The 57,671-nt window shown below is 35.7% G+C and carries 43 protein-coding genes and 2 pseudogenes (1 of these 45 running past the window's edge); 26 read left to right on the top strand and 19 right to left on the bottom strand.

Going from position 1 to position 57,671, the window contains the following annotated elements; translation table 11 throughout:
- The 3 genes and pseudogenes from BOQ62_RS18985 to BOQ62_RS24335 all read left to right on the top strand — a co-directional run.
- Positions 1–534: pseudogene (locus BOQ62_RS18985) on the top strand (ABC transporter ATP-binding protein) (it extends 1,187 nt beyond the left edge of the window).
- 69 nt (positions 535–603) lie between these two features.
- Positions 604–1,275 (top strand): helix-turn-helix transcriptional regulator, encoded by a 672-nt coding sequence (locus BOQ62_RS18980; protein WP_262708363.1) that lies wholly within the window; start codon positions 604–606, stop codon positions 1,273–1,275.
- A gap of 65 nt (positions 1,276–1,340) precedes the next feature.
- Positions 1,341–1,556, top strand: coding sequence for a WYL domain-containing protein (locus BOQ62_RS24335; protein ID WP_410494228.1), 216 nt, complete (start codon positions 1,341–1,343; stop codon positions 1,554–1,556).
- A 226-nt stretch (positions 1,557–1,782) separates the two neighbouring features.
- Here the strand turns inward: BOQ62_RS24335 and BOQ62_RS18975 are convergent, their stop codons facing one another.
- Positions 1,783–2,274, bottom strand: coding sequence for a DinB family protein (locus BOQ62_RS18975; RefSeq protein WP_129041979.1), 492 nt, complete (start codon positions 2,272–2,274; stop codon positions 1,783–1,785).
- A 169-nt stretch (positions 2,275–2,443) separates the two neighbouring features.
- Here BOQ62_RS18975 and BOQ62_RS18970 point away from each other — a divergent pair, with 169 nt between their 5' ends.
- The 6 genes from BOQ62_RS18970 (at position 2,444) to BOQ62_RS18945 (ending at position 9,754) form a co-directional block, all read left to right on the top strand.
- Complete coding sequence (locus BOQ62_RS18970; RefSeq protein WP_129041978.1) at positions 2,444–3,028, top strand: hypothetical protein; 585 nt, start codon at positions 2,444–2,446, stop codon at positions 3,026–3,028.
- A gap of 325 nt (positions 3,029–3,353) precedes the next feature.
- A complete protein-coding gene (locus BOQ62_RS18965) occupies positions 3,354–5,774 on the top strand; it encodes a TonB-dependent receptor plug domain-containing protein (RefSeq protein ID WP_129041977.1) in 2,421 nt (806 codons plus the stop codon).
- Between the two features lie 194 nt (positions 5,775–5,968).
- Entirely contained in the window at positions 5,969–6,538 is a 570-nt protein-coding gene (locus BOQ62_RS18960; RefSeq protein ID WP_123900340.1) for a cob(I)yrinic acid a,c-diamide adenosyltransferase, read from the top strand.
- Positions 6,528–7,175, top strand: a complete 648-nt coding sequence (locus tag BOQ62_RS18955) for a thiamine diphosphokinase (protein WP_129041976.1) — start codon at positions 6,528–6,530, stop codon at positions 7,173–7,175. The genes BOQ62_RS18960 and BOQ62_RS18955 overlap by 11 nt, the downstream gene beginning before the upstream one ends.
- A gap of 186 nt (positions 7,176–7,361) precedes the next feature.
- Complete coding sequence (locus BOQ62_RS18950) at positions 7,362–8,237, top strand: tyrosine-protein phosphatase (protein ID WP_129041975.1); 876 nt, start codon at positions 7,362–7,364, stop codon at positions 8,235–8,237.
- 122 nt (positions 8,238–8,359) lie between these two features.
- Positions 8,360–9,754 (top strand): arginine decarboxylase, encoded by a 1,395-nt coding sequence (locus tag BOQ62_RS18945; RefSeq protein ID WP_129041974.1) that lies wholly within the window; start codon positions 8,360–8,362, stop codon positions 9,752–9,754.
- 197 nt (positions 9,755–9,951) lie between these two features.
- Here BOQ62_RS18945 and BOQ62_RS18940 read toward each other — a convergent pair whose 3' ends face one another.
- Positions 9,952–10,611 (bottom strand): HAD family hydrolase, encoded by a 660-nt coding sequence (locus BOQ62_RS18940; protein WP_129041973.1) that lies wholly within the window; start codon positions 10,609–10,611, stop codon positions 9,952–9,954.
- A gap of 99 nt (positions 10,612–10,710) precedes the next feature.
- On the opposite strand from BOQ62_RS18940, the gene BOQ62_RS18935 reads away from it, so the two are divergent.
- From BOQ62_RS18935 to BOQ62_RS18920, 4 genes are all read left to right on the top strand, one after another.
- The gene (locus tag BOQ62_RS18935) at positions 10,711–12,396 is read left to right on the top strand and encodes a T9SS type A sorting domain-containing protein (protein ID WP_129041971.1); all 1,686 of its coding nucleotides are present in this window, start codon (positions 10,711–10,713) and stop codon (positions 12,394–12,396) included.
- Positions 12,397–12,457: 61 nt separating this feature from the next.
- Positions 12,458–13,315 (top strand): agmatinase, encoded by an 858-nt coding sequence (gene speB, locus BOQ62_RS18930; protein WP_034699217.1) that lies wholly within the window; start codon positions 12,458–12,460, stop codon positions 13,313–13,315.
- A gap of 69 nt (positions 13,316–13,384) precedes the next feature.
- Positions 13,385–14,227, top strand: a complete 843-nt coding sequence (locus BOQ62_RS18925) for a bifunctional helix-turn-helix domain-containing protein/methylated-DNA--[protein]-cysteine S-methyltransferase (protein WP_129041970.1) — start codon at positions 13,385–13,387, stop codon at positions 14,225–14,227.
- Between the two features lie 150 nt (positions 14,228–14,377).
- A complete protein-coding gene (locus tag BOQ62_RS18920) occupies positions 14,378–14,986 on the top strand; it encodes an alpha-ketoglutarate-dependent dioxygenase AlkB family protein (protein ID WP_129041985.1) in 609 nt (202 codons plus the stop codon).
- Positions 14,987–15,225: 239 nt separating this feature from the next.
- Here BOQ62_RS18920 and BOQ62_RS18915 read toward each other — a convergent pair whose 3' ends face one another.
- On the bottom strand, positions 15,226–17,358 hold the full coding sequence (locus BOQ62_RS18915) for a CocE/NonD family hydrolase (protein WP_228414341.1): 2,133 nt from the start codon (positions 17,356–17,358) through the stop codon (positions 15,226–15,228).
- Positions 17,359–17,514: 156 nt separating this feature from the next.
- Here BOQ62_RS18915 and BOQ62_RS18910 point away from each other — a divergent pair, with 156 nt between their 5' ends.
- Positions 17,515–18,219 (top strand): site-specific integrase, encoded by a 705-nt coding sequence (locus tag BOQ62_RS18910; protein ID WP_164976794.1) that lies wholly within the window; start codon positions 17,515–17,517, stop codon positions 18,217–18,219.
- 556 nt (positions 18,220–18,775) lie between these two features.
- Here the strand turns inward: BOQ62_RS18910 and BOQ62_RS18905 are convergent.
- The 5 genes from BOQ62_RS18905 to BOQ62_RS18890 all read right to left on the bottom strand — a co-directional run bounded on the left by BOQ62_RS18905 (position 18,776) and on the right by BOQ62_RS18890 (position 24,274).
- Positions 18,776–20,038: an alpha/beta hydrolase gene (locus BOQ62_RS18905; RefSeq protein WP_129041966.1), complete on the bottom strand. Its 1,263-nt coding sequence runs from the start codon at positions 20,036–20,038 to the stop codon at positions 18,776–18,778.
- A 99-nt stretch (positions 20,039–20,137) separates the two neighbouring features.
- Positions 20,138–20,305: a hypothetical protein gene (locus BOQ62_RS22610; RefSeq protein ID WP_164976793.1), complete on the bottom strand. Its 168-nt coding sequence runs from the start codon at positions 20,303–20,305 to the stop codon at positions 20,138–20,140.
- Between the two features lie 190 nt (positions 20,306–20,495).
- A complete protein-coding gene (locus tag BOQ62_RS18900) occupies positions 20,496–23,264 on the bottom strand; it encodes an outer membrane beta-barrel protein (RefSeq protein WP_129041963.1) in 2,769 nt (922 codons plus the stop codon).
- A gap of 95 nt (positions 23,265–23,359) precedes the next feature.
- The gene (locus BOQ62_RS18895; protein ID WP_129041961.1) at positions 23,360–23,779 is read right to left on the bottom strand and encodes an SH3 domain-containing protein; all 420 of its coding nucleotides are present in this window, start codon (positions 23,777–23,779) and stop codon (positions 23,360–23,362) included.
- Between the two features lie 6 nt (positions 23,780–23,785).
- Positions 23,786–24,274: a BON domain-containing protein gene (locus BOQ62_RS18890; RefSeq protein ID WP_105700987.1), complete on the bottom strand. Its 489-nt coding sequence runs from the start codon at positions 24,272–24,274 to the stop codon at positions 23,786–23,788.
- Positions 24,275–24,504: 230 nt separating this feature from the next.
- On the opposite strand from BOQ62_RS18890, the gene BOQ62_RS18885 reads away from it, so the two are divergent.
- Together BOQ62_RS18885 and BOQ62_RS18880 are read left to right on the top strand one after the other, a co-directional pair.
- Positions 24,505–25,755: a dicarboxylate/amino acid:cation symporter gene (locus BOQ62_RS18885; protein ID WP_105700986.1), complete on the top strand. Its 1,251-nt coding sequence runs from the start codon at positions 24,505–24,507 to the stop codon at positions 25,753–25,755.
- Positions 25,756–25,761: 6 nt separating this feature from the next.
- Positions 25,762–26,484: a phytanoyl-CoA dioxygenase family protein gene (locus tag BOQ62_RS18880; RefSeq protein ID WP_129041958.1), complete on the top strand. Its 723-nt coding sequence runs from the start codon at positions 25,762–25,764 to the stop codon at positions 26,482–26,484.
- A gap of 180 nt (positions 26,485–26,664) precedes the next feature.
- On the opposite strand, the gene BOQ62_RS18875 is transcribed toward BOQ62_RS18880, so the two are convergent.
- Both BOQ62_RS18875 and BOQ62_RS23615 read right to left on the bottom strand, forming a co-directional pair.
- Positions 26,665–28,782, bottom strand: coding sequence for a GH92 family glycosyl hydrolase (locus BOQ62_RS18875; protein ID WP_228414343.1), 2,118 nt, complete (start codon positions 28,780–28,782; stop codon positions 26,665–26,667).
- The gene (locus tag BOQ62_RS23615) at positions 28,737–29,465 is read right to left on the bottom strand and encodes a hypothetical protein (RefSeq protein WP_228414339.1); all 729 of its coding nucleotides are present in this window, start codon (positions 29,463–29,465) and stop codon (positions 28,737–28,739) included. The genes BOQ62_RS18875 and BOQ62_RS23615 overlap by 46 nt, the downstream gene beginning before the upstream one ends.
- Positions 29,466–29,559: 94 nt before the next feature.
- On the opposite strand from BOQ62_RS23615, the gene BOQ62_RS18870 reads away from it, so the two are divergent.
- A complete protein-coding gene (locus BOQ62_RS18870) occupies positions 29,560–31,902 on the top strand; it encodes an outer membrane beta-barrel family protein (protein ID WP_129041956.1) in 2,343 nt (780 codons plus the stop codon).
- Between the two features lie 99 nt (positions 31,903–32,001).
- Here the strand turns inward: BOQ62_RS18870 and BOQ62_RS18865 are convergent, their stop codons facing one another.
- Entirely contained in the window at positions 32,002–32,457 is a 456-nt protein-coding gene (locus tag BOQ62_RS18865) for a hypothetical protein (RefSeq protein ID WP_129041954.1), read from the bottom strand.
- 228 nt (positions 32,458–32,685) lie between these two features.
- Here BOQ62_RS18865 and BOQ62_RS18860 point away from each other — a divergent pair, with 228 nt between their 5' ends.
- The 4 genes and pseudogenes from BOQ62_RS18860 (at position 32,686) to BOQ62_RS18845 (ending at position 36,944) form a co-directional block, all read left to right on the top strand.
- Positions 32,686–34,635 carry a metallophosphoesterase family protein gene (locus BOQ62_RS18860; protein ID WP_164976792.1) on the top strand — a complete coding sequence of 650 codons (1,950 nt, stop codon included), beginning with the start codon at positions 32,686–32,688 and terminating at the stop codon, positions 34,633–34,635.
- Between the two features lie 40 nt (positions 34,636–34,675).
- Positions 34,676–35,422, top strand: a complete 747-nt coding sequence (locus tag BOQ62_RS18855; RefSeq protein ID WP_129041951.1) for a hypothetical protein — start codon at positions 34,676–34,678, stop codon at positions 35,420–35,422.
- A 119-nt stretch (positions 35,423–35,541) separates the two neighbouring features.
- Positions 35,542–36,647, top strand: a pseudogene (locus BOQ62_RS18850) (Mrp/NBP35 family ATP-binding protein).
- A gap of 48 nt (positions 36,648–36,695) precedes the next feature.
- On the top strand, positions 36,696–36,944 hold the full coding sequence (locus BOQ62_RS18845; protein ID WP_002977212.1) for a NifU family protein: 249 nt from the start codon (positions 36,696–36,698) through the stop codon (positions 36,942–36,944).
- 153 nt (positions 36,945–37,097) lie between these two features.
- Here the strand turns inward: BOQ62_RS18845 and BOQ62_RS18840 are convergent, their stop codons facing one another.
- From BOQ62_RS18840 to BOQ62_RS18805, 8 genes are all read right to left on the bottom strand, one after another.
- The gene (locus tag BOQ62_RS18840; RefSeq protein WP_129041949.1) at positions 37,098–37,490 is read right to left on the bottom strand and encodes a DUF3060 domain-containing protein; all 393 of its coding nucleotides are present in this window, start codon (positions 37,488–37,490) and stop codon (positions 37,098–37,100) included.
- A 92-nt stretch (positions 37,491–37,582) separates the two neighbouring features.
- Positions 37,583–38,410: an SIR2 family NAD-dependent protein deacylase gene (locus tag BOQ62_RS18835; protein ID WP_129041947.1), complete on the bottom strand. Its 828-nt coding sequence runs from the start codon at positions 38,408–38,410 to the stop codon at positions 37,583–37,585.
- 92 nt (positions 38,411–38,502) lie between these two features.
- Positions 38,503–41,541, bottom strand: a complete 3,039-nt coding sequence (locus BOQ62_RS18830; RefSeq protein ID WP_129041945.1) for a choice-of-anchor I family protein — start codon at positions 41,539–41,541, stop codon at positions 38,503–38,505.
- Positions 41,542–41,616: 75 nt separating this feature from the next.
- Complete coding sequence (locus BOQ62_RS18825; protein ID WP_129041943.1) at positions 41,617–41,832, bottom strand: hypothetical protein; 216 nt, start codon at positions 41,830–41,832, stop codon at positions 41,617–41,619.
- The gene (locus BOQ62_RS18820; protein ID WP_129041941.1) at positions 41,829–42,482 is read right to left on the bottom strand and encodes an NAD-dependent epimerase/dehydratase family protein; all 654 of its coding nucleotides are present in this window, start codon (positions 42,480–42,482) and stop codon (positions 41,829–41,831) included. Before BOQ62_RS18820 ends, BOQ62_RS18825 begins: the two co-directional genes overlap by 4 nt.
- A 398-nt stretch (positions 42,483–42,880) precedes the next feature.
- Positions 42,881–43,765, bottom strand: a complete 885-nt coding sequence (locus tag BOQ62_RS18815) for an exopolyphosphatase (RefSeq protein ID WP_129041940.1) — start codon at positions 43,763–43,765, stop codon at positions 42,881–42,883.
- The gene (gene ppk1 / locus BOQ62_RS18810; RefSeq protein ID WP_129041938.1) at positions 43,762–45,834 is read right to left on the bottom strand and encodes a polyphosphate kinase 1; all 2,073 of its coding nucleotides are present in this window, start codon (positions 45,832–45,834) and stop codon (positions 43,762–43,764) included. Before ppk1 ends, BOQ62_RS18815 begins: the two co-directional genes overlap by 4 nt.
- Positions 45,835–45,967: 133 nt before the next feature.
- Positions 45,968–46,927, bottom strand: coding sequence for a hypothetical protein (locus tag BOQ62_RS18805; RefSeq protein ID WP_129041936.1), 960 nt, complete (start codon positions 46,925–46,927; stop codon positions 45,968–45,970).
- Between the two features lie 152 nt (positions 46,928–47,079).
- On the opposite strand from BOQ62_RS18805, the gene BOQ62_RS18800 reads away from it, so the two are divergent.
- The 5 genes from BOQ62_RS18800 (at position 47,080) to dnaK (ending at position 56,808) form a co-directional block, all read left to right on the top strand.
- The gene (locus BOQ62_RS18800) at positions 47,080–47,517 is read left to right on the top strand and encodes a T9SS type A sorting domain-containing protein (RefSeq protein WP_129041934.1); all 438 of its coding nucleotides are present in this window, start codon (positions 47,080–47,082) and stop codon (positions 47,515–47,517) included.
- A 19-nt stretch (positions 47,518–47,536) separates the two neighbouring features.
- Positions 47,537–52,546 carry an FG-GAP-like repeat-containing protein gene (locus BOQ62_RS18795; RefSeq protein WP_129041932.1) on the top strand — a complete coding sequence of 1,670 codons (5,010 nt, stop codon included), beginning with the start codon at positions 47,537–47,539 and terminating at the stop codon, positions 52,544–52,546.
- A gap of 134 nt (positions 52,547–52,680) precedes the next feature.
- Positions 52,681–54,084 carry a polymorphic toxin type 23 domain-containing protein gene (locus BOQ62_RS18790; RefSeq protein ID WP_129041930.1) on the top strand — a complete coding sequence of 468 codons (1,404 nt, stop codon included), beginning with the start codon at positions 52,681–52,683 and terminating at the stop codon, positions 54,082–54,084.
- Entirely contained in the window at positions 54,078–54,605 is a 528-nt protein-coding gene (locus BOQ62_RS18785; protein ID WP_129041928.1) for a hypothetical protein, read from the top strand. Before BOQ62_RS18790 ends, BOQ62_RS18785 begins: the two co-directional genes overlap by 7 nt.
- A 304-nt stretch (positions 54,606–54,909) precedes the next feature.
- The gene (gene dnaK, locus BOQ62_RS18780; protein ID WP_121488688.1) at positions 54,910–56,808 is read left to right on the top strand and encodes a molecular chaperone DnaK; all 1,899 of its coding nucleotides are present in this window, start codon (positions 54,910–54,912) and stop codon (positions 56,806–56,808) included.
- Positions 56,809–57,671 lie beyond the last annotated feature (863 nt).

Here is a 57,671-nt window from a genome sequence, read left to right as displayed (position 1 = left end):
TAATACCTTTCTGAGAAGTGATCTGGGGCTGGTGCTGCAGAGAAATCATATCTTTCAGGGAAGTATAGAAGATAATATCCGTTATGGAGATATGAATGCAAGCTTTGAAGAAATTGAAGAAGCTGCAAAAAAGCGTATCTGCATGAACAGATTATGGATCTTCCCGACCAATACCAGCATGATGCTACCCAACTTTCCGGGGGACAACAGCAGAGAATTGCTATTGCAAGACTGTTTCTTAAAAACCCTCCGATTATCTTTCTGGATGAGCCTACAGCCAGCCTGGATGCAATTGCCACTGAACAGATTAAAAACTCGTTGGATGCCATCAAAGAAGGAAGAACTGTTATTATAATTTCCCACTCGCTGTCACAGATTCTGGATTCCGATATTATTTATGTCATGAAAAAAGGCAGAGTGGTTGAAAATGGAACTCATGATGAATTGTACAATAAAGAAGGAACGTACCGTGAGATTTTTGATGCCTCAGCTCGAAGTCTGAACCTTGATAAACTGGTGAATACTTTTAAATAAAATTAAAACAGAAAAAGCAGGTCCATTTATAAGCTATACCTCAAAAAAGAATTTTAGCTTTGCTGTATCATGAACGATCACTATCTAAAAAAACTTGATCGGGTAACGGCCATTCTTACCCAGTTACAGTCGAAACCTGTTGTGAGGGCACAGGATCTGGCTGAAAAATTCGATGTAAGCATCAGAACCATTTACCGTGATGTGAAAACCCTGGAAAATGCGGGTATTCCTATTGTGGGAGAAGCAGGGAATGGCTATTCTTTAATGGATGGTTACAAGCTTCCTCCGATTATGTTTACCAAAGAAGAAGTGTTAAGTTTCATTACCGCTGAAAAACTGATGCAGAAATTTTCCCACCAAAGTTTAGGGAATCATTATCAGGCAGCAATGGAAAAGGTTCGTTCGGTATTGAAATATTCTGATAAAAACCTGATTAAAAATATTGAAAAGCAGATTGATGTTTTCAGCTTTCACACAGATTCCGGAGACTCCCTTAAAAATGTAATTCCTATTATCCTGGAAAGTATAGCAGAGAAAACCCAGCTCACTATAAGGTATAAAACTGTAGAAGGAAGGGTAGATAACAGAACGATTGAAACAGTCGGGATGTTTTTCGAATTTAATATCTGGTACATTATGGCATACTGTACCCTGAGGAAAGATTTCAGACAGTTTCGTATCGACAGAATTCTGGAAATCTCAAAAACACAGAATCCTTCCTGCAGGAATATGGACAGGTAAATGATTACCGAAAAAAATCAAACGGGAATAAAGTTAAAGCCAAACTTCTGGTTGATAAAAAGATAATGAATCACCTCGTGAATTCTAAAAAATACTACGGACTGACAGAAGAAGTAGAAACAGAAAATGGAGTAGAACTTACTTTTGAAACAGAATGGATCAATGATGGGTTTCCACGCTGGGTTGTCACTTTTGCAGATTATGCCACTGTTCTGGAGCCGGAAAGTCTTCGTACACGTTTGAAAGAACTGTTGCTAAAAATGATCGAAAGACATCAATAATAAACCCCAACAAGACAGCTGTTGAGGTTTAAAGACTTCATTGAGGCAAATAAATGAAATGGTTAACAAGCCAAGGGTAAAATCGCAAAAAAGCTAAATTTGTTTAGTCGCAAAAAATGATATAAGTTGTTGAGATGGAGAAAATCACTATTAATAAATGACATTGCAGATGTATTTTTCATGATTTCCGCCTTTTTGCAATTTTACCTCTTCACTTTTATTGAAATTAAAATCTCTCCCAGAAGAAAGGAGGTTCAATACCTAAAGCTCTCAGATAAACATAACCTTGTCCACGGTGGTGAACTTCGTTGTCTACAAAATAAAGAATGTTCTGGTATACAGGAAATTCATATTGTCCGAATAAATTAAAAGTCTCCTGAAAACGTTCTTCAGAAATTTGATTGAAATAATGGTTGATTACTTTGGTTTCTTCATCCCACTTTTTCAAAATCTCTTCTTTAGTTTTAGGATTAAATGCTTCTTCACTGTATGCTTCCATATTTCCTTCCACAATTCCTTTTAAAGCAGGCCCACCAATGCTGATCAGTTCTACTGCCAGTTTTGCAAACGGTCTCATTCCGCCTACAGAAAATTCGAATAGCTCTTTTTCAGGAAAAGATTCAATCACTCTTCTTGTAAGATTTCTGTGTCCCTGCCAGTCTTCTAGTAACTGTTCAGAAGTCATAAATTGTTTAGTGGCTGTTGCTGTAGTTGTCATAATGTATTTGTTTTGTTTGTTGTTGATACAAAGGTAAGAGAGGGTTATGGCAACAGTTTGTCAGTAGGATTTTTGATATTGAAAAAATATTTTTTTTATCTTCAAATATTGGCTCTACTTTTGCGTTAGAAGAGTAGTGTATTACTAAAAAATCGCAATTAATAGAATTATGAAGAAGTATATTTTGCCTGTTGTCACTGCTTTTTTAGTAGTATCATGCAATAAAATAGAGGAAAAAATTGACCAGACTGTTCAGAAAACAACCGAAGCTGTGCAGCAGAAAGCTCAGCAGGCTGTGGAAGAAACGGTAAAGAAAACAGTCAATGAATCTATAAATTCTTTAACCAATTTCGAAGACGTAAAGTTTAATGCTGTTTTTCCTGGTACCGGTGCTTCCATTGTTTCAGAAGAAAAAGGAAAGAAAATCAATATTCCCGGAAGACCTGAAGGATATATTTTTAAATATAAAGCTGATATTGCAGTATTGCTTCTGTTTTTAGAAAGCCAGCCAACTTCTGATGAAAATAAATCTGATAAAACTGCCCGAAAGATTGATGGACAGAATATCATCGATAAAATAAGTTTTATATCAAAATTCCTTCCTGACAATACAATTGATACCAGTATTCTGGAAGATATTAAATCCGATAAAAACATTCAGTATTATAAACTGAAAAGATTTCCCAAGAGTAGTACTATTATCTACAACTCAAAAAATCAGACCATCATACAATACGTAGAGGTAAATAAATAATTTGGATATGGCCGGTTTCTCCCGGCCATTTTTTATTGCAAGCCATAGGCGAAGCCCTCTCAACCCGTTTAAAGCTACTTATCAGAACGAATAAAGTTATGTTTATTTCTGATGTTAACTAATTGATTTTTTTATACGAATATAGCTTTATTGCTTTATTTTTTTTCATGTTATTAATAAATAAATTTATGTTTTGTAGATTAATTACTTTTTTAATGAAATGGTATGATTTTCGCAAATATAAAATTGAATTACTATCATATGTTTTATTTTTGTATTTAATATTAATTTTTTCATTAGATTTATTGAATAATTATCAATTGGTATGAAAAATAATTTATTTAATGGAAAAATCTATGCATTAGTATTAAGCGGAGCTGGTGCAATGGGATATGCTCAGGACAGCATAAAACAAAATAAAATAGATGAAGTGGTGGTTACCACGGGTAGAACCAAGCCCAGAACCATTATTACCTCAGCAATTCCTATTGATAATATTTCCGCCGTACAATTAAAATCCACAGGGCAGGTTACTTTTGATAAAGCTTTAACCTATTCCGTTCCATCTTTTAATTCATCACAACAGACTGTTTCCGATGCAACAGCTCATTTTGATCCTGCAGATTTAAGAGGATTAGGACCTTCCAGAACATTAGTGCTGGTGAACGGTAAAAGAAAAAATCAAAGTGCTTTAATTTATGTAAATGATACCCCGGGAAAAGGGGAAGTAGGGACAGATCTGAAAAGTATTCCTTCAGCAGCCTTGCAAAACGTAGAGGTATTGAGGGATGGAGCATCTGCACAGTACGGATCTGATGCTATTGCAGGAGTTATTAATATTATTCTTAAGAACAGTGTTGGAAAAAGCACCGTTAATCTTTTTTCAGGGATTACTTCAAAAGGAGACGGTTTTAATATCGGAGCAGATTTTAATACAGGAATCAAAGTAGCAAAAACCGGAAGTCTGAATCTTACCTTCGGATTTTCCTCTCAAAATAAAACGAACCGAGCAGGTTCTGTTACAAAAGATGAACTTTTTGGTGTGGATAATGCCTGGACTCAGGCCAATCCCGGTTTAGGAATGATTATTGGGCAGCCGGAAACAAAAGTGGGCAATATGTTTGTCAATTTTGAGTTGCCAACAGGAGAAACGGGCAAATTTTATGCTTTTGGGGGTACAACGTACAGAAGTGGGACCAGTTTTGCTTTGTATAGAACCCCCTATTGGGTAACTTCAGATTTCGGTTTATTAACTCCCAAAGGACAGGCTTACAATGGATTTCAACCGGAGTTTAAAACAGATGTTTACGATTATAATTTAACTTCCGGATGGAAAGGTATGTTTGGAAAATGGAGTTTTGATGGGAGTGCAACCTTTGGCTCTAATGCAGTAGATTATGCTTTAGCAAATACCATTAACACGTCTTTGGGTGCCAATTCCCCAACCCGTTTTAAAGCAGGTGGCCACCAGTTCAGTAATATTATAGGTAACATAGATATCAGCCGGGATTTTGGTGCGCTTGTTTTAGGAGCCGGAGCTGAAGTACGTAATGAAAATTATCAGGCAAGGGCAGGAGAAGAAGCATCTTATATAGGAAGTGGTGCAGAATCATTTCCGGGACTGCAGCCTCAAAATGAAGTCAATAAAAACCGTCAGAATATCGGAGCTTATATGAATGCGGAATGGGATGTTACGAAAAACCTGTTACTTGGAGGAACAGTGAGGTATGAAAATTTCAGTGATTTCGGAAATAATGTTTCCTGGAAAGGAAATGCAAGGTATAAGTTGTTGGATGATAAATTGGTTTTCCGTGGATCTGTGTCTACAGGTTTCCGTGCCCCTTCATTACACCAGATTTATTATTCCAATGTTCAAACCAAAATTACTGGGAATACGGTAGCTAATCAGGGTACTTTTAATAATGACTCTCAAATTATAAGATCAGACCTTGGGGTACCTAAATTAAATGCTGAAAAAGCCTTTAACATTACTGGAGGATTTGCTGTAAAACCTTTTAAAAACCTTACGATTACAGCAGATTATTATAGAATAAAAATTAAAGACAGGGTACTTTTCTCAGGAGATATTGGGTACAAAACCGGTGCTCCCGGAAGTCCGGATCTGACAAACCCTGTAGAAGTAATATTAAATAACAACAAAATAACCTCTCTGAAGTTTTTCACCAATGCTGTAAATACAGTTACTCAGGGGGTAGATTTTGTAGCTAATTATAATACTTCCGCTATTGGCAAAGGAAGATTGGGAATTATTGCTGCTTTTAATTATAACGAAACTAAAATAGTAGATAATATTGCTGTTCCCCCTATTTTGGCTCAAAATGGTTACTCAGAAAACTTTTTTGACAGAAAAGAACAATCCAGAATCATCTCTGCAAGACCAAAAACAAAAACGATTCTTAGTCTTTCGTATGATATTTCAAAGTTTAATTTTAACCTTAATAATACGTATTTTGGTTCGGTTACATGGCAGCACGCTACTGATCCTGCCAAAGATCAGACATTTTCCGGTAAGGTAGTTACAGATATCGTTTTAACATATAAAATTACGAAAGACCTTAAAGTTTCCGGCGTTGTAAATAATTTATTTAATATTTACCCGGATGTAATAGACAGCAAAGGAGATGTAGTAACAGATCTTGGAGGAAGGTTCAGATATCCCTGGGAGGTCAATCAGTTTGGATTTAACGGAACAACTTTTCAGTTGAATGTTAATTATACTTTTTAATCTATAAATAAAGGAATTGGAATTTGCTTTGTCATGCTTAACAAAGAGAAAGCAATTTCAAAAGAGATAAAACCAACTTACGTAAACATTCCCTGACATTATTTTTAGTGTCAGGGAATATTTTTTTAAGATAGAATAATAAGCTATTACTGCATTTTACTTTTTACATTGTACAAAAAAGGTATTTTAGTACTATGAAAATTTATACAAAGACAGGAGATAAAGGTCAGACTGCATTATATGGCGGAACAAGGGTTTCCAAAGCCAGTGCAAGAGTAGACAGTTACGGAAATATAGACGAGCTGAATTCATTCATCGGGATTGCAAAAAGCCACATCGAAGATGAAGAAGTCTTGAAACAGCTGAAAAAGATACAGTTTGATTTGTTTACTGTAGGTTCAGAAGCCGCTACACCTGTAGATAAACTTATGCTGGCCAACGGAAAATCACGTCTTCCGATCATTATTTCAGAAACGGAAATTGAAGAGCTGGAACAATGGATGGATGCTTTTGATGAAAAACTGGAACCGCTTCAGTATTTTATCCTGCCAGGCGGAGGAAAATCGGCAACTTTTTTACATGCAGCAAGAACCATCTGCAGAAGAGCAGAACGTTCATTGGTATTTCTGAATGAATCCGAAGAAGTACGTCCTGAATTGATTAAATATTTAAACAGACTTTCAGATTATCTTTTTGTGTTGGCAAGATATATTTCAAAACTGAACAACGAACCGGAAGAATACTGGAACCCGAATGAGAGATAAAGCATTACTTTTCATCAACGGAGATGCTCCAAAATCATTACCCAATCCTGATAATTATGGTTTGATTGCCTGTACCGACGGTGCTTTCCATTATTTAAAAAGAATGGGTTTTCCTCTGGATAAGCTGGATTTTATTTCAGGTGATTTTGATTCGCACTCCGGATCAGATGAAGATATGTATGAGGGGAAATTTATCCTTACGTTAGATCAGGAAAAAACAGATTTTCATAAAGCGTTGGAAATTATTCAGGAAAGAGGCTTTTCAGAAATTGATGCTTTCGGTGGAAGTGGAGGTGAACAGGATCATTTTCTGGGAAATCTTACCGTTGCCTATGCATTCAAAGAGCAGATGAAAATAAAATTTTATGATGAATTTTCAGAATATTATTTTATTCCCAATCATTTTACACTGAAAGGAGTGAAAAACAGAATGATCTCTCTTTATCCCTTTCCATCAGTGAATAATATTACAACAAAAGGGCTCAACTGGCCTTTAACCAACGAAAACCTAAGCATTACTTCCAGAATAGGAACCCGGAATTTCGCTGTTGAAGATGAGATTTCCGTGGAATATGAATCAGGAGATGTTTTGTTTTTTGTAGGGATCAAGGAGATAGAATATCCTGCAATCTACTAAAAGGATCTAATTTATATATCAACAGAAACGGGCCTTACCTATTTTAAAAAAGACTGTCATTAAACACAAATTACACCAATGTTTTTCACAAATGGCACGGATTTTTAAATCAATAGAAGCGGGCTTCAGCCCGTTTTAAACCAAAAAATAAAATCAACTGGCTTTAGCCAAAACTTATTAAAAATATTGAATAAACTAATCAAAATATCAGTTTTCACCATTTCATTATGCAGTATTTTATCATGCAAAACACAGCATTTTGAAACCCCTGAATATGGGAAAAATGAAACTGAAAAAGTGATTCAAATAAAAAAAGTAACGAATTTACGGACGGTAGGAAATATTAAAAATACAGAAGGAAAAACACTGAGAGAAGGGAAGTTTTACCGAAGTGCCCATCTTCATAAGCTTAAAAAGAAATCTTTTGACGATTTTGAAAAGCTGGGGATCAAAGAAATTATTGATCTTAGAAATTCAAAAGAAATTGCTGAGAAACCTGATCAGCTGCCTTCAGAAACTGTTTATAAAAAATATTCAGCGTTTGAAGATGAGGGAGATCAGTTGGCACAAGCTAAGAAACTCGTTCTTAAAGGTAAAGTGAATGCTTCCGACGCTGACAAAAGAATGATCGATTTCTATCGTGAATACGTTACAGAAAATCCAGAAACGATAAAAAAAATTATTACAGAAATTCTGGAATCCAAAGATCCGGTTCTTTATCATTGTACAGCAGGAAAAGACAGAACGGGAATTACCACAGCATTAATTCTTACAATCCTGAAATTTGATAAAGAGACTATTTACAACGAATATCTTTTATCCAATAATTACAGAAAAGACCTCGTTCAGAAGAGACTTCGTTTGGCCAATAACCTCCATTTTCTATATCCGAAAATGGATTTACAGGTATTGGAAAAACTGAGTTGGGTAGAAAAAAGATACCTGGATGCCGCTTTTGAGGAGATCAACAAAAAGTATGGATCTACAGATATTTATATCCAGCAGGTATTGGGAATTTCAGATACCCAAAGAAATGAGTATATTCAAAAGTTTACGTATTGATTATCAGAGATAAATTTTTGTAAGATTTAATATTGGATCTTAAATTAAAATTATAATAATTTTAACACCTAAAAATGAAACTTTTTTAGCAATTTTGCATTTCTTAATTCACTTGTTTAGAAATGAAAATAAAGTACTCGGAACTTATTGATCAGACATTGTATTTCCCTACTGAGGAATTTAATGTATCTGAGAACAATTTGTTGTTTCACGACGTTCCATTGATGGATGTAGTTGAACAATTTGGCACTCCGCTAAAGATTAGCTATCTGCCGAGAATTTCTCAAAATATCCAAAAAGCCAAAAGCTGGTTTAAAGAAGCTTTCGAAAAAACCGGATATAAAAAGAATTATACCTACTGTTACTGTACAAAATCCAGCCATTTCAATTTCGTATTGGAAGAAGCCCTGAAGAATGATATTTCGATAGAAACATCGTCTGCTTATGACATGGATATTGTAAAATCTCTTTACGAAAAAGAGAAAGTAGATAAAAATATTGAAGTAATCTGTAATGGATTTAAAACTGATGATTATTTGACAAAGATTTCAGATATGATCAACAGTGGTTTTGAAAATATTACTCCGATTCTGGATAACTACAGAGAATTGGATAAACTTACGGAAAGTATAGACTCTACCTTTAATATCGGAATCAGGATCGCATCTGAGGAAGAACCAAAGTTCGAATTCTATACCTCAAGATTAGGAATCGGATATAAAGATATTATTCCTTACTACAGCCAGAAAATTGCTGAACACCCGAATGCAAGATTGAAAATGCTTCACTTCTTCATCAATACAGGGATTAAAGATACTTCTTACTATTGGAATGAATTGTACAAGTGTCTTCGTGTTTATGCACGTTTGAAGAAAATTGCTCCTGAAGTAGATTCACTGAACATTGGTGGTGGTTTCCCCATCAAAACTTCTTTAAACTTTGATTATGACTATCAGTATATGGTAGAAGAAATCGTTTCTCAGATCAAAAAATTCTGTGAAGAAGAAGGAGTAGAAGAACCTAATATTTATACGGAATTCGGAAGCTTTACCGTAGGAGAAAGTGGAGCGAACCTTTACAAAATCATTTCTCAGAAACGTCAGAATGACAGAGAAAAATGGAATATGATTGATTCTTCTTTCATGACCACTCTTCCTGATACATGGGCAATCTCAAGACACTTTATTATGCTTCCGCTTAACCGCTGGGAAGATACTTATGAGAGAGTTTTCCTTGGAGGATTGACTTGTGATTCAGATGATTACTATAACTCGGAGCAGCATACCAATGCGATTTATTTACCTGTTTTCAGTGATACAAAACCTTTGTACATCGGATTCTTCCACACTGGAGCGTATCAGGAAACCATCGGAGGGTATGGTGGAGTACACCACTGCCTGATGCCTCAACCGAGACACGTCCTGATCCAGAAAGATGAAAACGGCGAATTGCAATACGAAATTTTCCGTGAAAAGCAGGAACCGGAAGATATCCTGAAAATTCTTGGTTATAAATAAAAGTCATTGCGAGGAACGAAGGTGACGAAGCAATCTAACCTTAATAATCTTAATCACTCAATGAATCTTAATGTTTTAAAATTTAACCATTAAGTTTCTGATTAAGAATTAAGTAAAATTAAGAATTTTCACTTCGTTCAGATGATAAAGCAAATACAAAACAAAAGCTCTCAGAAATTTTTCTGAGAGCTTTTTATTTAAAAATATTTTGAAATTTTATCCAGTTCCAATTCCTCATAATCAGAAACTACCGTATCTGCTAACGTGTAATCCTGATTTTTTGAATGTGGACTTCTGTACGCTGCACAGAAGATTTTTGCTCTGTTGGCTGCCAGAATTCCGTTGGTAGAATCCTCAATCACCATGCAGTTTTCAACGGGTTCTCCTGCCATTTCTGCGGCCAGTAAGAAAACTTCAGGATGAGGTTTTGATTCTTTTAAATCGGCACCGCTGATCTTTCCACTGAAATATTGCTCCAGTCCGAATTTTTCAAAAACCATATTAATGGTTACCATCGTAGCAGAAGAAGCGAGGATTAGCTTTATTCCGTTTTCATGATAATGTTCAATCAGTTGTCTTACTCCCGGAATTAAATCAAATTCATCATCATTGTAGAAATAGTCTTTGAAATGAGACCTTTTGATTCCTGCAATGTCTTCATAAGTGTGATTTAAATTAAATTCTTTAATTAATGTCTCAGAAACTCTTTTAGTGGAAGCTCCTGTAAAAGAGGTGTATAGATCTTCAGAAACAGCAATTTCCAGTTCATCAAACGTTTTGAAATAAGCTTTTCTATGCAAGGGTTCTGTATCTACAATTACCCCATCCATATCGAAAAGAACAGCTTTTAAAGGCATATAATGAGTTTTGTACAAAGATAATAAACTGAAAATTTAACTTGTAATTTTTTTTTTGATAGCTTAAAAAAAGTATTTTTGTAATAAAAACTTTAATCAATGAAAAAATGTGTATTAATTTTTCTATTAATATATTCTGCTTTTTGTTCGGCACAGATATCAATATACGAAGATTTTGAACGACCTAGTTTACCATGGTATAATAATACAGCAATATATGGATGGACACCTGTATTATTAGGATCTACATCTTGTAGCGGAACAAGGGCTTCAAAAGCTTATGTTACTACTTTCTCAAATCCGACTGATTCTTTAATCTACACAACTAATTATTCAGATGGAACTGAATTGAAATATTCATTTAAATATTTTGTCGAGTCAATGACCAATTATAGTTCTGGGGGTATTATTACAACAAGTTACTCTTTAAATGGAGGAACGACCTGGATTGATTTAGGAACACCGATAACATTTTTAGTACCAATTGCAGGATCTCCTATACCTTGTACTTTGGTTTCAGGAATAATACCTGCAGGTATTATTCCTGCGGGAAGTACATTTAAATTTAGAGTCATGGTAAAAAATACTGTTGTAGCAAATAATCCGGCATACCCTTATACAACAGTAGGTATTGATGATGTTAAACTTGAACAAACGCCAACGGCAATTCCATCATGCCAAAATACAGGGATATATTTTTCTGATATTCCCGGTGGGATAGATCCCTTAAGAACAGATATTCTGTGGTATCCTGCAAGAGGAGCAACAGGATATTTTATTAGTTTGGGAACTACTCCTGGTGGAAACGATATAATTAATAATTTAGATGTGGGAAATGCCACACACTACTTTATACAAAATTTGTATTATTCAAAACAGTATTTTGTATCAGTTATTCCATACAACTCCTTTGGAAGTGCCTCTTGTAATTTAAATTTCGCCTTTACAACAAAGGCTTTGCCTTGTCCACAAGTAAGTAATCCTTATCCATCAATTTATGAATCACCCAATAGTCATTTTAATTGGAGTGCTGTTCCTGATGCGGCGGGATATAGAATTACTTTAGGAACAACACCGCAAGGAGGTGAAATTTTAAATGATATTGATTTGGGAAATGTAACGGATTACTCTTTTCCCGTACCTGTAATGGAATATGCAACACAATATTATTTCAAAATTATAGCTTATAATAATTGGGGATCTTCATCGCCATCATGTGGTTCAATTGCTTTTAAAACTAAATCACCATGTTTTCCTTTTTTATTTCCGGAAGATAACACTGGAGGAGTATCGCTTACTCCTAACTTTACCTGGGATGGAAACCCAGAATCCAGGGGATATAGTTTAAGTTTAGGAACTAACCCTGAAGGTAATAATATTTTAAATAATATCGATGTTGGAAAAGTCTATCATTATCAATTAACACAATCTCTTAATCCAGGTACATTGTATAGATGGACAGTACAGTCTTATGGTGTTTCTCCAATACCTGTTTATTGCAATTTTAAAAAATTTTATACCACCTCTTCTGCTTTAGGTGTAAACGAAATAAAATCTGAAGATGCTTTTAAAATATTTCCGATCCCAGCCAGAGACTTTTTATTTATAGATTCAAAAAAGAAAATCAAAAATATAAATGTTTATGATTTTTCAGGTAGAAAATTAAATAGTATTCAAGTGTTTGATAATAAAATAGATATAAGGGATTTTTCTACCGGAAATTATATACTGAAAATTGAATTTTCGGATGGCACTTCCTACAATAAAACAATTACTAAAGAATAAAATTCAGAGAAAAATTCTTATTATCTTTGCTAAATAATTTTATTAAATTTTTAAATAAAGCATGAGAACATACGCAGGAATTCCCGAGGAAAACGCAACGTTAGAGAATTCGAAAGTAATGTTGGTAACTGTTCCTTACGATGGAACTTCAACATGGGGTAAAGGAGCTGATAAAGGCCCGGAATTATTCTTAAACGCTTCTGAAAACATGGAGCTTTATGATATTGAAACTCAAACGGAACCTTATCTACAGGGAGTTTACTTAGCTGGTGAAGTTTCTGAAAACTCTTCTCCGGAAGCAATGACGGAAGCGGTTTATCAGAAAACAAAAGAACTTTTGAACAATGATGGTAAATTATTCACTCTTTTCGGTGGAGAGCACTCTGTTTCTATCGGTTCTATCCGTGCAGTAGGGGAAAAATTTGAAAATCTTACCGTTCTTCAGTTTGATGCTCACACAGATTTACGTCCTGAATTCCATGGTTCTACTTCAAACCATGCGTGTGCGGTTTTTGAAGCGAATCAGAAGCATAACTTAGTGCAGGTGGGAATCCGTTCTATGGATGTTGAAGAAGTGGAATATTTACCGGAAGGAAGAGTATTCTTTGCTCATGAAATCGCAAACAATGAGAACTGGATTAATGATGTATTGGAGAAAGTGTCAGGAAATGTGTATATTACGATTGATTTAGATGCTTTTGATCCTTCTATTGCACCTTCTACAGGAACTCCTGAACCAGGTGGATTACAATGGTATCCAACGTTGGAATTATTGAGAAAAGTATTCGAAAAATGTAATGTAGTAGCATTTGACATCGTAGAATTAATGGATTCTCCAATGGCTAAGCCAACGGCTTTCCTTTCTGCTAAGCTATATTACAAAATGCTTGCTTACTACGATATTTATAACAACAACTAATATTCCGCAAGAATCGGATTTTTTCTGCCGTATATTCTTTGGAAATTTGTGAGGTAAAATAACAATACAATGTCCACACAAAGTCAGATAGATTATAACAGAATTGCTAAAGCGATAGAATATATCCAGAGCAATTTCAGGCTTCAGCCAAGTTTGGAGGAAGTGGCAGAGAATATTCACTTGAGTCCGGCCCATTTTCAGAAAATCTTTACGGATTGGGCAGGAACAAGCCCGAAAAAATTTTTACAGTTCATCAGTCTTGAACATGCTAAAAATTTATTGAAGGAAGAAAAAGCAAGTTTGTTTGATGCTGCATATGAGACAGGATTTTCAAGTACCAGCAGGCTTCATGACCTGTTTGTAAAGATTGAAGGAATGTCTCCTGCAGAATATAAAAACGGTGGAAAGAGCCTTACAATTCATTACAGTTTTTCCGAAAGCCCTTTCGGGAATCTGTTAGTAGCTTCTACAGAAAAAGGAATCTGCTATATGGCTTTTGAAGACGATAAAGAAAAAGCATTCGGGGAACTGAAACAAAAGTTCCCTAATGCTTCTTTTATTGAAAAACAGGATACTCTTCAAAAGAATGCCTTGTCCATATTCGATAAAGACTGGACAAAACTCAATACCATAAAATTACATTTAAAAGGAACCGACTTTCAACTGAAAGTATGGGAAAGCCTGCTGACTATTCCGATGGGAAAACTGTCTACTTATGGCAGCCTGGCCGAAAAAATTGGAAATCCTAAAGCATCCAGAGCCGTTGGAACAGCTATTGGAAGTAATCCTGTGGCATTTCTTATTCCGTGTCACCGAGTGATTCAGTCTACCGGACATCTTGGAGGTTACAGATGGGGAAGTGAAAGGAAGCAGCTCATTGTGGGGTGGGAAGGTTCACATATTTACTCATAAAATATTTTACCATAAAAGGCACAAAAAGAGTCTGCAATTATTAAGTTTTGGCTAAAACCAATTCCTATTCATATAAAAATTCGTGTCATTAGTGAAAATATTGGTGTAATTTGTGTTTAAATATAAAAGCATTTAATTAAGAAAACTATGATGAGCCTCTTCGAAGAAATATCCGATTATCCTCTCAATATCCTTCCACACGACGGAACTGTTCATTACTACGGGAAAGTTTTCTCAAAAGAAAAATCTGATTTTTACTATGATTATCTGCTCAATGAGATTCCATGGGAGAATGATGAAGCACTGATCTTTGGAAAACTGATTTTAACCAAAAGGAAAGTAGCCTGGTTTGGAGAAAAAGCTTTTGAATATACCTATTCGAAAAGAACAAAATATGCCAAATTCTGGACGCCCGAATTACTGGAACTGAAAAAAAAATGTGAAGAAGTTTCGGGTGAAACTTATAATTCATGTTTACTCAATTTATACCACGACGGAAGCGAAGGTATGGCTTACCACAGCGATGGAGAAACGGATCTGAAGAAACACGGAGCCATTGCTTCTCTAACCTTTGGAGCGGAAAGAAAGTTTTTATTCAAACATAAAACAACCAAAGAAAAGGCAGAAGTATTTCTGGAAAATGGAAGCTTATTGATTATGAAAGGAACTACTCAGGACAACTGGCTTCACAGACTTCCTCCCACTACAAAAGTGAAAACTCCCAGAGTAAACCTGACCTTCAGAACCATTGAAGAATAATTTTTAAGAGACATTTTATCCACAACGTTTGTCACTCCGCAGGAGGCCCTATAATATTTCATTTAATCGCAAACTGATTCCGTAGATTTTAAAAGATTGAACTTGCAGTCTCCATCAATAGGAGTGGGCTTTAGCCTACTTGAACAAAAGAACAAAATCATCCGGCTTTAGCCAAAACCTAAAATAAACTTCAAGTTTTCAAAAACAAAAAAGCTGTTCAAAGGAACAGCTTTTTCAATTTATTTTAAAACTTCAGCTTCGATTGAGCTGTCATCATATACTTTAATAAATGCTTTGGTGTAATCTTCTTTGTTGGCAAAATTCGGATTATCCATAAACTTCTGTGGGTTGATCGCAAAAAGCGGGAACCACGTACTGCTGATCTGAATCTGGATTTTGTGTCCTTTTTTGAAGGTATGAACCACATCCTGAAGTCTGAAATTAACAGCTGTTTTTTGGTTCGGAACCAAGGCTTCTCCCTTTTCTTTTGTATTTCTGAATCTTGCAGGCATGATTTCACTTCTTACCATCTGGTGGTAGTTGCCATAGATCACTCCGTCTTTCTTTTCTGCAGGTTTGAAATCTTCAGGGTAAACGTCAATTAATTTTACTGCAAAATCAGCATCTGTAGATGTGGAAGCAATATTCAGTTTGGCAATGATCTCTCCGGCAAACGTAATATCATCTGTCAGTACATCTGTAGTAAAAGTTAATACATCAGGTCTTCCTACTGCAAATCTCTGGTCTTCCGACATATAATTTTTTGGAGTGAATCCATTAAAATCTTTTAAATGATCTGAGCTTAAAACAGGATTGTTAGGATCACTGTAATATTCAGAATAGCCTTGTCCTGATGATTTTTTTAAGGTTTTATCAGCCAGATAGAAATTCACTTTCTGAGCATTTTTTGGAGGATAAGAAGCAAATTCTTTCCATTCTTTAGCTCCGGTGTCATACATCAGTGCTTCTGGAAGTCCTGCATCTTCTTTTGTGTTGCCTTTCAGGTAATGATTGAAAAATCTTGTTTCAATATTTTTTTGATAATACGTTGCAATGCTGTCTCCAAAATACGTTTCGCTGTGGAAATGTTTTCCTTGTTCCTGAGACCATCCGCCATGAGAGAAAGGTCCCATTACGATGGTATTTTTAGCTTTAGGACTTGTTTTTTCAATGGTTTTATAAATATTCAGAGGACCGGAAAGATCTTCTGCATCAAACCATCCTCCAACAGTCATTACAGCATGGTTGATATTTTTCAGATGAGGAAGAAGACCTCTTTTTTGCCAGAATTCATCGTAGTTAGGATGATTCATAATTTCTGTCATGAAGAAATTATTCTTGTAGTATTTTTCATAACCATCTTTCAGAGTACCCATATCTCTGTAGAATTTCAGACCGTCTTCAGAAGTCTGTTTGATGAAAGAATCCATATACCACGCTTGTTTTTCCGGCTGTGTTTTCTGAACTCCGAAAACAGGAAATGTTCTGAAATATCCTAACATAAATCTTCCGTTGTGAAGGAAATCATCATTCCAGAAATCGGAAATTGGTGCCTGAGGTGAAGATGCTACCAAAGCAGGGTGCTGTGACAATGTTCCTACAGCAGTATAGAATCCAGGGTAAGATGTACCGAACTGGCCTGCTTTACCATTATTGTCCTTGATATTTTTCAAAAGCCATTCGATGGTATCATACGTATCTGTGCTTTCATCCACATCTTTTTTGGTTTTGCGCTCAACCTGCGGAGTCATATTGGTAAATGTACCTTCACTCATATATCTTCCACGGACATCCTGATACACAAAAATATACTTGTCTTTCATAAGATAAGTGTTGGGACCTACCTTTGTTTTATATTCATTCTCTCCGTACGGCGCAATGCTGTAGCAGGTTCTCTGCATCAGAAACGGATATTTGTTTTTATTGGATATATCTTTTGGGATATATACCGCCGTGAATAGTTTCACTCCATCACGCATTGGAATATAAAATTCTTTCTTGGTGAAATTGTCTTTAACGAAAGTGTCTTTCTGTTCCGTCTTCTGGGTTTTTCCAAGAATAAAAAAAGAATACATAATATTGAAATATGGATTTTCATAAAAAAAATTTACTGCTAATTTAAAAATAAAAATAGATAATAATCCCCAATATGCAGACAAACCCAGACAAAAAGGGGAAAGTATCAACATATTGATGACTTTAGTAGGTGTGAATTTAGACTTTGGAAGCAATACAATAGCCATTGAACGCCAAAGATTACGCTCTATATCATACCCCATTTCTATGTAGTCAAAAATAAGACATAAAAAGAGCTGGAATGGATGTGTTTGACTTGAAATTGACTGATATTGTCCGTCTTGCAAACCCCTCATTTTTAAAGGTTGAATTTAACTTTACAACAATATAAATGAAGCGTATGAGAAGTACATTTAAAGTCCTTTTCTTTTTGAAAAGAGACAAACAGAAAAAAGATGGAAGCGTACCTGTATTGCAGGATTACGATTGACGGAAAAGAAGCCCGTTTCGGAATGAAAAAGGACATTGACCCTAAACTCTGGAACATTAAACAAGGAAAAGCAACAGGGAAAAGTGCAGAATCTTCGTCAATTAACGTGCTGCTTGGCAAAACAAAAGCTGGAATCCATGAAATTTACAGGGGTATTCAAGAACGTGAAAATGCAGTTTCTGCTGAAAAAGTAAAGAATGTTTTTCTTGGAATTGACAGTAAACAGTATATGCTGTTGAAATTATTTGACGAGCAAATTGCCGGAAAGTTTGATCTTATAGGTAAAAGAATTGTAAATTCAACCTATAACAGATATTATTATCTTCGAATAAGGTTATCAGAATTTCTTATTGAAAAATATCATCTTGCTGATATTCCGCTAAGAGAAATAAATTATCAGTTTATCCGTAATTTTGAAATGTATCTTCTTACAGCTCGGGGAAACAAGCAAAGTACAATTGCTCTGTATTTGACAATTATAAAAAAAATACTCGAACTGGCTTACAAAAACGAATTTATTTTCCGAAACCCTTTTATCAACTATAAAATAGAAAACGAAAAATCAGAACGAGGTTATTTAACACAAATAGAAGTCGAAGTTTTAATGAATTTGAAATTGAATAAAACGCTCGAACGAACGCGAGATGTTTTCATTTTTTGCTGCTTTACAGGTTTATCCTATATCGATGTCTTTAATCTAACCGGAGAGAAAATTAGATATAAATGAATATGTTGATATTACTAATATAACCTGAATTCGGGATAAGAATTTTCTATTTTAATTAGGATGGAAGCTGGGAGCTTGAAGAAGGAAGTTATTCAGGTTATAAAGAGCCGTTTTTCCCATATTTTCATCTTTTTTAACCTGTGATGTCATTAATTTATGGTAACCATCTATAGGTGATGGGACTGACTGTAGCTTCCGACCTCCCTCTTCCAGCTTCCAATAACCTAAATCTTAATTTCCTTAACCCGAACTCAGGTTAAAAATAGTATAGGAAGAGTTGCTTAACATAATTTTATCTCCGGATAACAGAATATCCATCAACTGAAGTTGGAAAATTTTTATCACTAAAATGAGAGTATTTGATGAAAAAAAAGAGGCTGTCTCTTACATTTGACTTTGCAAACATAGGAGACAGTCTGGTACAATAATCAATAATTTTATATATTTAACCCAACTTTTGGCTCCGTTTTGACTTCATGATCTAATCAATAATCACGTGTCAATATAGCTGGAATATGTAGTTAACATAAAAAATAATTTTGTCAGTTGATCACTATTATGGTTTTAGATGTTTAGAAAAGAATTTCAATACTTCCGGAAAACTTAAATCTTGAGGAGGACAATGGCCAGACGTTTCAGACGGAGGATTATCTACTTTTATAAGTTGACCTTTTGTTGAACTAGCCTGCTGAATAACCATATCTTTTTCGGGGTTGATATAATCTAGGGGGTTCCCGATAATTAATAAAGGCATCGAAAGGCTATTAGGTTGGAATGTAGATTTGAGAGAAATATTTTTCAAAATTTTATGCAGATCAGATAAAGAATTTTTCGCAAAACGCTCTTGTACACCTTCAGCAGTCATTTTGGGATAGGTTGTTGGATCTCCATAGAATGGAGTAATGACAGCCCCACATTCTATACATGCAGCTTTTATTTTTGAACCACGGCTATATAATGCTAGTGTAGCAGCGTTGCCTCCAAAGCTTTTACTCCACACGCCTATGGCATTTTTATTTATTAGTCCATTTAAACCATTTGTCTGTATAATTTTGTCTATTACGATATCATGGTATTTATTAGTCTTTTGTGGCTCTAAGAATTCTCCTGGTTGGTAACCTGGAAGATCAAAGGTAAGAAGTGCAAACTGTGAGTTTTTTAAATATTTTTGATATATACCATAAAACATACTTTGTATTTGGTCAGAACCCATAGTAGATATAATGACAGGACATTGACCTTTGGAATTTAATGGTAATAGCAAAGTAGCATTTATTTTTTCTCCCGCAGGTCCAATAAATTCATAAGCAGTACGTAATCCTGTTTCTGTTTCAATTGCTTTTTGGAAATTTATCCTGGCTTTATCTATCGACTCTTGTATTTGAAACGAAGAAGATTTAAATCGCACATTGCGTACATAAGGAAAGCCAGCAATTGTATAATAAGCAGAACTTAAAGCATATGCTTGGGAAATTTTCATTTTGTCAGCATTTTCTAATATTAATTTATTCGCCAGATTTTCATTCTCTTTAGCTAATTGGGTAAATTCATATACCCAGTTGCCTTTGCTGTAAGTTTTTTTTGTATCAACCATCCCGGGTATTTCTAGATCGTTAGATCCATTTTTCATAATTTTTTTTAAAACTGTGTTAATAGCCTTTTCTTCAACGACTAATCCGTTAACGAATGCGCCGATTCTTAAATCACGATAAAAGACCTTCTGATCAATCGCTATTTCTTTAGTAGGTCCATTTAAATCATCATTATTACAAGACCATAATAAGAATACTATAAGCGTTAAAATTATTTTTTTTTGCATAAATTTAGGGTATTAAGAAAAGTATATATTAATTTTTTTTTCATTACTATTTTAAAAACAAATAAAAAGAGACTGCCTCAAAAGGCAGTCTCTTTTCTGTTAAGGACAATTCTTTTTAATTAAACTCTCTAATGCCGAAAGCATAGCTGCACCTCCTAGCCCCGAGATAGTTGCAGAAGCAAGTTGTGCTTGTAGCTTTTCACAACCAGCAGCACTAAATGCTCCTCCAAATACATTTTTTAATTCTTTTGAACTTAATTTTCTCATAACTTATAATTTTGTTCTACAAAGGTGTATGATAGAAAGCAAAATAAAAGAAACATATGTTACTTTTTTAAAAAAATTTAATACGAGAAAATGATTTTGGATGTATGTCTAAGTAGCTAGCTATATAATAAAAATAGCCGGAAAGATCCGGCCATTATCAAAAATATATATATAAAAGTATGGTGTTGCTTTATTGTGCTTTTTTACCTGCAAACTTATTCAGTTTCATACTGATGGAGAACATGATATATCTCTTCAGGATCAGGTCTTCACGATCTTCGAAATAAGAATCTGTGATAGTTCTTCTTACACTTTGATTTTGATTTAATACATCATAAATTTTCACTTTTGCTGTAAACTGTTTTTTATAGAATGAATATCCAAGGCTGGTATTCCAAAAATAAAAGTCTTTTTTAAAGCCTGGGGCAATATTGGAATTGGTATTATATTCGAAATCATTTCCAAATACGAAGTTGCCTTTAAATAGATAATTGGTGAGTTCAAGCTTCAATGACTGATTCGCTGTATTTACCCTGTTGATATTATAATTGGTATAGTTGGAGAAGCTGTATCCAAGTCTATAAGAAGGCCTGATCGTCATTTTATCCTTGATCTCATAGGTCAGGTTAATGCCCGGATTAAGATTATATGAATTGCTGGTAAAGGCCTGTCCATCGATGAAACCATTGTTGTAAGCATAGTTCATGTTGAATCTAGGGCTGATGGTAAGTTTATTGTTTTTCCATTTCAGAATTTTGCTTACTCCTGCGCCTGCATTGATGCTTTTATTTCCACTTACATTATCATAGGTAACAATTTGCTTTCCTGCATTATCATATTTTGTAAAATTGATGATGTCATTGTTTCTGTAGGCAAAGCCAACATTGATGTAGTAGCTGAAGTCTTTTACTTTATTATAATTACTGAAATACACAGAAAGGTTGTTTGACCATGTGTTTTTCAAATCAGGATTTCCCTGATAGGTAGCTAAAGGATTAGATTCATCTTTATACGGTGTAAGCTGCTCAGCGGTTGGTATAGTGAAGTTGGCGTAGTTATAAATACTCAGGTTTTTTCCTTCACCAAACTGATAGTAAAGGTTTACATTATATTCTGGCAGGGCAAAATTTTTCTGCAGATCATATTGCTGTCCATTAAAGATAGAGTTTACTTTCATATCCGAAATATCAAGCTTTACAGAAGCCCAGAAATTCAACTTGCTTTTGTTGATCTGATAGGTAAGTTCAGGTGAAATCTGATTGATTCTCTGCCTCATATTGTTGGATAAAAGCTGGTTGTATTGGGTATAATCACCTGTTGTATTATCAAAATCATTTACATTCCTTAGATCTCTGACGGATCTTGTTTCATATTTTACTTCAAAACTTACGCTGGATGAATCTGAAATGGGTTCCGTATATCCTGCATTGAAATTAAACGTATTATTCTGATTTTTATTTTTGGCTAACTGATCCCTGTTGTCAACAGTCGTGCCGTTTTGCTGGTAAAAAGTATTCTGAGACTGGTTCAGATTATCTCTTTTAGATTCTGAAATTGAACTCGTTATATTAGCTGAAACTGAACGTCCTTTTTTCTTGAATTTTCTTGAAAAATATAGGTAGGGATTAAATGAATTGCTTTCGGAATCATTGCTTGAGTAGGAATTACTTTCATTCAGAAGGCTGCCATTCCTTAAAGAAGAAGATTTAGAGTTATTAAGACTAAAACTGCTATTTTTAGAAAACCTTGGGGAAAGATAAATGCTTGTCATAGAATCCAGCTTTATTTTGACTGAAGTATCAAAGTTGTACTGTTTGGAATCATTTTCGCCATTGCTTTCAGAATTGGTCTGAAGCGTATAATCGGGGAGAAGGGTAGATCTTGAAACTTTGGATCTGGATTCTGTATTAGAATCGGTATGCATCAGACTGAAAGAATCCAGGTCAGCATCTTTCCCCAGCTTATCACTATAGTTTAATCCAATTGTTGTAGACCTTTGCACCCCTTTTGTGCCACCTCCCTGGCTATAATAAGTCACATTTCCTACCGTAGAGACAGATCCTCCCTGCATCATCCAGGCATTTCGGCCATTCCCCATGCTGTCAAAAACCTCATCCCTTGAAAAACCCTGTGAATTGATATTATTAGAAGAAGCCAGAAGACTTATTTTCGTATCCCCTTTAAAATAACTGGCCAATCCGCTTGCTTCATACCGTTTGTCTGAACCGTACCCTACAGTAAGCCTTGTCAGTAATCCTTTATTTTTCTTTTCATCAATAGTAAAGTTGATGGTCGTATTTTGGGATTTCGCTGCTTTTCCGCTGAGTTCTTCCTCCTTTGTTTTGGTGGTGGTAAACTGAATATTCTTAATGATATCTGCCGGTAAGTTCTGAAGGGCAATTTTTCCGTCTTTGTCAAAGAAAGGCTTTCCGTTGATCATAATCTGATCTACTTCTTTTCCATTTACAGTAATTTTTCCATCATTGTTGATCTCTACCCCTGGGATCTGCTTCAGAAGTTCCTCAATTTTACTGTCAGGGCGTACTTTGATAGAAGAGGCATTAAATTCAATGGTGTCTTTTTTAATTTTTACAGGAGATGCCGTGATTTTTACCTCATCAATATTGTTGACGATATTCTGTTTCTCAAGCTGAATATCACCTAGCGATAAAGACTGGTCTATTTTCTCAAATTTTTTAGAATAGGAAGAGAGTTTTTCGGCATCAATTTTCAGAATGGAAGGTTCTTTTATATCATCAATTTTCAGTGAGAATTTACCTTCCTTATTGGTAGCCGTATAATTGATAATGGATGAATCTTTTTGTTTCAAAAGATAAACGGTGGCATTTTCTATCGCTTTCTTTTCAGGATCCGATATTTTCCCGTCGATGTGTAATTTTTGTGCATGCAGTATAATGGCAGAGAATATCAAAGCCAATAGCAACATAGTTTTCTTCATTAGTTTTTTTTCAGAGCCGTAAAAATATAAAAACATCCCAAAGTTGGGATGTTTCTATGCTTTTTTTGTGAAAATTTATTATTATTTAATAAAAATTATGCTCTTAAATATCTTGAGTAAGCATATCCTTCCTGACCGTCATCAGTTTTCACTTTCCACCAGTCATCAGAAGTCTGTTCAATTAAAGTTACAGAAGAACCTTTTGCAGCTTTACCTACAACAGCAGCTTCAGTAGAAGGCTCTTGTCTGATATTCAGGTTAGAATCTTCAGTGGCAACCGTTAAAGAAGCTCCTGAAGTAAGACCTGCAACCTGTACATCAATATTGATATCTGAAGCAGAATAAGTTGAGTCAATAGCTCCTAAAGCATTCCATACAGCATCTTTAGCAGCAGTATTGGAAGCATTTCCGGAAACATAAAGAATACCGTCCTGCTCCTGAACCTGAAGATTTGCGATTCCTGCAGACTGAGCTGCTGAAACTACACTTGAATATTTATCTTGTAATTCGCCCATTTTAAATTATTTTACAATTAGGTTGTTGTTATACTTTCCGATTTTCAAAGCATCTACAGATTCTTTGATTTTTCTAGCTTGTAAACCAGAAACATTTCCTGTAAGAGTAAGCTGTCCGTTTACAACTTCTACTTTTACAGAAGGGAAATCCTTCACAGCATCCTGAACTTTTTTCTGAACAGCAGGATCTACAGCAGAAGCAGTTTCAACAGGTGCTGCAGTTGGAGCAGCAGCTATTGTAGACATATCCATTACGTCTTTTACTCCGCTGATCGCTTTTAATTTTGCAATCATCGCATCTTTCGACTGCTGATCTGCAAAAGTTCCGCTTAAGTGAGCTACACCTTCTTTTACTTCCACAGAAGCATTGGGATTAGAAGTTACTACCGTTGTAGCCTGAGTCTGAAGATCGGCATCAGAAACTTTCTTTTTACAAGAAATAGCACCGAAAGATACAGCTACAGCTAATGCAGCCATTGCAATAGTTTTTTTCATATTGTATATTTATTTTAATGTTGTTATACACTCAAATGTAATAATAAAATTTGTACCAAAAGAATAAAAATTCAATAAATGTTTTTAATTTTTTTTACAATATTTTCTAAATCAACGTTTTAATTTTCAGTTATTAAAAACTTAATATCCATAATGTGAAATTTATCAACATTTTTAAAATATACTGCCAATTCTAAAACTATTATATTTGCGCAAATTGAAACTTATATATGAAAGGACAGAATAAACTTTTTATAGCAATTATCATTGCCCTGGTTGTGGGTGTAGGGATTGGAGGTGTTGTGCATGTGAGTTATCCGGAAAGTGCAGAACCTTTTTCCAAAAACATAAAACTGTTAGGGACAGTCTTTATCAGATTGGTACAGATGATTATTGCGCCTTTGGTTTTTACAACTTTGGTAGTGGGGATTGCCAAAATGAGTGATATTAAGATGATTGGAAGGGTAGGGACAAAAGCAATGCTTTGGTTTATTTCTGCCTCTCTTGTTTCTCTTTTTATCGGGTTAATCCTTGTGAACTGGCTTGAGCCGGGACATGTTACCAAATTACCGATTCAGGATGTTTCCTCTGCTGATGAGCTTCTTAAGAACAGTAAAAGCTTTTCTATGGAAGACTTCGTAAAGCATATGATTCCTAAAAGTTTATTTGAAGCCTTTGCGACCAATGAAGTATTGCAGATTGTTGTATTCGCAGTAATGTTTGGAGTTGCACTTGCTAATTTGGGCGAAGAATATGCTAAACCAGTAGTCAAGTTATTTGATATCATTGCTCATGCCATTCTTAAAATGGTAGGATATATCATGTGGTTTGCACCGCTTGGAGTACTGGGTGCTATTGCAGCAGTAGTGGCAACCAATGGGTTTGAAATCTTTAAAGTATATGCTATTTATTTAAGAGACTTCTTCTTTGCTATAGGTGTTCTTTGGCTGGTTCTTTTATTAGTAGGGTATTTTATTTTAGGAAACCGTCTTTTTGACTTATTAAAAAGAATTAAAGAACCCTTACTGATTGCTTTCTCTACAACGAGTTCAGAAGCCGTATTCCCGAAATTGGTAGAAGAGCTGGAAAAATTCGGTTGTAACAGTAGAGTAGTATCTTTTATTTTACCTTTAGGATACTCGTTCAATCTGGATGGAAGTATGATGTATATGACATTTGCTTCAATCTTTATTGCACAGATCTATGGTATTGAAATGACGATCGGACAGCAGATCACCATGCTTTTGGTATTAATGCTTACTTCAAAAGGAATTGCAGGAGTTCCGAGAGCTTCTTTGGTAATTATCGTTGCAACCTGTTCAATGTTTGGAATTCCACCGGAAGGAATTGCTTTAATTTTACCAATTGACCATTTCTGTGATATGGGTAGAAGTATGACAAACGTACTTGGGAATACACTGGCAACTACAGCCGTTTCAAAATGGGAAGGGCAATTGACTGAACCCATAGACAAAATTTAAATAATAATGAGTTTACATAACTTAGAAAATCATAAAAGCCATATTGAAGAATATGGCTTTGCTGTTATCAATAAGGTTTTTTCGCATGAAGAACTTGAAAATATCAACGTTGCTCTGAAAAATATAGATACTTCAAAAGAGAACTTTCGAAAGTCTGAAGACCTTTTTGCCATTAGACAATTTTTAAAAGAAGTTCCGGAAATCAAAGACTTGGTGTTTAATGGCAACATTAGAAAAGTGATAAAGGAGATCTTCGGAGAGAAATATTTTGTGGTCAAAAGTATTTATTTTGATAAACCCGAAACTTCCAACTGGTATGTAGCTTATCATCAGGATCTTACTATTTCTGTAGATAAAAAGCTTGAGCTTGCTAATTTTGGTCCCTGGACCACCAAACAAAATCAGTTTGCAGTACAGCCTCCATTGAATATTTTGGAGAACATCTATACCATCAGAATCCATCTGGATGATACCGATGAAAATAACGGAGCACTAAAAGTAGTCCCAAAGTCTCATGCAAAAGGCATTTACAGACCAGAAACCATCGACTGGACCGTGGAAACTGAAGAAATCTGTAACGTAGAAAAAGGTGGAATTATGATCATGAAACCTTTAATACTTCATGGCTCTAACCGAACCACCAACGGAAAGAAAAGAAGAGTCATTCACATTGAATTTTCTGATATAGAACTTCCGGAAGTCCTGCAGTGGTCCGAAAGAATGAACTGATAAAAAACGCCCTTCGAATTTTCGAAGGGCGTTTTTTATGGTTGGAAGATGGATGCTGGAAGAAAGCTGCTACTGAAAGACTAAAGATTAATACCAGTCTATTTTATTAACTTTTCTTCAAGCCAACTTCAAGAACTAATCCGGCAAAAAAGAACCTCCCTCTTCTTTCTCCCATCTTCCTTACTTCACTGCAATCTCATCAATAAAGATATAAGCGTCACCGCCTGCTCCCTGGTGCCATTCCGGAAGTTTTCCAAAGTAGTAAGCTTTTACTTTAATATATCGGGCTTCGGTAGGAAGAATTTCGGTAGAAAAATCTTTAATCTGTACTTTTTCATCTTTGGGATCAATATCATTGTCTACGGTCTTCAGAAGGATAAAATCTTTTCCGTTCATGGAAGCGTAGTATTCTACTTTTTTAGGCATCAGAATCCATGCTCTGCTGTCCTGAAGGTATGTGGAAGACAAATATTTAATGTTCTGAGGTGATTTAAAATCAATTATCGCTTCAAAATTTTGCCCCTGATATCCATGCCATTCGCCTTTTCTCCAGTTCACATCCCCTCTGATTCCGTCAATAAGAGCAAGCTTTCCGGTAGCGCTGTACTGAGGAGTCACTTTTGACAGAATATTAATATCCCAATAATTAGGTCTTCTGTTGAAATTGGAAATGGTTACAGAACTTTTCTCACCGTTTCTTTCAGCGTAAGCCATTACCTGAGTTGTTTTGGTGATGGAGAACGGAGCTTTATAAGTAGAGAAAGTCTTTCTTTTATTGCTGTCACTGTCATCCATCGTCATATAATATACTTTATCATTAGGATTCAATGGAGTGATCTCAACTTTGGTAGAAAAATCAAAAATTCTGTCCGCAGAAATGACAGGTGAAGCCGTTTGTTCCGCATATTTAAAATCTTTTACAGGCTTCACATTCTCAAGCCCTAGTTTTTTAAGCTCTGCTTTGCCGGTATTTTTGGTAATGGTTTTTGTGGTGCCATCTTCAAGGTGAATTTTAATTTCATCAAAATAAGGCGTTGTTGTTTCCCATTCCGGTAATCCCGGAGTCACAGAATAAATTCCCATGGAGCTTAGAACATACCACGCACTCATCTGACCGCAGTCTTCGTTTCCTATCAGTCCGTCTGGGGTGTTTTTATAAAAATTGTCCAGAATATATTTTATTTTGGCATCTGTTTTTTCTGGTTTATCGACAAAATTGTACAGATAAGCAATATGGTGACTTGGCTCATTTCCCTGGGCATATTGTCCCATCAAACCTGTAATATCCACTTGTTCTCTTCCTGTTGTTTTATCAGGAGCGGTGAAAATAACATCAATGAACTGTTCAAATTTTTCTTTTCCGCCATGCGCTGCAATAAGCCCCGGAATATCCTGCTGTACAGAATATGAATAATGCCACGAGTTTCCTTCCGTATAATTATTATTGACTTCTCTCGGATCAAAAGGCTCATACCAGTTTCCGTTTTTTCTTGGCTGCATAAAACCTGTTTTTGGATTGTAAAGGTTTTTCCAGTTCTGAGAACGTTTCATGAAATACTGATAATCTTCTTTCTTGCCTAAAATTTTTGCCATTTGAGCAATGCACCAGTCATCATAAGCATATTCTACAGTTTTGGAAACACTTTCATGCTCGTCATCTATGCTGATGTAATTATTCTGTTTGTAAGCATTCAAACCAAAAATATCTTGCATGGCAGAACCTTTTGCAGCCTGAAATGCCTTTTCGTAATCAAATCCCTGAATTCCCTTAGCCATAGCATCTGCAATGACTGAAACCGAGTGATAGCCAATCATACATTCTGTTTCGTTGGAAGCCAGTTCCCATACCGGAAGTTTTCCTCCCTGTTCGTATTGTTTGATGAAAGTATTGATAAAATCAGCAGTTCTTTTTCTGTCAATTAAAGTCATCAGAGGATGTGCTCCTCTGAAAGTATCCCAAAGTGAGAATACGGTGTAATAATCAAAACCATTGGCATTATACAGTTTATTGTCTCTGCCTCTGTATTTCCCGTCTACGTCCATATTGATGTTCGGTTGGGTGAAAACATGGTAAAGAGCGGTATAAAAAACGGCTAATTTATTTTTATCATCAGATTTTACTTCAATTTTTGAAAGCTCTTTGTCCCACTCGGTTTGTGCCTGTTTTCTTACAGCTTCAAAGTCCTTCGATTGCCCTTCTGCCAGCATATTTTTTCCTGCACCTTCATAACCTGTAGGAGAAATAGAAACTTTTACATTGATCTTTGCTCCTTTTTTAACTTGAGCTGAAAATGCCAGGGCAAGTTTCGTTCCAGTGAAAAGATGGGTTTCCTGTTTTCCGTTAGTCTCTTTTTTGAAATTTTCATCGGTTTTGAAAACTCAATTCTTGCATAAATATATTGGTTGGTAGCCCACGCTTCACTTCTTCTGAAAACTTCAATAGTTTTATCATCAATGACCTTTACTTCACCCTCCAGAAGTTTATCCCTGTGGTTGAGATCTAAGATGATATTGGCATTCCCTGCATTATTGAACGTGTATTCATGATAGCCGACTCTTTTGGTGGTTGTAAGACGAACATCAATATTGTTCTTATCTAACTTGACAGCATAATATCCGGCTGTTGCTTTTTCATTTTTATGCGAAAATTTTGACGAATACTCTTTGCTGTTCAGACTTGGAGTTCCCATGGTGGGCATCAGCATGATATCCCCATAATCCGAAACTCCTGTACCGTTCAGGTGGGTATGAGAAAAGCCATAGATCACGGAATCTGAATAATGATATCCGCTGCATCCGTCCCAGCTTCCGTCAATTCTTGTATCAGGAGAAAGCTGTACCATTCCGAAAGGAACAATAGCTCCGGGGAAAGTATGGCCATGGCCTCCGGTTCCTATAAACGGATTAACATATTGGGAGTAATTCTGTGCAGAAATGATCTGGGTAATAAATATAGAAAATGCAATGAGCCTTTTTTTCATATTTTGATTTTATAAAAGCGAAGATATTGAAAAACAGTAAGACAGATGTAATAAAAGACGATTGCAGTTTGTCTTATTAAAAACGATATAATTCATGAAGAAGATATTACTTGCTGTAATCATGCTATCGCCGGCAGTTGCATTTGCCCAAAGCATAACAGGGAAGATCACTCAAACTGGAAATGCTGCTCCTTACGTTGAGGTGATTGCTGTAAAAGATCAGAAAAAACAGACCACTATTTCAGACGAAAAAGGAAATTATTCTCTGAAACTTTCAGAAAACGGAAACTATACCATTAAGCTTATACAGGATGGTATAGAAATATCCAGTAAAGATATTATCATCAACGGAGAGGTGAAACAGGATTTTTCTGTTGAAAAAAGAAAAGAAAAACAGATAGAAGGCGTTACCCTTACTGCCAGAAAAAAACTGATTGAGAGAAAAGCAGACAGGTTGGTTTTCAATGTTTCCAATTCTGTGGCTTCTCAGGGAATGGATGGAGCAGATGCGCTTGCAACAACTCCTTTGGTAAAAGTAGATGATAACACCGGAGTTTCTATTGTAGGGAAAAGTGGAGTAGCAGTAATGATCAATGACAGGATTTTGAATTTATCTGATGCTGAACTTGTTACTTACCTGAAAAGCCTTAGGTCCGAAAATATAGAAAAAATAGAAGTTATTACCTCACCTCCTGCCAAATACGAAGCGCAGGGAAACAGTGGTCTGATCAATATTGTTTTAAAGAAAAATCAGAATCTTGGGTGGAGCGGAAGCTTAACTTCCAGTCTTCAGCAGCAGACATATACCGGAAATTCCAACAGTGTAACATTGAATTATCAGAATGAAAAGCTGCGTACTTCACTAAAACTAAGACAGAATAAAAATGAAAAATATTCTTACGAAAACTATTGGATAGAAGGAGCTGACGGCCTTAAAAGTAATGATAACAGAAGGGATTTTGGAGACGGGCTGGGTGCCAATCTAAGTCTGGATTATCAGTTGGGTAAGAAATCTAATGTTGGGTTTATTTATGATGTCGGATTCGGGCATTCCAATATGGATATTACGAATACTTCAAACTATTTCCAGAATGGTAATTACACCAATACACTCCTTACCGGTGCAGAACACAGAGCTACAAACAGACAACACACTGCCAGTGCATATTATGACTTGAAATTCGGGAAGCAGGATAATAAACTGAGCATTACAGGTAATTATTTTTCCAATACTCCAGACACTACGATTGATTTTACCACTACGGAAAGTTCCGGTGATCAATTTGTTGTAAAATCACCTTCTATGGTAGATTATAAAATTTATTCCGGACAGGCGGATCTTACATTACCTTATTCATTTGCAAAGACAGAAACGGGAGTGAAGTTCACTAATTTTGATAATAATTCCAGTATATTTTATCAGAACTTAACGAACGGAGAATATATTACAGATCCTCTGAAAAGCAATGAATTTGAATATAACGAAAAAAACTATGCGGCTTATATTAGTTTTGAAAAATCATTCAACGAAAAATGGTCGGCAAAAGCAGGTTTACGCTACGAATATTCTGTGGTGAACGGAAATTCTCTGACTTCCGGACAGCAGACCGAGAATTCTTACGGGAAGTTTTTTCCTACAGCTTACGTTACTTATAAAAGCAATGAAAATCATACTTTCAACCTGAATTATTCCAAAAGAATCAACAGACCGGGATTCCGTGCCATCAATCCATACCGCTGGTACACTAATATCAATTCTTATTTTACCGGGAATCCTTTCCTGAAGCCGTCTATCAATCATAATTTTGAGCTTTCTTATGTGTATAAAGGAAAATTGTCGGCATCAGCTTATTTTCAGAGAACAGTGGATGCATTTGGTCAGCTGGCAACTCTGAAAGGTGAAAACAGGGTGAGCACTTTTGAAAATTATTACAATCAGAATAGTATGGGAGTTTCTCTTAATTATTCCGATACTTTTTTCAAAAAATGGGAAGCCAATTACTCGGCTAATTATTCTTATATGAACACGGATGTTTTTGCAACGGATGCCCTTTCCCGAAAAGGAAGTAGTTATGATTTTGATTTTCAGAATAATATATCACTCAACCAAAGCAAAACAATACAGTTGATTCTGAATTATTGGTTTCGTCTGCCTTCTAACTCGGGAAATTCCTATATGAAGTTTGCAGGAAATCTTACCTCAGGCCTGAAACTGAATCTTATGGAAAAGAGTCTTCAGCTGAATGTTTTTGTTTCGGATATTCTAAAACAAGGTAAAAGTCAGGGTGAAATATATTATACCACAGGAACGCATTCTTATAACAATTATTACGATGCCAGAAGACTTACGGTGTCTGCAACGTATACTTTTGGAAATAAAAAAGTAAAAGGCATGGACCGTAATGTAAAATTTGAGGAAAAAAACAGAGCAAACTGATAATTGGGCTTAAGTCATTTTTATGCTTCATGTCATTCTGAATGAAGCGAAGTGGAATGAAGAATCTCTTCTTTAGTCAGAATGACAATACAGAAGTCGTTACACTTCTCCCTCAAAGAAATCATTGAGATATTCCTCTTTGTCTTTTTCTTCCCGTCCGGAGCCCAGATATTTTTTCCAGGACTGGGATTCATGATATACAATGCCCATTTCCCAAACACAATAAGTAGGGAGATGGGTTTTGTTTCTATCCCATATTTCAAACTTGCCAGAACCATCATAATAGACACTTTCCCACAACTCATTGTCACTTCGCCAGGTGCAGACTAACAGAAGATAGTTTTCCCCGCATCGATGCATAATGACAAATCCGAGATCATCAATATCCTGAAAGTTTTCCTCTGCATTTTCAATACCTATCTGAGCTTTAAGAATATCCTGCGAAGAGATTTCTGCAGGATCTGAAGCTAAATCATACCATTTGAATTTCGTTTTCCCAACAGTGAAAAGTCCTTTGGGTAATGCATATTTGGAAGGGTAGGTATTGGTTGTCATATTTGTTGTTTGTGATGGTGGAAATGTTAATAAATCTAATTATTTTATTTTAAATATCTGGCCATAAATATTTTTATTCGTCAATAAAATACCACAAAAGTGTTATTTGAACCGAATTTCAAATTTCATACATTTGATGATAAACTAATAATTTCCTGTTCTGCATATTAAAGATATTTTTTAATATAAAAGACGGGAAAAGCGAAAACAAACTCAATAATTAAAACGATGGAAACCCTGTTTTTTTATTTTCTGCTGCTCATTGCGGCTGCGTTTCTGATATTTTACTTTAAAGACAGTTGGTACTCACCTAAAAAAGTGAAAATATTCAAAGATATTTTTGAGAAATATCCCTATTATTTTATTCCCCAGAAGCCTGTCAAATGGTTTGATTTTACAGGGTTAATGAATAGTTTCAGAATGGTTTCTCTCTCCGCAGATATCCTTTCCATTATTGATAAAAGAGAAATGCAGACCGCTTTGGGAAAAGATACAGGAAGGGAGCTGATAGAGAATAACTGTGATGAATCAGAAGAAGAATTCTGGTTTGATTTCATTGCAGATACGGGTGATGGTTTTGATGCCACTACCTCTGTTTTTTATCATTTAACAAGAGAAAGCTATACCTATTCTTTTAAAAATGAATTTGATAGGGATGTAGAGAACGAGGCTGAAATTAAACTGAAAAGAGGGTCTGTTCTGGTTGTGGGAGGAGATCTCGTATATCCTGTAGGTTCTGAAATCAATTACAGAGACCGTTTCAAAGGCCCTTTGAGATTGGTAGCTCCGGATACAAGAGAATTGGGACCTATCCTCATTGCCACACCGGGAAATCATGACTGGTATGACGGGTTAAGTGCTTTTTTCAGGCTCATGTGCCAGAGAAGTAAAATCAGTGATTACAGAACGGTGCAGAACAGAAGCTATTTTGCCTATTCATTAAGGAAAAATGTACACCTGATGGGTATTGACAATCAGCTGCTGGGTGATATTGATATTCCCCAAATGACTTTTTTTACAGAATATGTAGAAAAAATATCAAAAGGGAATGATGTGAACCATGTGATACTGCTCATTGCAGAACCTTACTGGTACAATTATGACATAAAAGACAGGCACAAAAGAAGACAGCGCATGGACAGTCTGGAATACATCATCAGAACGATGAAAGAAGCTGTCAGAAAACTGGAGGCCAGTAATATAAAATCAGAGATTATTTTTGATGTGGTGCTTACAGGAGATATTCATCATTATTCCCATTATAAACTGGATGAAAATGTGAAAGGTTATGATAAAGAAATCAAGCATTATATTACTTCAGGCGGGGGAGGTGCTTTCGGTCATATTACGCATTTTTTAAAAGATGAAATTAAGCTTCCCATCTTACAAAATACAACCACTACAGAACTGAAATATGAACTGGACGGCAAATACCCGTCTAAAGAAAAGTCAGGCAAGAAAACATTCTGGAATCTTATTTTTTTTATCATTAATTACGAATTCACGGTATTGCTGTTTTTTCTTTCATCAATTGTGGCCTGTATCTTTTGCTATTCAGATTCTCTTCTGAAATGGCTGGTATTATTTCTAATTCCTATCGTATTTTGTTTTATCATCACCAAAGTCACCAGTACAGAATGTTCAGATGAAGAACAATTGAAAAGCAAAATGATGCGGGGAGCTTTGTTTTTGCTATCATTTGGTATCCAATTGTGGGTGTTTGCGATATTACCTAAATATGATAAAGTTATTTTTTTACAGGATAGCCATTTGTCTTTTGTTGAGAGTTTAAAAAACTTTTTTAAAGTTCCGGCCGGAAACGATTACCTGATTGCACAGGTTATTATTTCTGCACTTTTACAATCCATGCTTTTCGGGTGGTATATTCTTGTTGGCTACTATCTTTTCAAATTTTATATCACTGAAATCTCATCAGGGAAAATAAATACAGGCAATAAAAACTTCCTGAAGTTTAAAATAACAGACAAAGAAATTGTCATCTATGTAGTAGCCATCAGGAAAACCTACCAGTGGATGCGTCTGTTAAAAAAGAAACAAGCATTCCATTTACAAAGAGAGTTGCTTACAGAAGATCCGAAGAAATTTATCAAAGATAATTTTAAACTGGATCCGGACAAGAATGTGAAAATTATTGATAAAATAACAATTCCATTATAATTTCAGTTTCAAAACAATGATAACCTCAAAAACCAAACTCATGGAAACTAATTTTAAAAAACCAGCTAACGATGATCATAACGGAGTTCTGATCTCCTATTATCAATTACGAATGTTTATCGGACTGCTTGGATTTCTCCTTTCATTTCTTCTTGTTATGACCACTTATTTCCTGAAAGATGAACACCCGTTCAAAGTAAGTATCAGTCATTATTACTACAGTTTCGGACACGTGATCTTTGTTGGAACCTTATGTATTCTGGGGGGATTATTCGCTACCTACAGAGGGAAAGACAAATATGAAAACATGCTTTCCAATTTTGCCGGAGTAATGGCCGTGCTGGTTGCTGTATTTCCTACAAGATTTCAAGGGTATGGAGGCAATATTTACATCAATATCGATCAAGCAAACTATCAGGATTGGTTCACTTGGGTACACTATATCAGTGCGGGATTGCTTTTCCTTTCTTTTTCCGTATTTTGTCTTTATTTCTTTCAGAAAAGTGATAAAAAACAGGATGGAGAAACTATTTCCGAAGAAGAAGCACTTAAGAAAAGCCGTAGAAACCTGTATTATAAAATCTGTGGCTGGGGAATACTGATCAGTCTTGCCTGTATTGGAATCATTGCTCTTCTAGGTGCTGATTCGGATTCTGATAATCAGTTTCTCATCTATTCTACCCTTATTTTTGAAACCACATCCCTGTTTTTCTTTTCTACTTCCTGGCTGTTAAAATCCAGTGAATTCTGGAACAAAAATATCCCGTTGGTAACCTATTTCAGATAATAATTTGCCGGTATATAAAGAGCTGAAGGTCTGTGTTTACAAAAGAATTTATCTATGATTGTGTTTACTTATTCTAAATAGGTGAAAAATGCGTAAATTTGTAAACAATTTATATTTATATGTTGACGAAAGAAAAGGTTCAGGATTTCCTTAAAGAAATAGAAGTAGACGACTTGGTGAGTAATTTTCAAATTATGGGTAATGATGTTTATATTGACATGACTGCTCATTCACCTGCAATGCACGAAAAGAAAAAACTGGAGGCTGCCATGAAACAGGCTTTTGCCAGTGAGTTTGGAGAAGACGTTCATTTAAAACTTAAGATCGTTTCTCCGGAGCCTAGTGAAATTCAGCAAAGTCAGATCAAAGGAAAACAGATTCCGGGAATTCAAAATATTATTGCTATTGCTTCCGGAAAAGGAGGAGTAGGAAAATCTACAGTGTCTGCAAATATGGCAGTAACATTGGCTAAAATGGGCTTCAAAGTAGGATTATTAGATGCTGATATCTATGGTCCTTCAGTTCCTACCATGTTTGATACAGAAGGTGAAAAACCAATTTCTGTAGAAGTAAACGGGAAGAGTCTGATGAAACCTGTTGAAAATTATGGAGTAAAAATGCTTTCAATCGGTTACTTCTCAGGAGCTAATCAGGCAGTTGTGTGGAGAGGTCCTATGGCTTCAAAAGCATTAAACCAGATGATCAGAGATGCCGCATGGGGAGAATTGGATTTCTTATTGATCGACCTTCCTCCGGGAACAGGTGATATTCACTTGTCTATCATTCAGGAAGTTCCGGTAACAGGAGCGGTGATTGTAAGTACCCCTCAGCATGTTGCATTGGCAGACGTAAGAAAAGGGATTGCGATGTTCCAGATGGAAAGTATCAATATTCCGGTTCTTGGATTAATCGAAAATATGGCGTATTTTACACCGGAAGAACTTCCTGACAATAAATATTATATCTTTGGAAACCAGGGAGCACAATATTTAGCTGAAGATCTTGGAATTCCTGTATTAGGAGAAATTCCTTTGATCCAAAGTATTAGAGAAGCAGGAGACGTGGGAAGACCAGCTGCGCTTCAGGAAGGGTCTAAAATTGCAGAGATCTACACAGAAACTGCCAGAAAATGGTAGAAAGCTTAGTGGAAAGAAATAAAAATCTTCCTCCTACTGAAGCTGTGAAGATTTCAACAATGGCAGGTTGCTCTCCAAAAGCAAAATAATAATAACTTTCAATAAAATTTGAAAAAAACCGAATCGAACTGAAAAATATGGAAACAAACATAACGCACGAAGATACAGTAACAAGAGTAATGGAAGCTCTGGAAAGCATCAGACCATTTTTGAATAAAGATGGAGGTGATATTGAGCTTATTGATGTGAAAGATAATCAGGTGTTTGTGAAACTTTTGGGTAACTGTTCCGGTTGTTCACTGAATTTTTCAACCTTAAAGCTAGGTGTTGAAAATACCATCAAACAACATGCTCCGGAAATCGAAAAGGTAATCAACGTAGAGTAAAATTATATCTGAGATATTTTTAAAAAGACAGGCTTTTTTAAGGCCTGTCTTTTTTGTTTTTAAGATAATAAAGAGAGTATTAAATCAAACCTCACAGGTTTTTAAAACCTGTGAGGTTTTTTTAATGGTATTCTTAAAATATGTAGAATATTATTACTGCTTTACAACTCTATTTCCAACTCCCGTAATGGAAACATCAGGTTTTCCGGATTTTGTTCCTGAAGTTCGGTAGTAGACTATATTGTCACCTCCTTCCATGGATATTTTGTCCACTTTATCAACGTATACTTTATTGCCTGTTCCTGAGACCTCAATCTTTTTTGCACTTCCTTTGACCGTTAATGTGTTATCACCTCCTTCTACCTCAACTGTCCCGTCATTGAGAGCATAGTTGAGTGTGTGCCCTACACCTTCTACATGTACCACCTTATTACCCTGTGTTTTTTCTACCCCTTTTGTAGATTCTGTTTTTCTGGATTGTGAGAAAGCGGTACCTGTTCCTAATAACAGGATCGTAAGAATTCCTACAGCTTTAATATTTTTCATTGTGAATTTGGTTTTGTTCAGGGTAAATATAGATATAAATTGCTTTTTTCAAGAATTTTAAAAGTTAAATCATCTTAAATAATAAGGTTGATTTAGGATACTGTTTTTGTAATGATTTCTTTAATCACCTTTAATACTTCAGTAGATTTTTCCCGGATGATTAGTGCATTCTTTTTATTTCTGATCAGATCTGTGAAATGATTATCCTCTGTATTGATGTCTACGATGAAGGCTCCATATTTGAGTGCTGTTTCTGCAATAGCAATCGGAAGACTTGTGGCTCCGGATGTTCCGACAATAAAGAGAACTCCACTGTTTTTAGCCATTTTAAGAGCACTGAATTTCTTATTGGTTTTTTCATCATAATATTCATCAAACCATAAGATATTCGGGCGCATCCAATGGCCACATTGAGAACAGGTCAAAAGTTCTCTATCATGAGCGGTAAGGTCTTCATCCAGATCCTTACCTTTTATTTCCACAGGTAGATCTATAATTTCTTTGCATCCGTTTGAGCATTTGATTTCCCGGTTGTTCCCATGGATTTCATAGATTCTTTGGTTTCCTGAACGACGGTGAAGATTGTCAATATTTTGGGTAAGCAGATGAAACCTGTCCTGAAGCTGAGTTTCAATATCTACCAGTTCAAAATGACTTTCGTTGGGAGAAGCATTTTCAAACATTTTTTTTCTGAAAAGAGAATATTGCAAAACTTCTTCCGGATGTTGTCTGAAATAACGTAACGTTCCAAATTCTTCAGGCTTGTGAAACTGAGTTCCTTTCACCCAAATTCCATCTATTCCACGATAGGTAGGAATACCACTGTCTGATGAAATTCCTGCACCGGTAAGAAAAGTAAAGAGATTTCGTTTTTCTTTATGCCATACTTGTTGAATAATATTTTTTAATTGATTTTCCATTGTGTTATTAAAAGTTTAAAACTAATGAATTTCTCCATAACAAAAAAGCCTCGGAATCTCCGAAGCCTTTTCAATCAACTAAATAATATATTTTACTTTACAATAACTCTTTTGATCTGCCCTTCCGAAGTTTTTATAAGATAAACTCCTGTAGAAAGATTGTCAGTGCTTATTGTTAAGGCACTCTTTTCTTTCCCGATTAATTTTCCGGACATATCATACAATTCGTAATCCTGTTTTTTGTTGAAATAAAGAATATTTCCTTTGTTGACAGGATTGGGGAATATATTGAAAGTTGCCTTTTCAGTTTTTATTTCACCCGTTCCAAGCGTTGCAGGCATTGCTACTTCATACATGGATAAAGTTCCGCTGATTTCATTGGCAATAATCACATAGCCTTTATTGGTAGTGGTATTTTCAGGAGCAATGTAAATAATTCCTTCAGGACCATTATCACCTCCATATGCAGAGGTAGAACGAGAGTGTTTGTAATCTGTGAACGTAGGATTATTAGGATCTGTGATATTATACACCATAACTCCTCCGGTTCTTTCTAGTGTGATGAAAGCATAAGTCTGCCCGTTGATTTTTCCTAAAGCTACTCCTTCCGGTTCAGGTCCTTTGGCACGGCTTCTGTTCTTGGCACCGTTGGATTCATTATCCGTATTAAAAATTAATGGATGATTGGCTGCGATATATCGTTCAAACTGATCTCCACTATCGTAGACAATTTGTTTGGTATCTGCATTGAAAATAGAGAAAGAGCGTGCTCCTAAAGCTGCCATTTCTTCAAACTCTGTATCTCCATCCGTATTTCCTGTAGCAGAGGAAACCCTGAATCTTCCCAGATTATAAGAAGCCTTTAAAATATTGGAATTCGGAAATAATACAGGATCTAAAATATAAGTGTTAGCTCCAACGGTAGTTCTTTCGCTGAATCCTGAAAGATCTTTTTCATCACCTTCATTAGCGGTTACAATATAATTGGTACTTCCTACCTTATAATTTTGTACCGCATCTGGAACGTAATAGGCTTTCACTGGCCAGTTGGCAATTAAAACCTCTCCATTATTATCTGAAGAATCAAACCCGTTCCCCGGAAGGTTCATGTCTTTTTTGCCCAATCCCCATACTCCTGTGATCGTTTTGGTGGCCATATTAATCTCGGCAATGGCATTGTTTTCCTGAAGCGTTACCCATGCTTTCTGACTGTCATCACTGATGGTTACATATTCAGGCTCCAAATCCTGTGAAAGCGTGTTGTTTGTTCTTACTTTTCTTAAACCTGTAGCTATTAATGCTGCTACCTGAGAATCAAAACTGTTGAAATTAAGAGTTGTTACATTACTTTGGGTAAGGTTTCCGATACCTCCGGAAATATCAATGATACTGATGGTTCCTTCAGGATCTATCGTATAAGCATCATTAGGTTCTCCTTCGTTGGCAGTAACTACTTTTGTCCCGTCAGGAGAGAACGTAATCATATCCGGTAAAGCGCCTACAGTTACCTGTTTCAGGAAATTTCCATTGACATCAAAAAATACAACTGAACCGTTTTGCTGAGGATCCGTATTTGGAGATGCGGCTGCAATGATTCCGTTTTTTACAGCAATACTTGTGATTCCTCCATAAGGAGCCATATTCACTGTTTTTACTACAGATGGTACTGCAGGATTACTGAAGTCGATAATATCAAAAACATCAGTAATAGAGCTGATGGTGAATAAACGTTGTGTGGATGGATCATGAACTACAATTTCCGTAGAACTGTTATTACTTCCTGAAGGATCAAAGCTTAGGAGATAATTCAGCTGAATCTGATTAGAAGGAACTGGGGCTGGTTTATCATTGTCTACAATATAAACAGTTGCAGAATTGTCTCCGGAAATGGTTGCTCCGACAGGGTTTTCAAGACTTATCACAAAATATTCAGCCTGTTGTTCTGCCAAGGTGCCATCAATAATCGGAATATTAACCGTATAACTTGTTGTAGACGGTGTAATATTGATTGTTTGATTGGCTAAAGTAAAATCATTACTGTCAGCTGTACTGAATGGTGCGGGCTTTACAACCAGATTGACCGTAGATGTTGATGGATTGGTGATATTGATTTTAAATGCAAGATTTCCTGCATTTTCATTGACTTTGATGAAATTCTTTTCTAAGGAAATGGTTGTTCCGACAGTTGTAAAAGTGCTGGAAGTAACGGCGGTAACCCCATTGTCACTAAAATCTTCAACCATATTAGGTTTAAGAGCTATGTAATAAGCCTGTCCCAGCGCAAGTCCGGAAGTTGGGATTACAGTAATAGTATTGTTGCTGAAAGTTGTTGTAAAGGGAACTTGTGTACCTGCAGCATTTCCAAGACGGAATTCGATGAGGTTTTGTGCATTAGAATCGTTGATCGCGGAATTATCAGTTAATCTTACATTTTCATTAAAAGACAACGTAGGATTTACAGTAGTTGCAATGCTATTGGTATTATGAGCCGGAAGATAGGTAACCGTTGGTGGAGTAGTATCCGTACTTCCTACAGGAGTAGCATCTACCGTAAAGTTATCAAAACGATTGTTTCCTCCTGTTCCGCCTCCTGTAGCAGAAAACTCTACTTTTAATTTAAAGTTTGGGTTGTTATTGGCTCCCTGTATAGCGGAGAAATCCAGAGTTACCAGCTGTGGATCTGCATCCTGAGGATTTACAGTCTGGAACTGTACAAAAGTAGTTCCGTCTGTGGAATAAGACCATGTTTGTGTTCCTGCTCCCTGACCGGATCTTCTGGTGGTGAACTTAGCAATGACACTATTATATCCTGTTGTAGGAAGATTAAATTGTAAAGCTCCTCCAATCGGATTATTAAATCTTAAATGGGTTCCGGATCCATCACCATTTCTTGCATTTAAATTTTGTATATTAAAATTCTGTCCGGTACCACCAATAAAATCGATTACACTTGTCCCTCCTGCTATAGCTGAAAGAGAACCGTTTATCAAAGTAGATGAAGGTGCGGTAACTGCAGCAGCGGAAGTGTTATCATTAAAATTCCAGTAATGTATCAGTGTCTGTCCGAAAAGACCGCTCTGGAAAAAGAATGCGGCTATCACAGACCCTTTTAATAGGTAGTTGTTGATCATTTTTTACTTCAATTAGATAAATGCAAAAATGAACTTTATGTTTCGTAACTATTTTAATGGAATTTTAAGAAATGTTTAAAAAATAGGTTTATTTCTGATAAAAGATGAAATTATGTTGGGATGAGTGAACTTTAGAATGAATTTATTTTGCAGATTTTCCGGAAAATTTAAAATTGTTCCTGATTTATTTCCTTCCAAAGGATGTTTCTGCATATAAAAATATCCTGAAACAGCAGTTACAAGCAAGAGTACAAAAATAACCAGAACAATTCTTTTTAACATGTCTCTCATATCGCTAAATTTTTAATATCTCTAATCTCTAAAGTAGATGTAGGGTATCCGTCTTGTGTCACTTTGATCATTGCTCTACCCACTTCGTGTAAAGTTAATGATTTTGACTGAAAAAAAACAGGAAAAATCCAAATAAAAGGTTTAAAAAACCATTTTACATTCAATTGACCTTCAACAGGTTTCATAAATCCTGGACGAAAATTATAAGCCCCTTTGAAATTCATCTTTTTCAGATCATTTTCTGTTTTGCCTTTTACCCGTGCCCACATCAGTTTTCCACTCTCTGTACTGTCTGTGCTTGCTCCGGAGACATAGCTGAATACCATGTCCGGATTTTGGTCCAAAACAGCTTTCGCAAAGTGAATGGTTGTATCGTAAGTGATTTTGGTGTAATCTTCTTCATTCATCCCCACGCTGCTGATCCCCGCACAGAAAAAACAGGCATCATACCCTTTCAGTTTTTCATCATGAAGATCAATGGATAAAAAGTCAGAGATAATATATTCTTTCAGCTTTGGGTGTGTTTTTCCGGAAGGTTTTCTGCTTACGCTCAGGATTTCGGAAACATCAGGATTTTCAAGACATTCCATTAAAACACCTTCGCCTACCATTCCTGTAGCTCCTGTAATAATTATTTTGATTGGGTTCATTGCTTTGCTATTGATATGGGTATGACGGATGAGGATGAGGTTTTACTTTAAATTTTTTTAATAAAAGATAAAAGATAAAAGATAAAAGATAAAAGATAAAAGATAAAAGATAAAAGATAAAAGATAAAAGATAAAAGATAAAAGATAAAAGATAAAAGATGTTGTCTTAAATATCTTGATACAATAATTCAATAGGGGTGGGCTTTAGCCCGCCTAACAATAAATTATTCTTCAATCGGCTTTAGCCAAAACCTAATGACAGAAGGAGATTTTATGACAAATTATTTGAAAATATGAAGATTGCTTCGTCACTTTGTTCCTCGCAATGACAATGGGAAAAACTTTTAAAGTGAAAAGCCAGCTCAAAAATGGCTGGCTTTCAATAGTATTGTTTGTTGTTACTTTTTATGTTGCAGCTGACTGTAAATATTATGAATTAACCCATCTGCCACCGAAATTTTTGGAACAAAGATTCTGCTGATATCAGACCATGACATCACATTGTTGAAGATGCTCAAAGCATGTACCAGTACGTCAGCACGGTCTTCTCTCAGGTTGTAATTCGTCATTCTTTCTTCCACGGAAAGTTCATTGAATTCTTTATAAACCTTTTTCAAATGAGATAAAGACATTGGTTTCCCGTCTTTGGTTTTGCTCATGGAAAATACTTTGTTGATGTTTCCTCCTGATCCGATAGCTACGATTGGTTTTTTGCTGACAATATTGTCCTTGATTTCATCCTTCATTTCTTTCCAGTTTTCCATGGTAACCAGATTGTTGAGAAGACGGATCGTTCCGATATTGAACGATTTTTCGTAGACCATCTTACCGTTTTCGTAGAAGGTAAGCTCTGTAGAACCTCCACCTACGTCAATATATAAATAGGCAAATTCTTTGTCGAGACCTTCTGCGACATGGTTTTCATAAATAAGAGTGGCTTCTTCATCACCGGAAATGATTTCAATATTAATTCCTGATGTATCCTTTACCAGATTAATGATTTCATTACCATTGGCTGCATCACGCATGGCACTCGTAGCACAGGCTCTGTAATGATCTACTTTGTATATTTTCATAAGGTCGCTGAAGATTTTCATGGAATCAATAACCATTTTTTCTCTTTCTGGACCTATTTTTCCGATGGTGAAAACATCCATTCCCAGTCTCAGTGGAATTCTGAGAAGGTTCAGTTTGATGAATTCAGGTTTTCTGTTATTGATCTTTACTTCATTGATAAGAAGGCGGGCTGCATTACTCCCTATGTCTATCGCTGCTATCTTCATTTTTTAGTTGTTTTAGCTTTTAAATATTTATAGGTTTCTATTTGTGAACGACATTCTTTTTTATCATTTCGTATATATTCATTGCTCAGTCGTTTGTCCAGAATTCTGGCTTTTACATTATCCCTAAGTTGAATATCAAGAATATCCTTTAATTCTTTTTTAAGGTTTTTGTCAGTGATTTTAGCGGCTGCTTCAATCCTGTAATCCAGATTTCTGGTCATCCAGTCAGCGGAAGAAATGTACATGTCTTCTGATCCTTTATTGTAGAAATACATTACTCTGGCATGTTCCAGATATTCGTCTACAATACTGATGGCTTTTATTTTTTCTTTAAAATCCTTCTGATTTACAGCACAATAGATTCCTCTTACGATTAATTTGATCACCACTCCGGCTTTGGCAGCATCATATAGTTTTTCTATCAACAGTCTGTCGCTCATAGAATTTGCCTTTACAATGATCTCTGCTCTTCGTCCGGCTTTAGCTTCTTCAATTTCTTTGTCAATATGGTGAACAATCTTTTCACGCATAAATTGAGGGCAAACTAATAAATTTTTACAAGTTTTCAAAATCGAAATAAAATCATCTTTCGGTTTTCTCAACACATTGAATACTTTGTTGATATCTGCCATAATGCCACGGTCGGCGGTTAGCAGCAAATGATCTCCATATATTCTGGCTGTTTTTTCGTTGAAATTTCCGGTGCTTACAAATCCATACTGGATAGTTTTATTGTGTGCTCTCTTTTTGATGACACAAAGCTTGGCATGTACTTTTTTGTTGGGAATTCCGACAAGAACGTTAATTCCTTCGGGCTCCAGCATATCTTTCCATTCCAGGTTGGATTCTTCATCAAATCTTGCCTGAAGCTCCAGCATTACCGTCACTTCTTTCCCATTTCTGGCAGCATAAATCAAAGCATTGATAATTTTTGAGCTGCTCGCCAGACGATAAGCGGTGATCTGTATTGATTTTACATCCGGATCCATTGCCGCTTCACGCAGAAGGTCAATCACCGGATTATATTTATGGTAAGGGAACGTCAGAAGGACATCTTCTTTTAAAATAACATCAGTCACCCTTTCTCCATGTTCAAACGCCTGATGGGTAAAAGATGTTCTTTCCACAGGTCGTTCATATTTTTCAAACACATCAGGAAAATCCATGAAATGTTTAAAATTATGGATTTTTCCTCCGGGAATGATACTGTCTTTCTTGGTTAAATTCAATTTTCTGATAAGAAGTTCCAGCAGAGCTTTATCCATGTCTTTATCAAAAACGAAACGGGTTGGTTTTCCCTTTCTTCTGTTTTTGAGTCCTTTTTCTATCTTTTCAGCGAAGTTGGTTCTGATATCATTATCCAGATCCAGCTCGGCATCTTTAGTTACTTTAAAAGCGTTGGCAGAGAATTCATCATATCCGAAATAAGAAAATATATGCGGAAGATTGAAAGTGATAACATCCTCCAGTAACATTACATTTTTTTCCTCTGGATCTTCCGTTGGCAGTAATACAAATCTTCCTACAAAACGGGAAGGAATTTCAATAATGGCATAATTGCTGGAATATTGCCAGTCTTTTTTTCTCATAGCTACACCCAGATAAAGGCTTTTATCTCTCAGATAGGGCATAGGTGTATTTTCATGTAGGAGAATCGGAATCACGTTGGATTCTACCACTTCATCGAAATATTGTCTGACAAACTCTTTTTGTTTTGCTGTCAGATTTTTTGAATTTTTAATAAAAACTTTATGATCAGCCATTTCAGTCTGGATTTTTTTCCAGGTTTTATCGAAATTAAGCTGTTGTCTCATGACAATCTCATTGATTCGCTGAAGGATTTTTGAAGGCGGCTGATAAAAAGACTCCGCAATCACTTTTTCCTTAAAATCCATGGCACGCTTTAATCCGGCAACACGTACTCTGAAAAATTCATCTAAATTATTGGAGAAAATTCCGAGGAAACGTATTCTTAAATGTAAGGGAACTTTTTCATCCATAGCTTCCTGCAAAACTCTTTCATTAAAGGCAAGCCATGTAATATCTCTTGGATTAAAGTGTATTGACATTCTAAATGTGTATATTTTATCAAAAATAATGATTAGTTAAGATTTTTCCTCTATTTCTTAGGTTAAACTTTGATTAATTTTAAAGAGAGTAAAAAAAAGAAATTAACGAAATAGTCTATTTATGCCTGGGCTCTCAGACTTTTTTTAAGCCTTCCACTTTCTTGTACATCTTATTAAAAAAAATATTTCGTTCTTTATTATTGGTAGAGAGAAGCTCGGAATTCTTTAAGATAAGCTTAATACTTTTTTCATAATTATCACATACTCTATTATCCTGAGTGTAATAATAGCTCAGGATATTGTAAGGCATAAAAAGTATTTTCTGATCAACAGATTTAATAAATACACTGTTATTCATAATCAGCAGATCATTTTGATATAATTTAAAATATACTTCCTTGTTTCCCTTTTTTTCATTGATGGTATCTTCTTCTATCTGTTTCAGCATATCCAGAATCTCATTGCAGATATCCAAAGCATTTTCAGTAAGAATCAAATCAAGCTGATGAAAATAGATAATCTGTTCCAGAAGTGCATGAATGGTAACCTCACTCCAGATTTCGGTGGAACTTACATCATTATATACTTCAGGCAGAAGCTGTGCCTTTTCTTTAATGTTTGCCGGAACTTCAAATTTTTCGAAACTTACTCTTTTTGAGAAAAAATCCGCATCCATGAGTTTGAGCCATGTATAAATTTTAAACTTATAAAGGTGTTCAAATTTCATAAAATAAAAAAGGGGAATATCTTTGGCAGCGTAGATAAATTCTACATCAGGAGCTCCTTTTATTTTTTGCAGGCTCCGGATAGAGAATTCAAAATATCTCTCCAGATCATCAATATTATAAATATCATGTACTTTATTAAGAACTGCATTGCTGGAACCGGAGTTGTGGATTTGATCCAGTGAGATTCCGAAATGAGAGGCCAGAGAAATACCTTCATTGAGTGTAATATGGCTCTTTCCACTGATTCTCCTGTACGCTGTATCATTGGAAAGAGCCAGCTTTTCGATCATTATATCTACAAGCTTTTTCTTTCCGCCCGATTCCTTAATCAGGAAATCAAATAGAGTTTTTTGATGGTTTTTCATGGTTTTAGTGTTATATTCTCAAAATTATCTAAAAAAACAAATAAAATCTATTTTTAGATAATTTATCTAATTGTTTTTTCTGTTTCAGATGCATTGTCTTTTCAAACGTGATTTATTTTATAGATTTTTGTAATGAATCCAAATTTTTTTCTATGAAAAAATCTATATTATTAATTTTTTTCCTGATCATCTCGTCGGGAAAATTGCAGTCACAGACCCTTACATTTCTGTACGAAGATGGGGGGAATCAGATCGAAAGAAAGTACTGTGCTACCTGTGCAGCCCACTCAAAGAGTGCAACAAATGGTATTACAGACAAAAAAGAGTTTCCTCCTTCTGAATATCAGGTGAAGATCTATCCTAATCCAACCAAGGATAAAGCTACGCTGGTCTGGTCTTCCGAGCTTGGGAGTATGATTGAAAAAGCAGAATATGTAGCTTATAATTTTACCCAATACAGAGAGATCGCGCTTGACAAAAGAGGAAACAAAGCAGTCCTTGACCTCTCAGATCAGCCAATAGGAATGTACATTGTCATTTTCTATCTGAATACAGGAGAAAAACTGACCTACAAGATTCTTAAACAATAACCATAAAAAACTTGCTAACATGAGAAAAAAGTTATCTCTTTTATCCCTGCTCTTTTGGGCGGTTGGATGGATAAATGCACAGAGCACGGGACAAACTGGCGGCGAACTATCCGTATCTCCCACTGGAGGTGCCAGTTATTCAATACCTATTGCCACACTCCCCGGAATTAAGAATATTGCTCCCGGGATTTCCCTGAGTTACTCTAGTCAGGCAGGAAACGGAATTGCCGGATGGGGATGGAATATTACAGGAATTTCCTCTATTACAAGAGTGGCTTCCACCAAATTTCATGACGGACTTATTGATGCTGTAAACTTCAACGATAAGGACCGCTTCACATTGGATGGACAAAGGCTGATTTTGAAATCCGGAATATACGGACAAAATGGTGCGGAATATCAGACCGAGAATTATTCAAACAATAAAATAATATCCTACGGTTATATTGCGGAAGGTCCAGAGTATTTTGCAGTCTATTATCCTGATGGAAGAATTGCGAAGTACGGGTATGTAGATAATAATTCGCAGGCTGGAAATTCTCTGGAATGGAAAATGGTGTCTATGGAAGATCCTCAAGGGAATAGAATTAAGTTCTCTTATGAAAGCATCAATGGATATGTTTACATAAAATCTATTGAGTATGGAAACAATTCTGTTGTCAATCCTACCCAGAATATTAATAAGATTAATTTTTATTATAAAGCCGCATCAAGGTCTGATCAAATTTATATATACAGTTCAAGGGTTATTCACTCAGAAAGAAAACTGGATAGAATTGAAATTCTTGGAAACAATAAATTATTCCGAAAATATGAGCTGACATATAATACTACTTCCCTGAATTATGAGAGACTTATTAGTGTACAACAGTTTAATGGAAGTGGTGAAAGTGTAAAACCTGTTTTATTCGAATATGATACTACGGAGAACGGGCTCACAAATAATTCGAAGACTGTAACCGCCGTATCTCCGGCTTATGATAATTCCAACTGGCAGTATACTTCCGGATATTTTGATAATGATGGATCTATAGATTTCATGACCTATCCTAATTCCAAGGACAAGTTGTATCGCTTCAATTCTACTCAATTGGCTGTAACTAATTCTAACTTGTCGGGAAGTCTTACCAATATTGAGAAGTTTACTGATATTTTTTCAACAAAATTAGTGCTGGGCAATAACAAATTCTATAACCTGGATGCTGTAAGCACGGTTACTGATGCGGGCACAGGCGGTAGCAACCTGAGTGATGAGGAAACAGTTAAGATCAATAACTATATTCCTAATAACACAACCAACTCATTGGATCTGGCATTTTCGAATTCATACAAATTTGCCAATGCACTCAATGAAAGGTGTATTGTGATCAATGGATCCAATACTTATTATTCCAGAATTCCGAAAAGATATTTAAGCGGGGATTTTGACGGCGATGGCATTTCAGATCTTCTTGCTATTACACTTCCCTACAGCATCAACCAAACTTATTATTGTGGAGCGTTAAAAAACGCATCAGCCGATACAACACAAAAACCGCCACCTGACTGTTGTACACAAGGATACACCGTGAGTGGCTCTACGGTTTATATGCTGAAGCTTGATCCAAATAATTCAGCACCGCAGCAACCTTCAGTACTGGGATATAATACTGCAGTACTATCGGTTTCAAAACTTTATGCAGCAGATTTTGACGGAGATAATGTATTGGATATTTATGTTGTCAATCCCGGGCAAATTGTTGTTCTGGGAATGAAAAACGGGGCTTTTGTACAGAAAGCAGTATTCTCCGGTAATCTTATCAAGGCTGAATTCCCTGTATATATTGCTGATTTCAATGGTGATGGGAAAACAGATATTATTACTCCGATAGCAGATGCGAACTCCAATTGGTATATTCTGATATCCAATGGTAACTTCTTTGAAGCAACGGTAAGAGATATTGGTGCCAAATATTTCAAACCTAAAGTTGATAATGTATGTTATCCCATAACATCCGGCGGAAACTATCCTAATAACCTCTGCGGATATATGCTGCAGCAGTTTTATTATACATTTACGGATATTAATGGTGATGGAAAGGCAGATATGTTTTATCATGACATTCTTACTCCTTATAATGTTCCTGAAGACGGATACGCAAAAAATTATCCATACCTGACTTATGGAGATAATTATACTGTAAGAGACAGGGGAGGGGTGAAATACAATATGGGAAGTGATACCAACGGACTTCCAAACTTTTCTGCTTATATAGACAGCTGGCAGAATAACCATACTTATGGCGGTGCGACCAATAAAGGAACTCCTATATTTTTAAATAATCCTAATGTTACCAATCAGAATCTGGATTACGCTTTCTTTGGAGGGGATAAAATAAAGTATGTTTCTTTCAAAAAAGATAACAGGGTAGATGTTACCCTCAAAAGAATCAAAGAAAATGATCTGATTACAGATATTACTTATGATACGGCAGTAGATACGGGAGGTGGTACCGGTAGTTATGTTGCAGATAATTCTGAGGAATATCCTTACATCAATCTGAATATTGCTCCTTCCATAAAACTTGTGAAACGTGTTGAAAAAAGCTTCAACGGAGAAACAAAGATCCAGGATTACAAGTATAAAGGAGCTGTTGTTAATATGGAAGGATTAGGCTTTATAGGGTTTAAAGGGCTTGCAGTATCTACAGTATATGGAGGAAATATCACTCAGCCGCTATGGTCAGTATCTCTGCAGGATCCACAAAAGAGGGGAGCCATATCAGAAAGTTTCCAGATGAGTGGTGCAGTGAGTTTTACAGCACCGTCATCATTTATTTCCAAAACAATAAATACCTATAATACATCTCTTCTTCCGAATAAAGTCTTTGTAAATCTTCCAACACAAGTACAGCAGATTGATAATTTGGCTGGAGTTACCACCAACCAGTATTATGAATTGTATGACACTTATTATAACCCGAAGAGAATACGAAATGTTGCCAACGGAGGAGAAAAAATTACTTTGGTAGATTATGAAGATAATGCTGCTCCTGCCAACAGTCAGTATTATATTGGAAGAATACTTAAAAAAACGGTTACGCAGGCTCTGGGTATAGATACCTATTCTACAGAAGAGCAATATTCATATACCGGAAATTTGGTCACCCAAACCAGAAAAAAAGGGAACAATACGGATTATATTACAGAAGACATCAGTTATGATCCGTTTGGTAATTCAATCTTGAAAACACTTTCTGCTCCAGGTATGATGCCAAGAGAAGAAAAAATGCAGTATGATCCGTCCGGCAGATTTCCTATAAAATCCACGGATATCCAGGGAGCTTCGTCACTGTTTAGTTATGATACAGATTTTGGAGTATTGCTTTCTAAAACCAATCATCTTAATCAGACGGTTTCTTATACTTATGACAACTGGCAACGAAAATCTGAAGAAAAAGATATTTATGGAAATGTTACACAGCTGTCTTATGAATGGATTACTTCTGGAGATTTCAATAATGGGACAAAGCTGAGAATAGCAGATCCTACGGGCGCAGTTCAGGAAACAATTACAGATAACTGGGGGCGTAAACGTCTTGAGAGAGCTCTTTCGATTAATAATAAATGGATCGAAAAAAGAACAGATTATGATGTTCTGGACCGAGCCTACAGGGAAAGCGATCCTTATTTTTCAACTTCAACTCCAAGTAAATGGACCGTTACCGAATTTGATAGTTACGGAAGGGTTGTGAAGGTGAATTTTCCGTCTGGAAAAATAATTACATCGTCATATAATGGATTATCTGCAACAGTTATAGATGGACAAAAAACACAAACCATCACCAAAGATGAATGGGGAAATAAAATTAAGCTGGCAGATAACGGAGGTATAATTAACTACAGCTATTATGCCAATGGAGCACTGAAATCAACCAATTACCAAGGCCATGTCATTAATGTGGAACAGGATGGATGGGGAAGGAAAACTAAAGTTTCAGATCCATCTGTAGGGGGGGATTATACTTATGCTTATGATAATTTTGGACAATTATTGCAAGAAATTAATCCAAAAGGAAAAACGGATTATGCTTATGATCAGTTTGGACGTCTTGCTAAAAAAGATATTTCCGGTGACCATACAGATATTAAAATTACATATTCTTATGATGCTAATGGATTTCTCACTGCTGAAACAGGATCCTCTAACGGAGTAAGTAACTCCTATACCAATGAGTATGATAGCTTTTATAGACTTAAAAAAAGAGTGGAAGATAATGGAACAGCAGTTTTTACAAAACATTTTACTTATGATAACTTTGGTAGAACCAAAACAGAGGTTAAGGAAACTTTAATGGCTTCGCTCAGCAGCAGCTATGGTATTGAAAATATATATGCTTCCTGTGGACTTTTGGACAAAATAAAAAATACAGCAGGAACAATAATATGGCAGCTGAACGAAATTAATGAAAAAGGAAGTATTCTGATTGCTGCCCTTGGAAACGGAGTCTCTATTACGAATCAGTACAGTGCAAATAATTTCTTACAGGAGAGCAAGCATATCAATGGTTCTAATTCGGTAATATTAAGTAATACGTATGATTTTGATGATATCAGCGGGCTTCTCAACAAACGTAAGAACGATGCTGTACCAATCAGTATAATTGAAAATTTCGGATACGATGCCATGCAGCGTCTTATATCATGGACTGATATTGCAGGAAATCAGACCCAAAGCTATGATGGGTTCGGAAGAATTGATAACAACAGTGTAGTAGGCGAGTACAAATATGAAAGTGCCAACAGATATAGAAAGAAAGGTATTAATTTAAATCCCTCAGGGGATTCATACTACTCTGTTCCTGCTAATCAGTTGCAGCAGATTTCCTATAACGCTTATAAAAATCCGGTTGAGATTACACAAGATAATAATCAATTGGCAAGATTTGCTTATAATATCCATCAGACGAGATCCAATTCAGAATATAATTATAACAAATCTTTTTATTCTATGGGCGTCATAAAAGCTATTCAGATGATAATACAGTAGAAGTTATAGAATATAGTTATCCGGGAAAGCCTAGTGCTACTGCTCTGGGAACAAGGATTATTACTTATATAGCAGGGAATCCGTATTCGGCACCGGCAGCTTATATCAAAGATTTTTATGTCACCGGGCAAGTTATGAAGGAGGGGCTGCATTATCTTCATAGAGATTATCAGGGAACCATTCTTGCTATTTCTGATGAAGTTGGGAAAGCTGAAGAAAAAAGGCATTTTGATGCATGGGGAAATTTAATGTATCTTGAGCAAAATGGTACCAAAGTAAGCCTTAAAGGTTCTCCGGATTTAATGATTGAAAGAGGCTATACCGGGCATGAACATTTTTTCCAGGTAGGATTGATTCATATGAATGGAAGAATGTATGACCCTAAATTGCATACCTTTCTGTCAGTTGATAACTTTATTCAGGATTCATTCAACAGCCAGAATTATAATAGATTTGGGTATGTACTGAATAATCCTCTGATGTTTATTGACCAAGGTGGAGAATTTGCATGGGTATTAGTTTACGTGGGAGCTATCATCGGTGCTGTGATGGGAGCCACCAGTTATATTGGTCATGCAATACAGACGGGTAACTGGAACTGGGGACAGTTTGGCCTTTCTATTCTGGGAGGAGCTGTTTCCGGAGCTATTATGGGAGCTTTGGATGGTGGAGCTTCCAGTGCACTCATCTGGGGAGCTATTGCGGGATATGCTGCAACAGGACTGGTGAGTGGTTTAATGCCAAGTTATTCTATGGACCTTGGAGGAGGATTTGGCTTTTCTGTTTCTCCATCTATCGCCTTTGGAAAAGGATTTAGTGTAGGTGCAAGCTTTAGTGTATCTTATCGTAAAGGAGATTTTGGTATTGCTGCAGGATTTGGGGTAAGCTATAAAATATCTCATGCCGGAAGTGGATTAAGCGGTTGGGAATATAGAAAATCTATTATGGCTGGAACATTAGGTACCGAAGGGAATTTAGGAGTTATGCTTGGAACCAATATGTGGAGCGGGCTGCATGAACAACGTACGGGTATAGTAAAATTGGTAAGTGGAGATTTTTCTCTTACTTATGAAAATGACGGAGCACCATTTGGAAAGATAGGATTAGGAGATAATAATGACAGCTACAGAACGGCTGCAATGTCTTTATCAATAGGTGACTTCCATGCAGGATTCAACTTATTTACAGGAGCAAGAAATAGCTCTACTTATGAGGAAAACCCTGAAAATAAAACAAAATACCAGTATGATTACAGAGAAATGAGAAAATATGGGCGTGATGATTATCTTCCTGGGGCTTATGGAGAAAAATATACCCATGGTCTTGTAGCGGAGCAAGGGCCAAGATATAGACTCGGAGCAGCATATGTTGGATGGGGCAACTTCAGGATAGGTGTCAATTCTGAATGGATCAGACATGGAATTCAGAATGTATTGGCTCATCGATGGATTTCTCCTCAACCTGCATTTTTGATGCTTTCCAATAATTGGGCACCATATTTTCAGTATCAAACAGTAAATGAATTTACATCATGGTAACACAAAAAACAGTAATTGGATTTCTTATTTACCTGTCTTTCTTTTCAATGTTCTCATGTCAGTCGGCAGAACTCGAACATGTTAGAAGTAAGCTTTTAAAAAAGATACAAGGTTTTGAAACTGCGAATTTTCCACTTTTGTATTTTGATAGGCTCTATATTTTAGAGGGAACCTATATTACAAAAGGAAAATTCAATATTGTTCCACCCAAACTTGAAATGCACAGAGGATCAGATCTAAAGAAGCATGAAGACTATATCATTTTCAACAGCAATGGTACCGTCGAAAAACTCTATGCTGAAAATGAGAAAACAGCAGAGCAATTGCTTGGTAAAGATACCTCAGGGTCTAATGCAGTGTTGTATATGAAAGGAGGCAGGTTTTTTATTGATGCTATACAGGCATTTAAGATGGGGGGCGGATTCGGAACTTATAGACAAGAAATAAAGTTCGAAAACAATAAACTGTTTATTCAGAATGGAGCCAATTGTTCCGTTTACTTACCTGTCGTAAAACCGTAGTTAAAAATTTTAATTTAATTTATAATCTGAAAAAGGGGAAAAGTAATCTTTTCCCCTTTTATAGTATTGTCTTTTCAAATTAGCTCCTAGTGTGACAAATTGTACAAAATTCACTGTATTCCCCATTTATTAATAAATATATTTTTCAGAGGTGTCTCAGGATACTTTATTACCGGATTTAAGTGAAAGCATGATCATGAGATAATTTCGTTCTGTGTCATTTTGTCACAATTCTTCGAATGGTACAGATATTGAGAAATTGAGAGTGTAAATTAAATTAAAAATAGAAAAAATATAAAATATTATGAGTAAAATAATTGGAATTGACTTAGGAACGACCAACTCTTGTGTTGCTGTAATGGAGGGTAAAGACCCTGTTGTTATTCCTAACGCAGAAGGTAAAAGAACTACTCCTTCTATCGTAGCTTTTACGGAAGATGGAGAGAGAAAAGTAGGTGATCCTGCAAAAAGACAGGCTGTAACGAATCCAACAAAAACTGTTTACTCTATCAAAAGATTTATCGGAACTCACTTCAAAGATGATGCTTCTGAAATCACAAGAGTACCTTATAAAGTAGTTGCCGGACCAAACGATACTGTAAAAGTAAAAATCGACGATAGAGAATATACACCACAGGAAATTTCTGCAATGACCCTTCAGAAAATGAAGAAAACGGCTGAAGATTATCTTGGACAGGAAGTAACAAGAGCGGTAATCACTGTTCCTGCTTACTTTAACGATGCACAGAGACAAGCTACTAAAGAAGCTGGAGAAATTGCAGGTCTTAAAGTAGAAAGAATTATCAACGAACCTACAGCTGCAGCATTAGCTTACGGTCTTGATAAAAACCATAAAGATCAGAAAATCGCAGTATATGACCTTGGAGGTGGTACTTTCGATATCTCTATCCTTGATTTAGGAGACGGTGTATTCGAAGTATTGTCTACAAACGGTGATACTCACTTAGGAGGTGATGACTTTGATGATGTGATCATCAACTGGATGGCTGATGAGTTCAAAGCTGAAGAAGGTGTAGATTTAAAATCTGACGCAATTGCTCTTCAAAGATTAAAAGAAGCAGCTGAAAAAGCGAAAATTGAATTATCTTCTTCTCCGCAGACTGAGATCAACTTACCCTATATCACAGCTACTGCTACAGGTCCTAAACACTTAGTGAAGAGTTTAACAAAAGCTAAATTCGAGCAATTATCTGCTGATCTTGTAAGAAGATCTATGGAGCCTGTTGCTAAAGCATTAAAAGATGCTGGTTTATCAACTTCTGATATTGACGAAGTAATCTTGGTAGGTGGTTCTACAAGAATCCCGATTATCCAGGAAGAAGTAGAAAAATTCTTCGGTAAAAAGCCATCTAAAGGAGTTAATCCGGATGAGGTTGTAGCTATCGGTGCAGCTATTCAGGGAGGTGTATTGACAGGTGATGTAAAAGATGTATTACTACTTGACGTTACTCCGCTTTCTTTAGGTATCGAAACAATGGGTTCTGTATTCACTAAATTAATTGAAGCGAACACTACGATCCCAACTAAAAAATCTGAAGTATTCTCTACAGCTTCTGACAATCAGCCAGCTGTAAGTATCAGAGTAGGACAAGGGGAAAGATCAATGTTCAACGATAACAAAGAAATCGGTAGATTCGATCTTCAGGATATTCCACCAGCACCAAGAGGAGTTCCTCAAATTGAAGTAACATTCGATATTGATGCTAACGGTATCCTAAGTGTATCTGCTAAAGATAAAGGAACTGGTAAAGAGCAGTCTATCAAAATTCAGGCTTCTTCAGGTCTTTCTGACGAAGAAATCGAAAGAATGAAGAAAGAAGCTCAGGAAAACTCTGCAGCGGATGCTAAGAGAAAAGAAGAAGTTGAAATCTTCAACAAAGCTGACGGATTGATCTTCCAAACTGAAAAACAATTGAAAGAATTCGGTGAAAAACTTTCTGCTGACAAAAAAGCAGCAATCGAAGCAGCTCACGCAGAATTAAAAACAGCTTTCGAAGCTAAAAATGCCGATGACGTAAAAGCTAAGACTGAAGCGTTAGATGCAGCATGGATGGCCGCTTCTGAAGAATTATATGCAGCGGGTCAACAGCCAGGTGCTGATGCAGGTGCTGGAGCTCAGAATGCTGGTGGAAACGCCGGAGCTGAAGATGTACAGGATGCAGACTTCGAAGAAGTAAAATAATTATTGATTAAAAACAATAAACAAAACATAAGAAGTATCCGTCTCACAACGAGTTTGTGAGACGGATTTTATTTTAGGTGAACTTTGTTTAATTCTTCAAAAAAGGAAAAATTTGCCCTCTTTAGGCAACTTTCTTTCGTAGGTTGTGTGCCAATGTGTGCAATCCGAACTTTTTTAAGACCTTTGAGTGGGAGCCATTAAAAGGTATTGCAATGGAAGTTTACCATCTGGTATAAAAGAATAAAGAAATGGTGACATTGGGGGGCTTACGAAGACAGAATTATATTTAAACATTTTCAGTTTGCTCCAGCCAGATTAAGCAAAAATTGTATAGCTCATTTTATCATCTACTTTCCATATATTCCAAAGTAGATTTTTTTGAACAAAGCCAACAAAGTCATAAAATCAATTTTTTTAAGTCAGTTAAAACTTTATTTGAACGATAAATCTGTAGATATTATATTTCCATAAAATTAGAATTATCTTATCTGTTTTTTTTTGTAATTTCCTTTATCCATGGCATGTATGAATCTTCTTAAATTGTTTGCCTGGCTTTTTACATTATAATATAAGAAAAAATGATAGGACTGTTATAACGTTTTTTAATATCAATTTTTATTTTTATTAACAATAATTAATATCTGGAAGATGGTTTAAAGGAAGAATAAATATCTATTTTTATTAAATAAATAATATTATTTACCCGTTGTGCATTATGAATGCAAAAAAATAAGTTGTTCATTCGATTGAAAACCAGTAAATTGTTTTTGCTACAAAACATTTACAATGAACAACTTAATTGCAAATTACGGAAGAATTTTGGAAGTTTTACGGGAAATTTCAGATGAAACACTTTTATCTTA

The organism is Chryseobacterium sp. CH21 (genome assembly GCF_004119445.1).
Lineage (GTDB): Bacteria > Bacteroidota > Bacteroidia > Flavobacteriales > Weeksellaceae > Chryseobacterium.
This window is presented reverse-complemented; position numbering and strand designations above follow the sequence as displayed.

What these genes read in the sequence shown, in the direction of transcription:
- BOQ62_RS23615 (WP_228414339.1), bottom strand. Translation starts at nt 29,465, where the DNA reads ATGAAAAAAAGGCTCATTGCATTTTCTATATTTATTACCCAGATCATT.
- BOQ62_RS18925 (WP_129041970.1), top strand. Translation starts at nt 13,385, where the DNA reads ATGTCCACACAAAGTCAGATAGATTATAACAGAATTGCTAAAGCGATA.
- BOQ62_RS18820 (WP_129041941.1), bottom strand. Translation starts at nt 42,482, where the DNA reads ATGAACCCAATCAAAATAATTATTACAGGAGCTACAGGAATGGTAGGC.
- BOQ62_RS18900 (WP_129041963.1), bottom strand. Translation starts at nt 23,264, where the DNA reads ATGAAGAAAACTATGTTGCTATTGGCTTTGATATTCTCTGCCATTATA.
- BOQ62_RS18870 (WP_129041956.1), top strand. Translation starts at nt 29,560, where the DNA reads ATGAAGAAGATATTACTTGCTGTAATCATGCTATCGCCGGCAGTTGCA.
- speB (WP_034699217.1), top strand. Translation starts at nt 12,458, where the DNA reads ATGAGAACATACGCAGGAATTCCCGAGGAAAACGCAACGTTAGAGAAT.
- ppk1 (WP_129041938.1), bottom strand. Translation starts at nt 45,834, where the DNA reads ATGTCAATACACTTTAATCCAAGAGATATTACATGGCTTGCCTTTAAT.
- BOQ62_RS18825 (WP_129041943.1), bottom strand. Translation starts at nt 41,832, where the DNA reads ATGAGAGACATGTTAAAAAGAATTGTTCTGGTTATTTTTGTACTCTTG.
- BOQ62_RS18805 (WP_129041936.1), bottom strand. Translation starts at nt 46,927, where the DNA reads ATGAAAAACCATCAAAAAACTCTATTTGATTTCCTGATTAAGGAATCG.
- BOQ62_RS18940 (WP_129041973.1), bottom strand. Translation starts at nt 10,611, where the DNA reads ATGCCTTTAAAAGCTGTTCTTTTCGATATGGATGGGGTAATTGTAGAT.
- BOQ62_RS18915 (WP_228414341.1), bottom strand. Translation starts at nt 17,358, where the DNA reads ATGAGGGGTTTGCAAGACGGACAATATCAGTCAATTTCAAGTCAAACA.
- BOQ62_RS18845 (WP_002977212.1), top strand. Translation starts at nt 36,696, where the DNA reads ATGGAAACAAACATAACGCACGAAGATACAGTAACAAGAGTAATGGAA.
- BOQ62_RS18970 (WP_129041978.1), top strand. Translation starts at nt 2,444, where the DNA reads ATGAAGAAGTATATTTTGCCTGTTGTCACTGCTTTTTTAGTAGTATCA.
- BOQ62_RS18880 (WP_129041958.1), top strand. Translation starts at nt 25,762, where the DNA reads ATGAGTTTACATAACTTAGAAAATCATAAAAGCCATATTGAAGAATAT.
- BOQ62_RS24335 (WP_410494228.1), top strand. Translation starts at nt 1,341, where the DNA reads ATGAATCACCTCGTGAATTCTAAAAAATACTACGGACTGACAGAAGAA.
- BOQ62_RS18980 (WP_262708363.1), top strand. Translation starts at nt 604, where the DNA reads ATGAACGATCACTATCTAAAAAAACTTGATCGGGTAACGGCCATTCTT.
- BOQ62_RS18835 (WP_129041947.1), bottom strand. Translation starts at nt 38,410, where the DNA reads ATGGAAAATCAATTAAAAAATATTATTCAACAAGTATGGCATAAAGAA.
- BOQ62_RS18860 (WP_164976792.1), top strand. Translation starts at nt 32,686, where the DNA reads ATGGAAACCCTGTTTTTTTATTTTCTGCTGCTCATTGCGGCTGCGTTT.
- BOQ62_RS18840 (WP_129041949.1), bottom strand. Translation starts at nt 37,490, where the DNA reads ATGAAAAATATTAAAGCTGTAGGAATTCTTACGATCCTGTTATTAGGA.
- dnaK (WP_121488688.1), top strand. Translation starts at nt 54,910, where the DNA reads ATGAGTAAAATAATTGGAATTGACTTAGGAACGACCAACTCTTGTGTT.
- BOQ62_RS22610 (WP_164976793.1), bottom strand. Translation starts at nt 20,305, where the DNA reads ATGAGAAAATTAAGTTCAAAAGAATTAAAAAATGTATTTGGAGGAGCA.
- BOQ62_RS18945 (WP_129041974.1), top strand. Translation starts at nt 8,360, where the DNA reads ATGAAAATAAAGTACTCGGAACTTATTGATCAGACATTGTATTTCCCT.
- BOQ62_RS18955 (WP_129041976.1), top strand. Translation starts at nt 6,528, where the DNA reads ATGAGAGATAAAGCATTACTTTTCATCAACGGAGATGCTCCAAAATCA.
- BOQ62_RS18975 (WP_129041979.1), bottom strand. Translation starts at nt 2,274, where the DNA reads ATGACAACTACAGCAACAGCCACTAAACAATTTATGACTTCTGAACAG.
- BOQ62_RS18910 (WP_164976794.1), top strand. Translation starts at nt 17,515, where the DNA reads ATGAAAAAGGACATTGACCCTAAACTCTGGAACATTAAACAAGGAAAA.
- BOQ62_RS18790 (WP_129041930.1), top strand. Translation starts at nt 52,681, where the DNA reads ATGAAGGAGGGGCTGCATTATCTTCATAGAGATTATCAGGGAACCATT.
- BOQ62_RS18905 (WP_129041966.1), bottom strand. Translation starts at nt 20,038, where the DNA reads ATGCAAAAAAAAATAATTTTAACGCTTATAGTATTCTTATTATGGTCT.
- BOQ62_RS18890 (WP_105700987.1), bottom strand. Translation starts at nt 24,274, where the DNA reads ATGAAAAAAACTATTGCAATGGCTGCATTAGCTGTAGCTGTATCTTTC.
- BOQ62_RS18895 (WP_129041961.1), bottom strand. Translation starts at nt 23,779, where the DNA reads ATGGGCGAATTACAAGATAAATATTCAAGTGTAGTTTCAGCAGCTCAG.
- BOQ62_RS18865 (WP_129041954.1), bottom strand. Translation starts at nt 32,457, where the DNA reads ATGACAACCAATACCTACCCTTCCAAATATGCATTACCCAAAGGACTT.
- BOQ62_RS18815 (WP_129041940.1), bottom strand. Translation starts at nt 43,765, where the DNA reads ATGAAGATAGCAGCGATAGACATAGGGAGTAATGCAGCCCGCCTTCTT.
- BOQ62_RS18920 (WP_129041985.1), top strand. Translation starts at nt 14,378, where the DNA reads ATGAGCCTCTTCGAAGAAATATCCGATTATCCTCTCAATATCCTTCCA.
- BOQ62_RS18965 (WP_129041977.1), top strand. Translation starts at nt 3,354, where the DNA reads ATGAAAAATAATTTATTTAATGGAAAAATCTATGCATTAGTATTAAGC.
- BOQ62_RS18855 (WP_129041951.1), top strand. Translation starts at nt 34,676, where the DNA reads ATGGAAACTAATTTTAAAAAACCAGCTAACGATGATCATAACGGAGTT.
- BOQ62_RS18935 (WP_129041971.1), top strand. Translation starts at nt 10,711, where the DNA reads ATGAAAAAATGTGTATTAATTTTTCTATTAATATATTCTGCTTTTTGT.
- BOQ62_RS18960 (WP_123900340.1), top strand. Translation starts at nt 5,969, where the DNA reads ATGAAAATTTATACAAAGACAGGAGATAAAGGTCAGACTGCATTATAT.
- BOQ62_RS18830 (WP_129041945.1), bottom strand. Translation starts at nt 41,541, where the DNA reads ATGATCAACAACTACCTATTAAAAGGGTCTGTGATAGCCGCATTCTTT.
- BOQ62_RS18800 (WP_129041934.1), top strand. Translation starts at nt 47,080, where the DNA reads ATGAAAAAATCTATATTATTAATTTTTTTCCTGATCATCTCGTCGGGA.
- BOQ62_RS18795 (WP_129041932.1), top strand. Translation starts at nt 47,537, where the DNA reads ATGAGAAAAAAGTTATCTCTTTTATCCCTGCTCTTTTGGGCGGTTGGA.
- BOQ62_RS18785 (WP_129041928.1), top strand. Translation starts at nt 54,078, where the DNA reads ATGGTAACACAAAAAACAGTAATTGGATTTCTTATTTACCTGTCTTTC.
- BOQ62_RS18885 (WP_105700986.1), top strand. Translation starts at nt 24,505, where the DNA reads ATGAAAGGACAGAATAAACTTTTTATAGCAATTATCATTGCCCTGGTT.